46 protein-coding genes, 1 tRNA gene, 1 pseudogene and 1 riboswitch (2 of these 49 only partly in view) are annotated in these 57,671 nt (G+C 55.2%); of the genes and pseudogenes, 19 read left to right on the forward strand and 29 right to left on the reverse strand.

Going from position 1 to position 57,671, the window contains the following annotated elements:
• The 3 genes from N655_RS0115545 to N655_RS0115560 form a co-directional block, all read right to left on the reverse strand.
• Window positions 1-693, reverse strand: the 5' portion of a protein-coding gene (locus N655_RS0115545; RefSeq protein ID WP_026443724.1) for a hypothetical protein. 255 nt of this gene lie to the left of the window's left edge; only the first 693 of its 948 coding nucleotides appear in the window; its start codon is at window positions 691-693; the stop codon falls past the left edge of the window.
• A gap of 147 nt (window positions 694-840) precedes the next feature.
• Entirely contained in the window at window positions 841-1,236 is a 396-nt protein-coding gene (locus tag N655_RS20635; RefSeq protein WP_155987623.1) for a hypothetical protein, read from the reverse strand.
• A gap of 438 nt (window positions 1,237-1,674) precedes the next feature.
• Window positions 1,675-2,001 carry a site-specific integrase gene (locus tag N655_RS0115560; RefSeq protein WP_026443725.1) on the reverse strand — a complete coding sequence of 109 codons (327 nt, stop codon included), beginning with the start codon at window positions 1,999-2,001 and terminating at the stop codon, window positions 1,675-1,677.
• Window positions 2,002-2,136: 135 nt separating this feature from the next.
• Here N655_RS0115560 and N655_RS21225 point away from each other — a divergent pair, with 135 nt between their 5' ends.
• Window positions 2,137-2,388 (forward strand): TraB/TrbI/VirB10 family type IV secretion system protein, encoded by a 252-nt coding sequence (locus N655_RS21225; protein ID WP_432757655.1) that lies wholly within the window; start codon window positions 2,137-2,139, stop codon window positions 2,386-2,388.
• Here N655_RS21225 and N655_RS21235 read toward each other — a convergent pair.
• From N655_RS21235 to N655_RS0115580, 4 genes and pseudogenes are all read right to left on the reverse strand, one after another.
• A pseudogene (locus tag N655_RS21235) lies at window positions 2,367-2,507 on the reverse strand (NAD(P)H-binding protein); the annotation flags it as partial. The gene N655_RS21225 and the pseudogene N655_RS21235 sit on opposite strands and share 22 nt — an antisense overlap.
• A complete protein-coding gene (locus N655_RS0115570; protein ID WP_026443727.1) occupies window positions 2,504-3,091 on the reverse strand; it encodes a flavodoxin family protein in 588 nt (195 codons plus the stop codon). The pseudogene N655_RS21235 and the gene N655_RS0115570, both read right to left, overlap by 4 nt.
• The gene (locus N655_RS19430) at window positions 3,084-3,980 is read right to left on the reverse strand and encodes a sigma-70 family RNA polymerase sigma factor (protein ID WP_081823754.1); all 897 of its coding nucleotides are present in this window, start codon (window positions 3,978-3,980) and stop codon (window positions 3,084-3,086) included. Before N655_RS19430 ends, N655_RS0115570 begins: the two co-directional genes overlap by 8 nt.
• Complete coding sequence (locus N655_RS0115580; protein ID WP_026443728.1) at window positions 3,977-4,435, reverse strand: carboxymuconolactone decarboxylase family protein; 459 nt, start codon at window positions 4,433-4,435, stop codon at window positions 3,977-3,979. The genes N655_RS19430 and N655_RS0115580 overlap by 4 nt, the downstream gene beginning before the upstream one ends.
• Window positions 4,436-5,117: 682 nt before the next feature.
• Here N655_RS0115580 and N655_RS0115590 point away from each other — a divergent pair.
• Window positions 5,118-5,345 (forward strand): hypothetical protein, encoded by a 228-nt coding sequence (locus N655_RS0115590; protein ID WP_155987624.1) that lies wholly within the window; start codon window positions 5,118-5,120, stop codon window positions 5,343-5,345.
• A 45-nt stretch (window positions 5,346-5,390) separates the two neighbouring features.
• On the opposite strand, the gene N655_RS0115595 is transcribed toward N655_RS0115590, so the two are convergent.
• The 7 genes from N655_RS0115595 to rplA all read right to left on the reverse strand — a co-directional run bounded on the left by N655_RS0115595 (window position 5,391) and on the right by rplA (window position 19,761).
• Window positions 5,391-5,465 (reverse strand) — tRNA-Gly (locus tag N655_RS0115595).
• 761 nt (window positions 5,466-6,226) lie between these two features.
• Complete coding sequence (locus N655_RS0115605; RefSeq protein ID WP_155987625.1) at window positions 6,227-7,975, reverse strand: putative Ig domain-containing protein; 1,749 nt, start codon at window positions 7,973-7,975, stop codon at window positions 6,227-6,229.
• A 290-nt stretch (window positions 7,976-8,265) separates the two neighbouring features.
• A complete protein-coding gene (gene rpoC / locus N655_RS0115610; protein ID WP_026443732.1) occupies window positions 8,266-12,456 on the reverse strand; it encodes a DNA-directed RNA polymerase subunit beta' in 4,191 nt (1,396 codons plus the stop codon).
• Window positions 12,457-12,601: 145 nt separating this feature from the next.
• Entirely contained in the window at window positions 12,602-17,083 is a 4,482-nt protein-coding gene (gene rpoB / locus N655_RS0115615; protein WP_026443733.1) for a DNA-directed RNA polymerase subunit beta, read from the reverse strand.
• Between the two features lie 722 nt (window positions 17,084-17,805).
• Entirely contained in the window at window positions 17,806-18,189 is a 384-nt protein-coding gene (rplL, locus tag N655_RS0115620) for a 50S ribosomal protein L7/L12 (protein WP_026443734.1), read from the reverse strand.
• A gap of 197 nt (window positions 18,190-18,386) precedes the next feature.
• Window positions 18,387-18,926 (reverse strand): 50S ribosomal protein L10, encoded by a 540-nt coding sequence (rplJ, locus tag N655_RS0115625; protein ID WP_026443735.1) that lies wholly within the window; start codon window positions 18,924-18,926, stop codon window positions 18,387-18,389.
• 124 nt (window positions 18,927-19,050) lie between these two features.
• Complete coding sequence (gene rplA, locus N655_RS0115630; RefSeq protein WP_026443736.1) at window positions 19,051-19,761, reverse strand: 50S ribosomal protein L1; 711 nt, start codon at window positions 19,759-19,761, stop codon at window positions 19,051-19,053.
• A gap of 317 nt (window positions 19,762-20,078) precedes the next feature.
• Between rplA and tig the strand changes: the two genes are divergently transcribed.
• The 3 genes from tig to clpX all read left to right on the forward strand — a co-directional run bounded on the left by tig (window position 20,079) and on the right by clpX (window position 23,558).
• Window positions 20,079-21,497 (forward strand): trigger factor, encoded by a 1,419-nt coding sequence (tig, locus tag N655_RS0115635; protein WP_081823841.1) that lies wholly within the window; start codon window positions 20,079-20,081, stop codon window positions 21,495-21,497.
• 153 nt (window positions 21,498-21,650) lie between these two features.
• Window positions 21,651-22,241: an ATP-dependent Clp endopeptidase proteolytic subunit ClpP gene (gene clpP, locus N655_RS0115640; protein ID WP_026443738.1), complete on the forward strand. Its 591-nt coding sequence runs from the start codon at window positions 21,651-21,653 to the stop codon at window positions 22,239-22,241.
• Between the two features lie 39 nt (window positions 22,242-22,280).
• Window positions 22,281-23,558 (forward strand): ATP-dependent Clp protease ATP-binding subunit ClpX, encoded by a 1,278-nt coding sequence (gene clpX, locus N655_RS0115645; RefSeq protein ID WP_026443739.1) that lies wholly within the window; start codon window positions 22,281-22,283, stop codon window positions 23,556-23,558.
• Window positions 23,559-23,616: 58 nt separating this feature from the next.
• Here clpX and nadB read toward each other — a convergent pair whose 3' ends face one another.
• Window positions 23,617-25,164: an L-aspartate oxidase gene (gene nadB / locus N655_RS0115650; protein ID WP_049961486.1), complete on the reverse strand. Its 1,548-nt coding sequence runs from the start codon at window positions 25,162-25,164 to the stop codon at window positions 23,617-23,619.
• A 41-nt stretch (window positions 25,165-25,205) separates the two neighbouring features.
• On the opposite strand from nadB, the gene aroB reads away from it, so the two are divergent.
• Genes aroB through N655_RS19435 form a run of 5 tightly spaced genes read left to right on the forward strand, consistent with a single transcriptional unit; the run spans window position 25,206 to window position 29,659 of the window.
• Window positions 25,206-26,291, forward strand: a complete 1,086-nt coding sequence (aroB, locus tag N655_RS0115655) for a 3-dehydroquinate synthase (protein ID WP_026443741.1) — start codon at window positions 25,206-25,208, stop codon at window positions 26,289-26,291.
• Window positions 26,291-27,031: a bifunctional demethylmenaquinone methyltransferase/2-methoxy-6-polyprenyl-1,4-benzoquinol methylase UbiE gene (gene ubiE / locus N655_RS0115660; RefSeq protein WP_044934885.1), complete on the forward strand. Its 741-nt coding sequence runs from the start codon at window positions 26,291-26,293 to the stop codon at window positions 27,029-27,031. Before aroB ends, ubiE begins: the two co-directional genes overlap by 1 nt.
• Before the next feature lie 5 nt (window positions 27,032-27,036).
• The gene (locus N655_RS0115665; RefSeq protein WP_026443743.1) at window positions 27,037-28,467 is read left to right on the forward strand and encodes a cation diffusion facilitator family transporter; all 1,431 of its coding nucleotides are present in this window, start codon (window positions 27,037-27,039) and stop codon (window positions 28,465-28,467) included.
• A gap of 17 nt (window positions 28,468-28,484) precedes the next feature.
• Window positions 28,485-28,901 (forward strand): OsmC family protein, encoded by a 417-nt coding sequence (locus N655_RS0115670; RefSeq protein ID WP_026443744.1) that lies wholly within the window; start codon window positions 28,485-28,487, stop codon window positions 28,899-28,901.
• Window positions 28,898-29,659, forward strand: a complete 762-nt coding sequence (locus N655_RS19435) for a PASTA domain-containing protein (protein WP_049961487.1) — start codon at window positions 28,898-28,900, stop codon at window positions 29,657-29,659. The genes N655_RS0115670 and N655_RS19435 overlap by 4 nt, the downstream gene beginning before the upstream one ends.
• Here N655_RS19435 and rsmB read toward each other — a convergent pair.
• From rsmB to N655_RS0115725, 8 genes are all read right to left on the reverse strand, one after another.
• A complete protein-coding gene (rsmB, locus tag N655_RS0115680; RefSeq protein ID WP_026443745.1) occupies window positions 29,643-31,001 on the reverse strand; it encodes a 16S rRNA (cytosine(967)-C(5))-methyltransferase RsmB in 1,359 nt (452 codons plus the stop codon). The genes N655_RS19435 and rsmB overlap by 17 nt on opposite strands.
• A complete protein-coding gene (gene fmt / locus N655_RS0115685; RefSeq protein ID WP_026443746.1) occupies window positions 30,998-31,933 on the reverse strand; it encodes a methionyl-tRNA formyltransferase in 936 nt (311 codons plus the stop codon). Before fmt ends, rsmB begins: the two co-directional genes overlap by 4 nt.
• Window positions 31,934-31,965: 32 nt before the next feature.
• Window positions 31,966-32,463, reverse strand: a complete 498-nt coding sequence (locus N655_RS0115690; protein WP_162173567.1) for a hypothetical protein — start codon at window positions 32,461-32,463, stop codon at window positions 31,966-31,968.
• A 45-nt stretch (window positions 32,464-32,508) separates the two neighbouring features.
• Window positions 32,509-33,618, reverse strand: a complete 1,110-nt coding sequence (locus tag N655_RS0115695; RefSeq protein ID WP_238324795.1) for an acyltransferase family protein — start codon at window positions 33,616-33,618, stop codon at window positions 32,509-32,511.
• A gap of 300 nt (window positions 33,619-33,918) precedes the next feature.
• Window positions 33,919-34,956, reverse strand: coding sequence for a ribonucleotide-diphosphate reductase subunit beta (locus tag N655_RS0115705; protein ID WP_044934891.1), 1,038 nt, complete (start codon window positions 34,954-34,956; stop codon window positions 33,919-33,921).
• 12 nt (window positions 34,957-34,968) lie between these two features.
• A complete protein-coding gene (locus N655_RS0115710; RefSeq protein WP_238324796.1) occupies window positions 34,969-37,338 on the reverse strand; it encodes a ribonucleoside-diphosphate reductase subunit alpha in 2,370 nt (789 codons plus the stop codon).
• An 87-nt stretch (window positions 37,339-37,425) separates the two neighbouring features.
• Window positions 37,426-37,628: riboswitch (cobalamin riboswitch) on the reverse strand.
• Between the two features lie 79 nt (window positions 37,629-37,707).
• Window positions 37,708-39,318 (reverse strand): Na+/H+ antiporter, encoded by a 1,611-nt coding sequence (locus tag N655_RS0115720; RefSeq protein ID WP_044934893.1) that lies wholly within the window; start codon window positions 39,316-39,318, stop codon window positions 37,708-37,710.
• Between the two features lie 22 nt (window positions 39,319-39,340).
• Window positions 39,341-39,796, reverse strand: a complete 456-nt coding sequence (locus N655_RS0115725) for a MarR family winged helix-turn-helix transcriptional regulator (protein WP_026443752.1) — start codon at window positions 39,794-39,796, stop codon at window positions 39,341-39,343.
• Window positions 39,797-39,890: 94 nt separating this feature from the next.
• On the opposite strand from N655_RS0115725, the gene N655_RS0115730 reads away from it, so the two are divergent.
• Window positions 39,891-41,708 carry a TonB-dependent receptor plug domain-containing protein gene (locus N655_RS0115730; RefSeq protein WP_026443753.1) on the forward strand — a complete coding sequence of 606 codons (1,818 nt, stop codon included), beginning with the start codon at window positions 39,891-39,893 and terminating at the stop codon, window positions 41,706-41,708.
• 1 nt (window position 41,709) lies between these two features.
• On the opposite strand, the gene N655_RS0115735 is transcribed toward N655_RS0115730, so the two are convergent.
• From N655_RS0115735 to N655_RS19440, 6 genes are all read right to left on the reverse strand, one after another.
• Window positions 41,710-44,262 carry an AMP-binding protein gene (locus N655_RS0115735; protein WP_026443754.1) on the reverse strand — a complete coding sequence of 851 codons (2,553 nt, stop codon included), beginning with the start codon at window positions 44,260-44,262 and terminating at the stop codon, window positions 41,710-41,712.
• A 9-nt stretch (window positions 44,263-44,271) separates the two neighbouring features.
• Window positions 44,272-45,738 (reverse strand): RNB domain-containing ribonuclease, encoded by a 1,467-nt coding sequence (locus N655_RS0115740; protein WP_026443755.1) that lies wholly within the window; start codon window positions 45,736-45,738, stop codon window positions 44,272-44,274.
• Window positions 45,739-45,781: 43 nt separating this feature from the next.
• Window positions 45,782-46,450 carry a PspA/IM30 family protein gene (locus N655_RS0115745; RefSeq protein WP_026443756.1) on the reverse strand — a complete coding sequence of 223 codons (669 nt, stop codon included), beginning with the start codon at window positions 46,448-46,450 and terminating at the stop codon, window positions 45,782-45,784.
• Between the two features lie 51 nt (window positions 46,451-46,501).
• A complete protein-coding gene (locus tag N655_RS0115750; protein ID WP_026443757.1) occupies window positions 46,502-47,932 on the reverse strand; it encodes a flotillin family protein in 1,431 nt (476 codons plus the stop codon).
• Window positions 47,933-47,998: 66 nt separating this feature from the next.
• Window positions 47,999-48,574: an NfeD family membrane protein gene (locus N655_RS0115755; protein WP_026443758.1), complete on the reverse strand. Its 576-nt coding sequence runs from the start codon at window positions 48,572-48,574 to the stop codon at window positions 47,999-48,001.
• Window positions 48,571-49,086, reverse strand: coding sequence for a helix-turn-helix domain-containing protein (locus N655_RS19440; RefSeq protein WP_044934896.1), 516 nt, complete (start codon window positions 49,084-49,086; stop codon window positions 48,571-48,573). The genes N655_RS0115755 and N655_RS19440 overlap by 4 nt, the downstream gene beginning before the upstream one ends.
• 129 nt (window positions 49,087-49,215) lie before the next feature.
• Here N655_RS19440 and treZ point away from each other — a divergent pair, with 129 nt between their 5' ends.
• The 8 genes from treZ to scpB form a co-directional block, all read left to right on the forward strand.
• Window positions 49,216-50,955, forward strand: a complete 1,740-nt coding sequence (gene treZ / locus N655_RS0115765) for a malto-oligosyltrehalose trehalohydrolase (RefSeq protein WP_026443759.1) — start codon at window positions 49,216-49,218, stop codon at window positions 50,953-50,955.
• Window positions 50,956-50,965: 10 nt separating this feature from the next.
• Window positions 50,966-51,799 carry a sulfite exporter TauE/SafE family protein gene (locus N655_RS0115770; protein ID WP_026443760.1) on the forward strand — a complete coding sequence of 278 codons (834 nt, stop codon included), beginning with the start codon at window positions 50,966-50,968 and terminating at the stop codon, window positions 51,797-51,799.
• Entirely contained in the window at window positions 51,796-52,161 is a 366-nt protein-coding gene (locus N655_RS0115775) for a DUF1634 domain-containing protein (RefSeq protein WP_026443761.1), read from the forward strand. The genes N655_RS0115770 and N655_RS0115775 overlap by 4 nt, the downstream gene beginning before the upstream one ends.
• 131 nt (window positions 52,162-52,292) lie before the next feature.
• Window positions 52,293-52,994: a site-2 protease family protein gene (locus N655_RS0115780; RefSeq protein ID WP_026443762.1), complete on the forward strand. Its 702-nt coding sequence runs from the start codon at window positions 52,293-52,295 to the stop codon at window positions 52,992-52,994.
• Between the two features lie 44 nt (window positions 52,995-53,038).
• Window positions 53,039-54,088: a tryptophan--tRNA ligase gene (gene trpS, locus N655_RS0115785; protein WP_026443763.1), complete on the forward strand. Its 1,050-nt coding sequence runs from the start codon at window positions 53,039-53,041 to the stop codon at window positions 54,086-54,088.
• Window positions 54,088-54,984 (forward strand): segregation and condensation protein A, encoded by an 897-nt coding sequence (locus N655_RS19445; RefSeq protein WP_081823755.1) that lies wholly within the window; start codon window positions 54,088-54,090, stop codon window positions 54,982-54,984. Before trpS ends, N655_RS19445 begins: the two co-directional genes overlap by 1 nt.
• A 334-nt stretch (window positions 54,985-55,318) precedes the next feature.
• Entirely contained in the window at window positions 55,319-56,947 is a 1,629-nt protein-coding gene (locus N655_RS0115795; protein ID WP_026443764.1) for an inorganic phosphate transporter, read from the forward strand.
• A gap of 125 nt (window positions 56,948-57,072) precedes the next feature.
• Window positions 57,073-57,671: the 5' portion of an SMC-Scp complex subunit ScpB gene (gene scpB / locus N655_RS19450; RefSeq protein ID WP_044934898.1), read on the forward strand. The gene runs 388 nt beyond the window's last position; 599 of the gene's 987 nt are visible here — the first part of the coding sequence; the start codon lies at window positions 57,073-57,075; the stop codon falls past the right edge of the window.

Raw genomic sequence — 57,671 nt, forward strand, 5'->3', positions numbered from 1 at the left:
CCACTTGAGGTACTCGACCGCCTCGGAATACTTAAGGTCCGGCAGGCTCGGAAGCAATTTCAGGATGTACCCGGAGATTTCTGCCTCACTGGGTTTGAAAATGCCGTCTTGCTGTAACTTCTCGACCGCGGCTTCGCCGCCGCTCAGGAACAGCCACTGCACTATAACCTCTGCACACCGCCCGTTGCCGGCGGCGATTCTCGCCAGCGTCTTCTCCTGATCAGGAGTCAGGGCCGGAACATCGGACGGAGCGGAACGCAACTTTGGCAGAACAGCCTGCAATTCCCTGGAGTCCGAGCAAAGCACTAAGTGGAGCGCTTCTCCAGGCCTGAACGATCCTCCGTGCACAACAGCATCGTGCAATTTATCACGGAACTCATGATAGAAGCGCAAGGCAAGCTTTTTTTCTGGCGATGTTAGCCTCCCCTCGCGAAGTCTGGCGTCGATGGCACCCATGACAATATCCTGCTCCGCCTTCTCGCCTCTGCCAAAGGACCAGGCGAGAGCAGCGATCATGGCGTTTGGGAGGGTCAAGGTCCACCACCAGGATTTGGCGGCTTCGGCAGCCGGCCAGTAGTGGTTGCACACGTAGAGCGCAGCGGCAAAGATGAGGCTGAGCCAACTGAGACGAGCGGCTCTGACCAGCCACACATGACGTTTCAGGAAGCTCTGCATGGATTCGGTCATTCCCATGCCCCTTTAGCTCTCCTCGAATCCCCAATTCTCGAACTTCAAGGTCTGGCAGTTTTCCGTCAGCGTCCGAACCACGTTGTTCGGGGCGCCGGAGGGGATCTCAGCCGCGATGTCCAGCGTCATAGTCACTTTCGCGCCGAGCAATCACTAAGATGTTGTACCACCGCACTGGCGATCTGGTCCACATCGCACGAAAAGGCGGGTCGCGTCGATCCTGGCTGTGCCGTGGAAGCGCCGGGGGACGGCCCTCTTGGGCTCAGAGGCGGCAATTGGCTGAGACCTTGTGGGGCTGCTCTCCGTATTGTCGCTAGGCGGGCCCATTGGACGCGTTGTTCCAGCGGAACCTGCTGCAGCCGCAGCCTCTCGTTCCATCTGCGCGACCGCCGCTTCCGGCTTCACCACCCCGCTGTGGCCGTCCAACTGCACCGAGACCCTCCGGCTGGCCTCCAGACCGCGATAACGATCAGGCGTCGCGTCGTAGTAATCCGCATAAGCAAGGTGTCTAGGCTCCAGGTCGTGCGGGTGACGCCGTCTAGATCGCATCCAAAATCACCTGCGCGTTCTTCACTCGCGGGAGATACAAGTACTTCGCGACATCGTCCACCAACTGCTTAACGATGACATAGTTCCCTCGCCACAGCGGCACCTGGTCGATTTCCAACCTAGTCTGGTTCCATCCATGCTGGGCATGAGCAGTTCGGAACCCCGAGCTTCTTCGACGCCCGCTCGGTCAGCCCGCCGTCTCCCTTCATCCGGTCGTCGGTCCTCTCGATGGGGCGGGCGCGAAAAGGCCCCGGCAACGATCTGAAGAAAAGTCATTCAGGCAAAGATGTCAGGGAAACATGAGATAGAAATCTGGGGAGATGGGACTTAGACTCGCAGTTTTATGTACGTGGATGACTGCACCAGAGGGATCCAAACCATCCTTGAAAGTGGATGACAACCTGTTACTACATTTTCGGGCGTTACTACAGTTTCGAGCTACCGTCTCGCCTCCAACCGGGTCGCCAGGCTCGTCATCGTGTACTCGTTCTCGTTCACATCCACGTGATGCTCCATCTGATCGGCGCGCGTTTTGGCGTCCATACCGGCCTTGCGGCACAGCGTCGCGTAGCTGCGCCGGAGCACTTGGAAGTTGACCCATTCAAGCCCAACCTCTCGCAGACGCGGATGGATGCTGCGTCGCCAGAGATTATCGCGACTGAGCGGAGTTCGCCCGGTCTCCGACGGGAACAACCATGCTGTGGGTGTTTGGTCCTTAAGCATCTCGAGCCATTCCTGAAGAAGGGCCCGCGTGCCCTCGGTCATGCGACCTCTCTGATGGAGCGCTTGGTCTTCGGCGAATCGATGTCACCCTTGTAGACGCGGCGCTGGACGAGGACCGACTGAGTCCGCAGGTCATGGATCTGTAGCCCGGACGCCTCTTCGATCGACCTCGATGGGATGGCCGGTCAGGACGAGCAAGGCTACTCCGGGCTGCGGCACAGCGTCGACAACCACTACAAGCGGCTGATTGGCTTCGCCGCGCTCACGAGTCTTTTCGCGTCCGGTTTCGAGCTTTCGCAGTCCCGCACTACGTCTGTGCTCCAATATCCCAGCGCGGGCGAGCTCGCGGGCGCCGCTGCCTTTACTGCCCGCATCACAGCCTCGCGATCGAGTGCGTCGGCTACTGCGGGCGTTCCCCCGGCCCCGTGAACCTGTTCGGCCTTTTTACTCGAACGCGTCATCCCGGTAACCTGATGGCCTGCTTCGACGAGTAAGGGAACCAGGCGGCTTCCGATGGCGCCGGTCGCGCCTGCGACGAATACTCTCATACGCGCCCCCGCACGAACTGAGCGGTCACCTCAGCTACCCGTTTTCCGAGATGCTGCGCTGTCGCGAGGTCTGCTGCGGGAGGTGCCTTTTCCGGTCCCTCATCGACATTCGACTGCGCTCCGGCGCCCAGCCAGAAGCCAAGACGGTTCAGCTCGTCGTCCGACCCCCGGCTCGAGTTGTTCCCCGACGGCAGATCGAGATTGACCCAGTGCATCCCGTGCTGCGCGGCGAAGATCGCGATTTGGACGAGCGTCGCCAGCTTGTCTCCGGAGCGGGCGCCGGAATTCGTGAAACCCGCGGCAATCTTGTTGCGCCAGGCAAATCCTTTCGCCATGACCGCCCTCGACGTCGCCTCCTGAAAGGCCTTGAATCGAGCCGAAGGACCGCCCATATAGGTAGGCGCTCCGAAGATGATGGCCTCGCTCGCAGCAAGATCGTCCCAGCGAGACTCGGCTTCGTCGACATTGAGAAGCAGGACGTCTGCGCAGGATAGCTGTTTTGCGCCCGCGCTCACCGCCTCCGCCTGTCGCCTGGTATGGCCGTAAACGCTGTGATAGACGATCGCGATTTGAATCTTAGACACGGCTCTGTTCCCCCGCTCCAGAAATCAAGACTCGAATGTGCTCTAGTTTCTCCGGATTTCGTACCACATAGATCGCGGAAATTTTATCTGCATCGACTTCGAGCGCGGTGGTCTGAAGCGTATTGTTGCTTTCGACCGTGACGAACCCCGGCAGGCCGTTGATGAAGCCTTGCTGAACCATCCGCGACATCTCCCGCTCAAAGACACGTGCGAGCGACTCAAATAACGGCATCACGTTCTCGATCCCAACAACAGGTTCCAGCAGCGCAGGAACTTTCCCGCCGCCATCGGAATAGACCACTACGTCCTCCGCCAGCAGCGAACGCAGTTTTTCCATGTTGCCGCCGCGGGTCGCCGCGAAGAATGCATCGGCAATCTCCAGGCACCGGCTTTTGGAGATAGGAAACCGAGGCCGGGCCTCTCGGACATGAGCCCGAGCGCGGCTGGCAAGCTGGCGGCAAGCCGCCGGGTCACGACTGATCGTATGCCCAATCTCTTCGAAGCTGAGCCCGAAGAGATCATGCAGAACGAACGCGGCGCGCTCCAGAGGCGAAAGCCTTTCCAGCGCCATAAGCAGCGGCAGCGTGACATTGTCTGCCTGCTCCGCCAGCTCCACCACCGGTTCCGGCAACCAAGGCCCGAGATACGTTTCGCGCCGGACTCGCGCTGATTTCAGGTAATCGAGGCAAAGCCGGGTCACTACGCAGCGCAGAAAGGCTTCCGGTTGCTGTACGGCGCTGCGATCTGCCTCCAGCCAGCGTAGAAACGCCTCCTGGACCACGTCCTCCGCGTCCGCCACGGAGCCCAGCATGCGGTACGCGACGCGCACCAATTGAGGCCGCAGCGGGTCGAATACAGCCGCGGCAGTGTCCTCCATATCCGCCATCATGCCTCCTTGCTTCTGTCGATCGCATGTCCGGTTCGGAAGCCTACGTTGACCCTGTTCCATCCGTTGATCGCAACAATCAATAATGTGAGCTTCACCTGCTCCTCTGCGGTGAATTGCTTCTTGAGTTCGTCGTACACATCGTCGGGCGCGTGTGTCTCATGTAACAACGTCAACGCCTCAGTCCAGGCAAGCGCTGCTCGTTCGCGAGGCGTATAGAGCGGCGATTCACGCCACGCGTCCAGAAGATACAACCGCTCCTCCGTCTCGCCCTTTTGCCGGGCGGCTGCAGTGTGCATCCGCAGACAAGCCGCACAGCCGTTGATTTGTGAAGCGCGGATCTTCACCAGCTCCATCAGGCTTTCCTCTAATCCGGACTTGAGCAGGTTTTTCCCAAAATCAAGCCAACCCTGCATGAGCGCAGGCGCGGCGGCAAATGGATCCAGTCTCGCTGTCATCGTGGGTTCTCTCATGGTTGCCTCTCATAAACCATGACGAGATGACGTCCTCTCGTGTGACACGTCGGTCAGTTCTGCCAGCGGTCACCCCTGAAAGGCTGCGGGAGTTGGTGGTAATTGCAAGCCCGTTAGGAATGGAGTTGATTGCTGGCCAAGTCTTGCTCCGGCAGCTTGATCTTTGCATTCCCGCGCACTGCGCAAATCGAGACAATTTTGTGCGCCGCTATTGCACGGCCACCGGCACGTACGTCCATTCCCATGGCGGCTGGCGGATGCCGAAGAAGTACTGCCCTGGTGCGAGGCGATGGAGATCCAGTCGCGCCCTTACCGCGGTAGTTCCGTTCTCGACGGACGCGGCGCCCTCTGTTTCCAGCAGTCCTGCGAGCAGCGGTTTCAATCACGAAGCCGACAGGCGCCGTTGACCACTTCGCGAAGACTAACATGGAACGGAATCGGAAAGGGAGCTTATGACACCGACGGCCGCACCGCTAAGCATAAATGATCACTATGCCCCAGAGAAGAGCGGCCCTGAGATTCTCACGCTTCGTGAAGCCACTCAACTGCTGCTCGAAAGCCTACGTTGCCAACGTACTGAATGGATGCGTTTCGGGCATTCCGCCAATCCCCCATGTCGTTGTCGGTCGTCCGAAGCTGATTCGGCGTGCCGCACCCGAACAGCGTTGTGAATCATCTGCGATTCCATGTGCGTGATATCTTCAACTTGGCTCTGGGAGAACGCGGTGTGGAATACAACCCGGCCTTGGCGCTCCATACACCGGCGAAGTGTAAACTTGGCAAGGAACTCAGGGTGCTGACTGCTGCCGATATCCGCAGCACCCTTGGTGTGCTTCCGGGTCGCGAGCGGCTGATCGTCAGCTTCGGAATGTTTGAAGGGATGCGGCCTGGATAGAAGTAGAAATCCTGAGGGTGGGCGTGACCGCTAACTTATTGAAAATGGAGCGGGAGACCGGGATCGAACCGGCGACATTCAGCTTGGGAAGCTGACGTTCTACCACTGAACTACTCCCGCCCTGCAGAATGAGCGAAATACGGATCCATAATCACCGTACCGTCATTTTCAACAAAGATGATCTCTATACGAAGTATCGCAAGATTAACAGCAAATGGCAATTCCGTACCAGACAGCCGTCTTACTTGAGCAGCCGCAAAGCGTTCTCACCTTAGACTTTTAACAAAACGTCATCGGGCAGGTAAAGACCATCGCTGTTCCACCTTCCCTGACACAAGCCCTGACACAAGGCATGAGATTCATCGGCAGTTTCAAGAAATCGAAAATAAAGCCGATACATTTTCTTCTGGAAGCAAATTGGTGCCGAACAGAATTTTGCCGGAAAGTCGCAGGAAGAGTTTGCATGCAGAAAAAGGTTGGCGAACCAATTCCGATGCGCGCGCAGGATGTCAATTACAGACGTTAGAACGGTTTTCAGCAGCTTTATGAGGCGGCCGAGACCCTCTCCGCATTCAGCAATATTGCACAAACGAACATCGGCTTGCATCTACCGGCAAAAAGAATACGACAGGATCTGCAATACGAAACGGAACAGGAATTTCCCGCTCTGGTGCTTTCTCAAACTGGGGAGCCTGACGCTCGTCAACTACACATAGCAGTTTGCCATCGGCATCGCGCACACTCAGACCCGATCTTTCCAGAGCTTGATGCCAACTTCTCCTCGTTCCACGGACCCTTCCATGTGTTCGAGTAGGCGGCCGATAAAATCGGCATGACACTGCTTCGCACGTGTTGTTTCTTGCTCTAAATCTAATCTCCCTTTAATGGGCAGCAGAAGAGGATCCTGTTTGCTTTGGTTGGAAGAGCTGCCCAAACAAATCATAGGAAAAGGACAAACCGAGAAATAGCCCCCCACGATAATGCGTGGTCAGAACGTTGCCGGGATAAATTGGCGCGCCTTGAGTTCCATCCGGATTTTGGACCAGAACAGGAAATCCATCTAACTCCTCGGGCCAATCCTTAAAATCAAGGATCTTTGCTGCATCGTATCGCAGATAGATAGGCAGTGGGTTGGCCAGCTTGGAATTCGCCGTGACGACCTGAGCAGCAGCAACCCTGAATCCAGGCGATGGTTCATTGAATGGAGATAGGGCATAACCTAGCAGAAGGTCCAATGGACTATCTTTGTTGCCCAGGCGATACCCAAAACCAAATGTATATCCATTCAACACATTTGTGCTGTTGGGAGCAAACTGCAAATTGGTGAAAATGGACGTAGGCACAAGACCAGAGAACCTATTGCCATGGTTCGATTGCATTTTGTGCAATGCGAAATGCCGATCAAATGGCGGCATCTGGAAAGACGCTCCAAGCAGAAACGCGGGTGTCTGCATCCCTATTCCATTCTTCGACAAGACATTGCTGTTATTTGAATAATCTGCGGAGTTCGGACTGGTAACTCTCGATCCTACTCCCACCTGCTCCTTTACCCACGGATTTTGGGGCTTCTGACTACCTTCAGTAACGGCAGCAGTCAAAGGATCGCCCGTGATCGGCTGGGCCAGTTCTGCGGCAGGAAGATAAGTTTTTTGATTCACCGCATCCTGGCGAGCATTCATATCAGCCACAAGCGCATCCCAGGCGGCAGCACGCGCGAGATACCATAATTTCGCGATTTTGTTCAGGGAACTGTCGAGCGCAGCACAAGCTTTCAAGTTTGAAGAGGCTTCCTCTGCCTCGTCCTGTATTTTTGACAAGCTGGCTTGGTACTGTGCGCATCCTCCCTCTGTGGCTGTTTTTGATGGATGGGCACATGCGAGTATATTGTTTTTCAGGTCGCTTTGCGCAACCCTATCTGCAGCAACAGCATTGTTTTCATCCGGCACAGGATCGCAAGTCAGATTGATACTGTTGAAAAAAGCATGGCCCTTTAATCTGGATACAACTGAATGACTCTTCGCTGACATTTTGACAGGCACGATTGAGAAGGAAGGCTGCGTGAGCTGTCTTGCGGCAGCCTGAAGATTGCTTGCATCTTCCGATGTCTCTGTGGCAGAAATCGGCGTATAGCGAAGCCCTGAAGATGCTGACCAGTTATCAGGTGAAGCACTGGGTGTTAAATCTTTCCTTGATACTTCCACATCCGACCTATGATCTATGTCCGCAATCGTGGCTTGAGGAGCTTCTTTCGCTTTCGTAGCTATTTGCGGTCCCCCAAGGTCTACAAATTCAGGCTTGCTGGAGACCTTCAAAACTAGTCCAAAAGTCTTGTTGTTTCCCTGTGCATCGGAAACGCTCAAGGTGACCCGATAGGTCCTTTCAAGGCCTGAGGGAATACGCCCTTTTAACCGCAAGCGCTCGCAGTCAAAAAAGAGGGTTTTGGGCAAAGCATCACCAGTCAGGTGGCATTCCTGGAATGGATAACCAAGACCTGAAGGGATCGTCAATTGCACAGCGTAAAGCGATCCAGGCTTGGCCTGCGGGAGTTGTATGGCAGGCTCACTGGATGAAGCTGAAACAGTCACAAAACAGGCAATAAACAAGGGCAACAACCGAGTCTTAATGCGCATAAGCACCCTCGGAAAGTTGGATTTCACACCTGGGAGGAAATTTGGAGAGAGGTTGGGGGAGATACTAGCTCGGAGCTTGGAATTTACGCAAGAAAAAAATTGGGGAATGTGCCTTTTATAACCAGACAGATTCGCATCTGTTTAAGGTTACAGGCCCTGTCAACAGAAATTCCAGACATCCTGTCATAGCCAAGAACAGCAAAAAATGCTCGAAGGCTCCCATCACAGCAGTAAAAAAAGGAAAGCCCCGGCAGTGCCGGGGCTGAGAGTATAGGGCAGGAAGGCCGGTGTTACTCAGCGGCCATTTCTTCGGCTTCACCTTCCTGACGCATCATTTCCAGCTCGCGTTCGGCGGCCTCAAAGGCCTCCTGTACTTCCTGCTGGACACGGGCAGCAGCTTCCTCTAGCTCCGGCGAGAGCTGGATATTGCGATAGTACTCCATACCCGTGCCGGCCGGGATGAGGCGGCCGACAATGACGTTTTCCTTAAGCCCGCGCAGGTTGTCCACTGCACCGTTGATGGAAGCTTCGGTAAGAACACGCGTGGTCTCCTGGAAGCTGGCAGCCGAGATAAAGCTCTCCGTAGACAGCGAGGCCTTGGTGATACCGAGCAGCAGCGGGCGGCCGATGGCCGGTCGGCCACCGTTGGCGATGACACGCTCGTTTTCGGCCCGGAAGCGGAACTTGTCCACCTGTTGTTCGAGCAGGAAGTTGGTATCACCGACTTCCTCGATCTTCACCCAGCGCAGCATCTGGCGCACGATGACTTCGATGTGCTTGTCCGAGATGGCCACACCCTGCAGACGGTAGACTTCCTGGATTTCATTCACCAGATATGCCTGGAGCTCCTTTTCCCCGAGCACGGCAAGAATATCGTGCGGGTTGAGAGGACCATCCATAAGAGGTTCACCGGCGCGCAGGCGTTCACCTTCCTGAACATTGATATGCACACCACGCGGGACAGAGTATTCTTTCTGTTCTCCGTTGTCCGCTATGACATAGATTCGGCGCTGGCCTTTGGTGACTTCACCGAACTTCACAACGCCGTCAATCTCAGAGATGATAGCCGTTTCGCGCGGCTTGCGGGCCTCGAAGAGCTCGACAACACGAGGCAGACCACCAGTGATGTCCTTGGTCCGTGTGGTTTCACGCGGGATCTTGGCCAAAACGTCACCGGGGAATACTTCGTCCCCATCCTGGATCATGAGGTGGGCCCGTGAGGGCATAAGGTAGCGCTTGTTGCCTTTCGCTCCTTTGATCACGATCGCCGGCTGGCGCTTTTCATCCGGTGAGTCGCCCACAACCAGGCGGGAGAGACCGGTCACTTCGTCCACTTCTTCGTGCAGGGTAATGCCTTCCTGCAGGTCTTTAAACTGGACTGTGCCGCCAATCTCGGTAAGGATGGCAAAGGTGTAGGGATCCCACTCCACCATGGCCTGGCCAATCTCGACCTTCTGCCCATCTTCGACCTTCAGCTTAGCGCCATAAACCACCTGGTAGCGCTCTTTTTCGCGACCGCGGTCATCAATAATGGCGATGGAGCCAGACCGGTTCATGGCTACCAGATCCCCTTGTTTGGAGCGGACCGTAACCATATTAATGAAGCGGACTGTGCCAGCATTCTTGGCATCCAGTCGCGATTGCTCCGCCACACGGGAGGCCGTTCCACCAATGTGGAAGGTGCGCATGGTAAGCTGCGTCCCCGGCTCGCCAATGGACTGTGCAGCGATGACGCCGACGGCTTCACCCAGCTCCACCAAACGTCCTGTTGCCAGATTGCGCCCGTAGCAGAGCACGCAGACGCCGCGACGCGATTCGCAGGTCAGCACGGAGCGGATCTTGACGCGCTCCACGCCGGCAGCCTGGATCTGCGAGGCAAGGTCTTCGTTGATCTCTTGATTGACGTCGACGATGACGTTGCCTTCGTAGTCCTTGATCTTTTCGAGCGAAACTCGACCGATGATGCGGTCGCGCAGAGGCTCGATGATTTCGCCGGACTCAACAATGGGCGTAACGTAAATGCCCTCGACAGTACCGCAGTCATGCTCGCTGACGATCACGTCCTGGGCCACATCCACAAGACGGCGGGTAAGGTAGCCCGAATCAGCGGTCTTAAGCGCGGTGTCTGCCAACCCTTTGCGCGCGCCGTGCGTCGAGATGAAGTATTCGAGCACGGTAAGGCCTTCGCGGAAGTTGGCGGTGATGGGCGTCTCGATAATTTCACCGGACGGCTTGGCCATCAGCCCGCGCATACCGGAGAGCTGTCGAATCTGCTGTTTTGAACCGCGGGCGCCAGAATCGGCCATGATGTAGATCGGGTTCATGGCCCCTTCCTTGTCCGCGCTCTTCATATTGTCAAACATTTCGTCAGCGACTTTTTCCGTGACCGCTGACCACAACTGAATGACTTTGTTATTGCGTTCGCCGTTCGTGATGGCGCCATCAAGATATTGCTGCTGGATGGCAAAACGCTGCTTTTCAGCGTCACGCACCAGAGAGTACTTGGTCTCTGGAATGACCATATCGTCCAGTCCAACAGAGAGGCCCGAACGCGTTGCATACTGGAAGCCAAGCTCCTTGATGCGATCGAGCATCTTGACCGTGGTCTCAAGACCAAGATTCAGGTAGCAATAGTTGACGAGCTGACCGATTCCCTTTTTCTTGAGAAGGCCATTGACGTAAGGCATCCCTTCAGGCAGCGCATCATTCAGAATGGCGCGACCTACGGTCGTCGAGATGTACTGCTTGTCATAATCGACCGGCTCCGTATGAAGGAGGTCCTGATCATCATACGCAGTGGTCATGTCCAACACACGGCCGGTGTAGCGCAGGCGAATCGGAGTCAGGGTCTCGACCTCTTTCGCATTCAGCGCCATCAGGACTTCTTCTGTATTAGCAAAGACGCGCCCTTCCCCCTTCGCACCCTTCTTGGCCTTGGTAAGGTAATAGAGACCGAGCACCATGTCTTGCGTCGGCACCGTAATCGGCTGACCAGACGCCGGCGAAAGAATATTGTGCGAGGAGAGCATCAACACGCTGGCCTCGACCTGCGCTTCCGGTGACAGCGGAATATGGACGGCCATCTGGTCACCGTCAAAGTCTGCGTTGAACGCGGTGCAGACAAGCGGGTGAATCTTAATGGCCTTGCCTTCCACCAGCACAGGCTCAAATGCCTGAATGCCGAGGCGGTGCAGGGTGGGGGCGCGGTTCAGCAGCACCGGGTGGTCCTTAATGACTTCTTCAAGAATGTCCCACACGATGGGTTCCTGCAGCTCGACCATCTCCTTGGCCTGCTTGATGGTGGTGCAGTGGCCGGTCTGCTCCAGACGGTGATAGATGAAAGGCTTGAAGAGCTCAAGCGCCATTTTCTTCGGCAAACCGCACTGGTGCAGCTTGAGCTCTGGACCAACGACAATCACGGAACGACCGGAGTAGTCCACGCGCTTGCCCAGCAGATTCTGACGGAAACGTCCCTGCTTGCCCTTGAGCGTATCGGAGAGTGACTTGAGCGGACGGTTGTTCGCCCCGCGCAGCACACGTCCACGGCGTCCGTTGTCAAACAGAGCATCGACGGCTTCCTGCAACATGCGCTTTTCATTGCGCACAATGACCTCAGGAGCATGGAGGTCCATGAGCTTCTTAAGGCGGTTGTTGCGGTTAATGACGCGCCGATAAAGGTCATTTAGATCAGAGGTGGCAAAACGGCCGCCATCCAGTGGCACCAGCGGACGCAATTCCGGTGGAATGACCGGAATCACGTCCAGGATCATCCATTGCGGCTTATTGCCCGATTTGCGGAACGCCTCGACGACCTTGAGGCGCTTGGAGTATTTCAGACGCTTTTGGAGTGAAGTCTCCGCCTTCATCTTCTCGCGCAGCTCAATGGCGAGCTCGTCCACATTGACGCGCTTCAGCAGCTCTTTAATGGCTTCAGCGCCCATCATGGCCTTAAAGCCGGTAGGACGATACTGCTGGTCGAGTTCACGGAAGCGGTTTTCGTCCTTGATGATTTCCCGCTCGCGGGTGGGCGAGTCGCCCGGATCCACGACCACGTAGCTCTCAAAATAGAGCACGCTCTCAAGATCGCGCAGAGAAATGTCAAGCAGATGGCCGATGCGCGACGGCAGTCCCTTGAAGAACCAGACGTGCGAGCAAGGGCTGGCCAACTCAATATGTCCTAGGCGCTCGCGGCGGACCTTGGACAGAGTGACTTCCACTCCGCACTTGTCGCAGATGACGCCGCGATGCTTCATGCGCTTGTATTTTCCGCACAGACACTCCCAATCCGTGACAGGACCGAAGATGCGGGCACAGAAAAGCCCGTCGCGCTCCGGCTTAAAGGTGCGGTAGTTAATGGTTTCCGGCTTGGTGACTTCGCCATGGGACCAACTGCGGATCTTTTCGGGCGAAGCAAGCGAGATGCGGATCGCATCGAAATCGGTGATCGGGTTGGTCAATTCAAACGGGCTGGAACGGTACAAGGTGACCCTCCTTACAGCTTCTAGCCTCTGGCTATTGCTGCGTTAACTTCTGTTCTTTTTGCAGCGCCTCAATCACGCTGCTCAATCTTCGGTCCTCGCCTCTTCTGCTGACCCAAAACTGGAGGTCAGCAGATCAAGGCCACAGCTAATCGGCCGCTACAAATGTTGGCAGCGGCTGTTTTTTGGCTTCATCGCCGACCTGCTTAATCAGCTCCACATCGAGGCAGAGCGCCTGCAGCTCGCGGACAAGCACGTTAAAGGATTCCGGAACACCAGGCTCAATTGCAGCTTCGCCCTTGACGATGGCTTCGTATATCTTGGTACGGCCATAGACGTCATCGGACTTGGCGGTGAGCAGCTCCTGAAGGATGTAGGCGGCACCATAAGCTTCCAGCGCCCAGACTTCCATCTCTCCAAACCGCTGTCCGCCAAACTGCGCCTTGCCACCCAGCGGCTGCTGCGTAATCAGCGAGTATGGCCCAATCGAACGGGCATGGATCTTGTCGTCGACCAGGTGCGAGAGTTTGAGCATGTAAATGTAGCCTACAGTCGCCGGCTGCTCGAACTGCTCGCCGGTCATGCCGTCATAGAGGTGGATTTTCCCTGACTCTGGCAGCCCGGCAGCCTTGAGCAGTGCCTTGATTTCCGTCTCTTTGGCTCCATCGAACACGGCGGTCCCGAACCAGGCACCTCGCTCCATACCGGCACAGACACGGACCAGCTCTTCATCATCCAGATCCAGCAGATACTTGAGCACGGCGGTGTTGGCGAACTTCTCCTTTACCGCTTCGCGAAGACGTGCCACGTCATTGTATTCATTGACCAGCGCGGCAACCTGTTTGCCCACCTCATGCGCAGCCCAGCCGAGATGCGTTTCAAGGATCTGACCGACGTTCATACGCGAAGGCACGCCAAGAGGGTTGAGGACAATCTCCACCGGTGTGCCATCGGGAAGATACGGCATGTCCTCCTCAGGCAGCACGCGCGAGATGACACCCTTGTTCCCATGGCGTCCAGCCATCTTGTCACCCACCGAGAGCTTACGCTTCATGGCGATGTATACCTTGACCAGCTTTATCACGCCGGGAGCAAGCTCATCGCCCTTCTGCAGCTTGGCGATCTTCTCATTGGTGATCTTGCGCAGGACATCAATCTGGCGCGAGGTCATCTCTTCGATTTCGTCAATCTGCTCGTTTACGCGCGGGTCCTTGTCTGCATAGCGGATACGCTTCAGGTTCCGGGTCGAGATCAGCTCGATCGTGTCGCGATCAAGGATCGTACCCTTCGTCAGTAGACGTTTATTCGTACGCTCATCATGCAGGTCAGCCAACACCTCTTTGCCACCCAGAATGGCTTCCAGGCGCTTCAGGCGCTCGTCGGTGAGAATACGAATCTCATCGGCAAGGTTCTTTTCCAGCTTGGCCACCTGCTCAGCCTCGATCTGCTTGGCGCGCTCGTCCTTTTCCTGTCCCTTGCGGGAGAAGATACGCACGTCCACGACCGTCCCTTCAATACCCGGAGGGCAGGTCAGTGAAGCATCACGAACATCACCTGCTTTTTCCCCGAAGATGGCGCGTAGCAGTTTCTCCTCTGGAGTCAGCTGCGTTTCCCCCTTGGGCGTGACTTTACCGACAAGAATGTCGTTGTGCTTGACCTTGGCACCGATGCGGATGACGCCGCTTTCGTCCAGGTCGCGCAGGGCATGTTCACTGACGTTTGGAATATCACGCGTAATTTCTTCCGGCCCGAGCTTCGTATCGCGCGCTTCAATCTCAAATTCCTCGATATGGACGGAGGTGTAGTAGTCGTCCTTGACGAGTTTTTCTGAGATCAGAATGGCGTCCTCGAAGTTATATCCTCGCCAGGGCATGAAGGCGACCAGCACATTGCGGCCCAGACCCAGTTCTCCCTGTTCCGTGCAAGGGCCATCCGCAATCACCTGCCCTTTCACCACGCGGTCTCCCTTGCGGACAATTGGCTTTTGATTAATGCATGTGTTTTGATTGGACCGCTTGAACTTGATGAGCTGATAGATGTCCGAACCAACTTCGCGCGACAGCTGCGTGGGATGGTGCTCGCCCTCTACGCGCACAATAATGCGCTCGGAGTCTACCGAGTCCACGATGCCATTCCGGCGGGCCAGAACCACGGCCCCGGAATCGCGCGCCGTAACGCCTTCCATGCCGGTACCTACCAGAGGAGCCTCAGAAACGAGCAGCGGGACCGACTGGCGCTGCATGTTTGCACCCATCAAAGCGCGGTTGGCGTCGTCATGCTCCAGGAAGGGCACCAGCGAAGCGGCCACCGAAACAAGCTGCTTCGGGCTGACGTCCACATAGTCCACCTCATTTCGGTTGACCAGCACAAAATTGCCTTGACGGCGGGCATTTACCAGCTCCTCGACAATATTGCCCTCGTCGTCGAGCTCGATATTGGCCTGAGCAATCGTGTGGCGGTCTTCCTCCCAAGCGGAGAGATAGAAGGAAAAAGGCTCAAATTCAAGGGTGCGCTTCTTGTCTTTCTTGAGCTGGTTGTTCAGCCTAATGGCTTCCTGCTTTTCCAGATGGTCCCCAACGCGCAGACCGCTCTCACCTGCATTGGTGATCTGAACATAGTCCAGAACGCGGCCATCCCGTACACGACGGTACGGCGATTCAATAAAGCCATACTCGTTGATGCGCGCAAAACAGGAAAGCGAGCTAATGAGGCCGATGTTAGGGCCTTCCGGTGTCTCGATTGGACAGATACGCCCGTAATGTGTGGGGTGCACGTCGCGGACTTCAAATCCGGCGCGCTCGCGGGAGAGACCACCCGGCCCCAGGGCGGAGAGACGGCGCTTGTGCGTAATCTCTGACAGCGGGTTGGTCTGGTCCATGAACTGCGAGAGCTGCGATGAGCCGAAGAATTCGCGGATGGCGGCCATGACCGGTTTGGCATTGATAAGGTCATGCGGCATCGCAGTGGACATCTCCTGGTACACGCTCATCTTTTCCTTGATGGCGCGTTCCATGCGCACCAGACCAATGCGGAACTGGTTTTCCATCAATTCACCCACGGCGCGCACGCGGCGGTTGCCCAGGTGGTCGATGTCATCCACAATGCCGATGTTCTTTCGCAGTTTCAGCAGATACCGGATGGTCGCATAGAAGTCCTCAGGCGTAAGGGTGCGGCGGTCTAGAGGCGTAGCGTCCTGGTCCTCATAGAGCTTGATATTGAATTTCAGACGTCCTACGCGGGAGAAATCATATTTGCGCGGATCGAAGAACATACCTTCAAACAGCGCCGTGGCCGTATCGAGGGTCGGCGGGTCGCCAGGGCGCAGCTTGCGGTAGATTTCAATGAGCGCTTCTTCCGGCTTACGGACCGAGTCGCGACGCAGCGTGTTGGTAATGATATTTCCCACATCATCGCGCTCAGGAAAGAAGACTTCCAGCGTGCTGACGCCGCTCTGCATGATCTTGTGCAGCTTGTCGGCGGTCAGCTCTTGATTGGCCTCAAGGAAGACCTCGCCCGTCGTCGTGTCAATCACATCCGCTGCGGTGACCGCGCCATCCAGTTCCGCGGTCTCGACTTCAACTTCGCCAATCTTGTGCTGGCGCAAGGCCTTCAGAATCGAAGGCGTGATTTTGCGTCCGGAATGGGCAATCTCCTCGCCTTTCACAACAATGGCATGGGCCGGCTTGGCCCCAAGCAGATGCGTGCCCTTTTCCGCGTCTGCCTCAACGGTCCAGAAGAGCTTCCCATCACGGACGCTGATTTTGTCCACCGTGTAGAAAGTCTTGAGAATCTCTTCGTCCGACTTCAGCCCCAGCGCGCGCAGGAAGATCGTACCCAGGAACTTACGCTTACGGTCAATGCGGACATAGAGCGTGTTCTTCTGGTCGTATTCAAATTCGACCCAGGAACCGCGATAGGGAATGATCTTGCCAAGGAAGTACGTGCGATTGTTGGCCGTCTCAAAGAAGACGCCAGGAGAGCGGTGCAACTGCGAAACGATGACGCGCTCGGTACCATTCACAATGAAGGTGCCATTCTGCGTCATCAGCGGGATGTCGCCGAAAAAGACCTCCTGCTCCTTGATGTCTCTTATGGTCTTGGCGCCGGTTTCCGCGTCCTTGTCGTAAATCGTGAGGCGAACGGTGACCTTCAGAGGCGCCGAGTAGGTCATCCCGCGCTCCTCGCACTCGGATTGGTCATATTTCAGCTGCAGGCCGACAGGGTCGCCGCATTTATTGCAGAAGTCCGGGGTGTTCTTGTTATAAGTGCCGCACTTGTGGCAGAGCACATCTCCAGGATGAAATGGATCGGTGATCACCATGGCGCCGCAGTGCACGCAGGCAGTGCGCAGGTGATGCAGCCCCTTCAGGTGTCCGCACTTGCACTCCCAGTTTCCGATCGAATAGTCCACAAAATCCAACTGCGAGATATTGCGGAAATCAGTGATGGGAAAAACCGAGGTAAAGACAGACTGAAGACCATTGTCTTCGCGCTCGGAAGGCAGTTTGTCCATCTGCAAAAAGCGCTCATAGGAACGCCGTTGCACTTCGATAAGGTTGGGAATTTTGATCGCTGTTGGGATTTTGGAAAAATCGAGACGTCTGCGAATCGCGCGCTTCTCGTTCGGCATGCTTCACTCCTGAGGCCCGTATACGCAAGGGACTTGACATGCTGTCCAGGCCACGCAGCATGTCCTGATGTCAGAACTGCAGCGGCGTCCCTCGCCCGCCGTTGCAGTAAAGATTCATCCGCACTCCTGCGCTCCCAAAATGAAACGCAGGAAACATCATTCCCGGAGTTTCCACACTTCCGGGGCTTGCATCTTCAAGCAACCTCACGTTAAAAACAAAACGTCAAACTGAGGTGCTGAAGCAGTTCGTCCTCAGGCGGGGTACCAGACAGGGCGCAAGAAGCAGGCGAAATGCACGCACAAACACGAAAGGCCCGTAAAGACAAGACGTCTTACGAGCGCCACAACTCGGATTGTGCACTTTTGAAATACAGAATGTTTCGCTTCCGCCGCGTTGAAACCGTTGATGCCGCCCTACAGCTGATTTGAATTCGCACAAGCAGGCCCGCCGCTTTCTCCCACAGGTGCGCCGGCAACCAACCGGTGCCGGAAAGATTCCTCTATCTAAAAACCTATTGGATAAATTTGCGCAAATTCTTCTTCGCGCAGGACTTATCCGTGAACGACCTCCGCAAATTCGCCCCGAAAAGAAAAACGGGGCGGGATGCGCACTTCTCATCATAGCGCATCCCGCTTTGGTATGCAACTTGCCTCCTTGACTTTTATCAGGGATTTATGCAGCCGCCCAAGCGCAGCGCATATTCCCCAGCCAGGAAACGTAACTACTTGATTTCGATGGTCGCAATGCCCTCAAACTTCTTCTTGATCGCCTCAGCATCTTCCTTGCTGACGTTCTCCTTGAGGGTTTTGGGCGCGCCATCTACCAGGTCTTTAGCTTCCTTCAGACCCAGCGAGGTGACTTCGCGCACGGCCTTGATCGTGTTGATTTTGTTAGCACCCGCATCCTTCAGGATGACGGTAAACTCAGTCTGCTCTGCCGCCGCAGGCGCAGCTGCACCTGCTCCGGCACCCGCTCCGGCAACGACCACTGGGGCCGCAGCCGCGGCCGAGACACCGAGACGCTCTTCGAGCTTCTTCACCAGGGCTGCTGCATCCAGCAGGCTAAGCCCGACAATCTGATCTTCCAACTGCTGCAAATCCGCCATTGATTTTCTCCGTAATACGAAATTTGTTTACCACTCCGGAGCACCCGTGCTCCAGTTGCCGCCGAACCCTCGTGAAGTTTCCGATGTGCCCAGACCTGCACCCTTCACGCGCGCCCCTGCGGCGGATCCCGTTATGACCACCAGCCCACCACACCTCACATCGCAGCGATCAGGCCGGCACCGTCCACAGGCGCCCATCAGCCTGCGACTTCTGCAAACTTTTTCTGCTCGACTGCCTGATTGACAACCACAGCCAAATCGCGTCCCGTAGCGTTGATGACCGTTGCCAGACGCTGGGCCGGGGCATTGATCAGGAAGAGCAGCTTCGAGAAGATCTCTTCCCTGCCGGGCATGGTGGCAAGCTGCTTAATCTCATCAACCGTAATCACCTTGCCATCAATGATGCCCAGCTTAAATGTAAATTCAGCGTTTTCCGCCACCCAGGTGGAAAGCGCCTTGGCCAGAGCGACCGGATCGCCGCTTGTATAAGCCACAGAAGAAACGCCCTTCAAGCCCTGAAGCGCCGCTTCAATCTGCGTCCCCTGCGCCGCACGGGCCGCCAACTTGTTCTTAAGAACACGGTAACGTCCTCCCGCAGCACGGACTGTCTTACGCAGCTCAAAATCCTGAGCCACAGTCAGCCTTGCAAATGTGCCGATAATTGCACTGGTCGAACCCTGCAGCTCCTGAGCAAGCTGCGAAACCTTTTCTACCTTCTTCGCCTTGGTCAATGCCATGATATGCCTCTAGCTGTTTGCCTCTAGCCTGCCACTGAAATGCGTCGCGCTAATGCGCGGAACCCAAAGGCCCTCAATTTGCCTGCCGGCGGCTAGGGAACCGGCAGCTTAAGCCCCGCTCGAATCAGGCCTTCGCGACCTGGTCCGCAATCGTCCCATCGAGCGGAATGCCAGGACCCATCGTCGAGCTGAGCGTAATCCCCTTGATGTATTTGCCCTTTGCAGCGGAGGGCTTTGCGCGCACTACGCTGGTAATAACGGTCAGAGCATTCTCCACCAGCTTTTCGGGCGGAAAGGAAATCTTGCCCACCGGAACATGCACCAAGGCCGTCTTGTCGGTGCGAAACTCGACCTTACCCGCCTTGATCTCTTTTACCGCCGAAGCAACATCGGTGGTCACAGTGCCCGTCTTGGGGTTCGGCATCAGGCCGCGAGGCCCGAGCACCTTACCCAGACGTCCGACAGACTTCATCATGTCCGGAGTAGCAATCAGGGCATCGAAATCAGTCCAGTTCTCTTTCTGGATCTTTTCGACCAGCTCATCGCCGCCTACGATATCCGCGCCGGCCGATTCGGCCTCGCGCAGCTTCTCGCCGGAAGTGATCACAGCCACCTTCTTGGTCTTACCCAAACCATGCGGCAGCACGACGGTACCGCGCACCATCTGATCGGCGTGGCGGGGATCCACACCCAGGCGGAGCGTCAGATCCACAGTTTCATCAAATTTCGCAAATTTCACCTTCTGCAGAAGCGGAACAGCTTCCTGCAGGGCATAGGGGCGCTTTTCGACAGCAGCACGCGCCTTCGCAATATTTTTGCTGACTTTTCTGGCCATGTATCCTCGTCTCCCACCGCACAGCCGATTTTGCTGGCTGGCCGTGGTACAGTTGACTTGCCCTGGGCTGGCACCCAAAGCACTCTTTCAAGTATGCAGGAAACGAGCGTTTTGCGCAAGAAATTGTGCAAACATTCTACGGTCCCGGAACATCCCAAGCCTTACCATTCCCATAGGCCTTCAACAAACCATGGTGAAGGAGTCGGCATGAAATGGACGCCGGCAAGATATGCACAGCCCTTCTTTTCCGCACGTTTGACCCTTTCATTCCAGGCCCGTACCATAAAGGGAGAAATCAGTCTGTTTTCTTTGCAGAAATGGCATCTGAATTTGTCCCAACCGCCATTTCTGAAAAAGCAGAACAATCCTTGGAAGGCATTACGTTGAGTTCAACAGAGACCATTGAGACCACCCCCGAAACAGGTTCCGAACAGGGCCACGACCACAGCCATCACGGCTCCTCTGCCCCGAGCCTGAATCCTGAATGCACCCGCGAAGTAGAAGTGGAAGTTCCTGCAGACGAGGTTTCACGAGCGTTCCTCAGCATCACCAAACGATATCAAAAGCAGGCGCGCATTCCGGGCTTCCGTGCTGGCAAGGTGCCTGAGTCAGTCATCCGAAAGAAGTTTTCCGACCTAATCCGGCAGGACGTGGTCGAGGCCGTGCTCCCTGCGCATTTCCGCGAAGCCATTGACAAGGCGGGGCTGAGGCCAGTCTCGCAACCGCAGGTAACAGACCTTCATCTGGAAGAAGGGGAGCCGCTCCGATTCAAGGCTGTTTTTGAGGTCGTTCCGGAATTTTCGATCGCGGGCTATCAGGATGTCCGTATTCCCCGACCCGATACCGAATTGACCGAATCCGAACTGAATGCCGAACTGGAGCGCATTGTGGATTCGCGTTCGACGATGGAGCCGGTAACTGAAGATCGTCCGCTGGCAGATGGAGACTGGGCGCAGATTACCTTCCGCGGAGAATTCCAGGGCGAAGAAGAACAACAGCCGATTAGCGGCGAGGACGTGCTGCTGGAAGTGGGCGGCCAGAACACGCTGCCCGCCTTCAACGATGCTTTACGCGGAGCAAAACCAGGACAGCAACTCAAATTTGAAGTCGCCTATCCGGAGGATTTCGGAGAACGCCGGTTGGCTGGCAAAACCGTCTCGTACGAGATTGAAGTCAAGGGAATCAAGAAAAAGGTGCGCCCCGAACTGAACGACGAACTTGCCAGAGAGTTTGGGGAGTATGAAGGCCTGGAAGACTTCAAGCAAAAGCTGAAGGAACACCTGGCAAACGACAAGAAACGCAGGCTTGAGGCCGAGACCAAAGACAAGATTATCGAGACGTTACTCGGCAGATTCTCGTTCCCTGTTCCAGAATCACTGGTGCAGCAGCAGGTGGACGCCAGGCTTGACCGGGGTCTTCGTGCTCTTGCGGCCCAGGGAATGCGCACCGACGATATGCGCAAACTCAACTTCGAGCGTTTGCGAGAGGCCCAGCGGGATGCAGCCGTCAATGAAGTGAAGGGTTCCCTGCTGCTGGACCGCATTGCGGAGGAGGAAAAAGTTGAGGTCACAGATGCAGAACTGGACCGCGAACTGGAACTTTACTCCATGCAGACGCGCGAGCCACTGGAGAACCTACGTCGCCAATTGACGGAGAACGGTGGTATCGCTAGAATCCGTGAACAAATTCGTCGAGAAAAGACAGGCAATCTGCTTTATGAAAAGCTGACTGCTTAAACCCTTGCGTCCATGCGCTCCGTTTTGCTGGCCAGCAGCAGAGAATGGCAGCGATGATCCTTTTTCTGCTGCGGGGCCTGGCAAAGGACGGTAGGTCACAACAAAACCGAAAGCGATCCGGGAGGTCTCGTTCCCGGGGTAAGAGTGGAGAAGATGGCATTAGTACCCATGGTGATTGAGCAGACGAACCGGGGCGAGCGCGCCTACGATATTTATTCCCGTCTGCTGCGTGACAACATTATTTTTCTGGGAACGCCGATTGACGATCAGGTGGCAAACCTGATCATCGCGCAGATGCTCTTCCTCTCGGCCGAGGATCCGGAGAAGGACATCCAGTTGTACATCAACTCCCCTGGCGGATCCATTACGGCAGGACTGGCCATCTATGACACAATGCAATTCATCAAGAACAATGTTGTGACCTATTGCATTGGACAGGCAGCGAGCATGGCAGCGACCCTGCTTCTGGCCGGGACCAAAGGGAAGCGTTTCGCGCTTCCAAACTCCCGCATTCTGATCCATCAGCCGTTAATGGGAGGACTTTCTGGCCAGGCAACCGACATTGATATTCATGCGCGAGAAATCATTCGCATCCGCGAAATTATGAATAAGCTGATGGCGAAACATACGGGGCAGCCCCTTGAGCGGATTGAACGCGACGTGGAGCGGGACTTCATCATGAACGCGCAACAAGCCAAGGAATATGGCATAGTGGATGAAATTATTGACAGGCCCCGAACCTGAAAATGAGTAAAAAGTAGTATGCTTAGGAGCAGGTAGCACATGAAAACGCGCACGGGACCCGACGATGCTCTCCGCTGCTCGTTCTGCCATAAGTCGCAGGACGCTGTAGCAAAATTGATTTCCTCGCCAAGTGATTATCCGCGCGCGTACATCTGCGATGAATGCGTTGCGGTCTGCAACTCCATCCTGGAAGACGACCGCGGAGAAACGCAGCAGGGTGCGGCGCCTCCGCACCTGCCGAAGCCGACTGAGGTCCGTGCCTTTCTGGATGAATACGTCATTGGCCAGGACCAGACCAAGAAAAAACTGGCCGTAGCAGTTTACAACCATTACAAGCGCATCCAGATGAACCGGATGCGCGGTAATGACGTGGAACTTACCAAGTCCAACATCCTGCTGGTAGGTCCGACGGGGAGTGGCAAGACGCTGCTGGCGCACACGCTGGCCAAGATGCTGGACGTTCCCTTTGCCATTGTCGATGCGACCACTCTGACGGAAGCCGGGTATGTGGGCGAGGATGTGGAAAACATTATCCTGAAGCTTCTTCAGGCCGCAGATGGCGACGTTGCCCGGGCCCAGACGGGAATCATCTACATTGACGAAATCGACAAAATCGGCCGCAAGGACGAGAACCCATCGATTACGCGAGATGTGTCCGGTGAGGGCGTACAACAGGCGCTTCTGAAAATCCTGGAAGGGACGGTTGCCAATGTTCCGCCGCAGGGCGGGAGGAAGCATCCGCATCAGGAATTCACCCCCGTTGATACGACAAACATCCTCTTCATCTGCGGTGGCGCATTCGTTGGCCTGGAGCGAGTGATTGCCCGTCGCATCGGGAAAAAGGCCCTTGGCTTCAAAGCACTGGCTGAAACGGAGCAGACAGAGTCCGGCAGCATAAGGCCCACACGCGACGCCGAATTGCTGCGGCAGGCCGAGCCACAGGACTTGATTAAATTCGGACTGATTCCGGAGTTTGTAGGACGGCTGCCAGTCATCGGGATTTTGGATGAGCTCGATGAGGCTGCGCTGGTAGAAATTCTGACAAAGCCACGCAATGCCATCCTGAAGCAGTATCAAAAACTCTTTGAGTACGAAGGCGTTCGACTGCACTTTACAGAAGATGCAGTCCGCGCAATTGCGCAGGAGGCCCTGCACCGTAAGGTTGGCGCGCGCGGCCTGCGCATGATTCTTGAAGAGCTGATGCTCGACCTCATGTATCACCTGCCCAGCAGCAAGAAGGTGAAGGACCTTGAAATTACCGCTGAAATGGTGAAGAACCGCGATCTTTCGATTACGCTGCTGGAAAAAGCAGGCTAATACAACAGAACAGTTCGTAGAAAAGGCCCTCGGCAGAGGGCCTTTTTCTTCTCTTAGCTCAGGACCACTCTATCTCGCTGCCCTTTCTGAGCACTGAGTGCTTTTGAAAGCGGGCATCGTCTCGCTTGGGATAGTCATTTCTGAAGTGCGCGCCGCGACTTTCCTCGCGGGCCAGCGCAGATTTTACAATCAGATCCGCCACGATGTGGAGGTTCCGTAGCTCAAGGCAGGGTCGGTCTTGTGCTGAAGGCAGGCGATCCTGCATGTCGAGCAACTCCCCGGCCGCTTCTTTCAATCCGCCGGCATCTCGCAGCAGACCGGCCTTTTGCCACATAGTTTGCTGTAATTGCTGTAACAGAATGCTGCTGTCTTCCGCAGGCAGGGAAGGAAGTTCTGTGCTGTCAGAGTCTGGCGCGGAGACCAGGTCAGGCTCATGGCGCATCGCCTCAGCCGCGCGTGCGCCGAAGACAAGGCCTTCCAGCAACGAATTGCTGGCCAGACGGTTGGCGCCGTGGACCCCGGTGCAGGCGGCCTCGCCCGCAGCGTAGAGGCGCCGGAGTGATGACCGCCCATCAATGTCTGTCCGGACGCCTCCCATCAGGTAATGGGCAGCAGGACGTACTGGGACAAGGTCGCGGCCCAGATGCAGGGCATAACGGGAGAGAAAGGCAGAAATACCGGGAAAACGCTGGTTGAGGTCAATTCCCTTCACATGCCTCATGTCGAGATAGACGGGCAGAGTCTCCCCGTCGGGGCCGATTCCCTCCTGTGTGATGGCGCGGGCCACAACGTCACGTGGTGCCAACTCAAGCAACGGATGATAGCGATCCATGAAGCGTTCGCCCTTGGCGTTCCGCAGATATGCTCCCTCGCCACGCAGCGCCTCGGAGAGTAGAAAGCGGGGCGCTCCAGGCAGACTGAATGCAGTGGGATGGAACTGATAGAACTCCATATCAGAGATTTCAGCTCCGGCACGGTAGGCCATCGCGATACCATCTCCGGTGGCCACGGCGGGATTCGTGGTATCGCTGTAAACCTGGCCTGCTCCGCCACTTGCGAGCAGAACTGCTCGGGCCGGGATCCGGCAAAGCTGGCCCCTGGGATTCAGGACTGTAAGACCAGTGACTTCTTCTCTTTCAACGAGCAGATCCACACACATTGTCCATTCAAGGAGCTTGATGTTCGGCGTAGCGCGTGCACGGGCGAGCAAAGAGCGGCCAATTTCCGCACCCGTAGCATCGCCATGCGCATGAAGAATACGATTGCGGCTGTGCGCACCTTCGCGGGTGAGCATCAGTCTACCGTTTTCGCGGTCAAATCCTGTGCCCCAGGCCAGAAGTTCTTCCACACGACGTGGTCCTTCTTCCACCAGCACCTTTGCGGCCTCGCGATTCACAAGACCATCGCCAGCGCTGAGGGTATCTTCAAGATGCAGCGCGACATCTTCTTCACCTCCCAGTGCAACAGCGATGCCTCCCTGAGCATAGTGCGTATTGGATTCGCCCAGCTGCTCTTTGGTAATCACCAGAACGCGGCCTGCATCTGCAAGCCCAATGGCGGCGCGCAGGCCAGCGATCCCCGCGCCTACAACAACAAAATCTGCCATAACGTTTGAGGCTATCATGACTGCGATACGATGAAAGAAGCGTGCGCACGATCAAAATAAAAACAGCCTCCGCAGAGTATCCCGTGTATGTCGGCAGCGGGCTACTCAAGGACCTTTACAGAAAACTGCCGAAACAAAGGCGCATCTTCGTCCTGACCTCACCGGAGATCTGGGGCCTATGGTCGAAGCGCTTCCTTGCATCCTTCCCGCCGAACGCGCAACCTGTGACACTGTTTCTCCCGCCGGGTGAGCAGCAGAAGAGGATGGCGCAGGTGGAACGGCTGGCCACCGAGCTCTCTGACGCTGGGGCCGATCGCGGCTCAATACTGATTGCTTTCGGCGGCGGAATTGTGGGGGACTTGGGGGGATTTCTTGCGGCCATCTATATGCGCGGAATGGATTATGTGCAGATTCCGTCTACGCTGCTGGCACAAGTTGACTCTTCCGTCGGCGGAAAGACTGGTGTGAATCTCACTACAGGAAAGAACCTCGTAGGCAGCTTCCATCATCCGCTTGCAGTGTACGCGGACGTTGACCTGCTGCAGACACTCCCGGAACGCGAGCTGCGTGCAGGGCTTTTTGAGAGCATCAAGGCAGGCGTCATCCGCGATGCAAAGCTCTTTCGCTTTATGGAGCGCCATCGTCCTGAGGTGCTTGGACGGGACACTCAGGCCCTGGAACATGTGATTGCGGCCTCGATCCGTATGAAGGCTGAAGTGGTTGGACTGGATGAGCGTGAGTCAGGCCTGCGGATGATCCTGAATTTTGGGCATACGCTTGGTCATGCGATTGAGGCAGTCACCCACTACCGGAAACTCCTGCATGGAGAAGCCATTGCCTGGGGCATGATTGCAGCCGTGCATCTGGCCAAGGCGCGCAAAACAGTCACGCCTGAGGAGGCGGCCCGGATCAGCGCGGTCATCCACAGTTATGGACCGCTGCCGCCCTTCCGTGCCAGTGCGCAAAAACTAGTGGAGGCGACCGGGCGCGACAAGAAAAACCGCTTCGGCGTGCGGCGGTTTATTTTGCCAGTTGGCATTGGAGATTCGCAGGTCATAGAAGATGTAACCGACGCTGAACTTTTTTCCGCATCACAGTGGATGCTCAACCAGGCACGGAAAGCATAATGGCCACACACGGAGCACAACCCGCGGGCAGCACAGACGCCTCCAGCGCCGCACATGCGGTACGCCGGATGTTTGATGACATTGCCCCCCGCTATGACCTGCTGAACCATGTTCTTTCCTGCAAGATTGACAGCCTCTGGTGGCGACGTACGGCGCGTACTTTTCAAGGCATCCTCTCCCGCCCGGAAGCAGCAGTCCTGGACATCTGCTGTGGAACAGGGGACATGACGCTGGCACTGCTGCGTCTGCGTCCCCAAAATGGACGCCCCATATTGGCCGCCGACTTTTCCCACCAGATGCTGACACGGGGCAGGGCGAAGCTGAAAGACAAGAATGCCATCGTAGTGGAAGCCGATGCCCTGCATTTGCCCCTGCCCGACCATTCTCTGGACCTGATTACCACTGCGTTCGGCTTCCGCAACCTGGCAAATTACCGTGCCGGACTGGAAGAATTTTATCGCGTGCTCAAACCGGGTGGTCAGATTGGGATCCTGGACTTTAGTGAACCCGGCGGTATTTCAGGCAAATTGTATGCGTTTTATTTCCGCCGGATACTGCCCAGGATTGGTTCCCTGCTCTCGGGCAATTCCGCCGCCTATGCATATCTTCCGGCTTCAGTCCATCGTTTCCCTCCCCCCGAAGAAATGCTGGCGCTGATGGAAAGCAGCGGGTTTTCAGAGGTCAGCTGGAAGCCATACAGCTTTGGCATTGCGGGGCTGTACCGCGGTATGAAACCCTAAAGAGGATGCAGGCCACGACTGTTCATGCTGCTCATCGTGCTAGCGCTGAAAAGCGCTCTGCTGCCATTGTGTCTGTGCTGGCAGCAACCTTGATGACGCTCCTGAAAATCGCAACCGGCCTGCTGACCGGAAGCCTCGGAATGCTCTCGGACGCGGCACATTCCGGAATTGACCTGGCCGGTGCAGGACTCACTTTTCTTTCTGTGCGCGTCTCAGACCGGCCAGCAGACGAAAACCACCCTTACGGCCATGGCAAGATTGAAAACGTCTCTGCCTTTGTTGAGACCTTTCTGATGCTGGCTTCCAGCCTCTGGATCACGTACGAGGCCGTGGAGCGCATTTTCTTTCATCCGATCGATCTTCGCTACTCCTTCTGGCCGCTGGCCGTGCTGGCGCTTTCCATGAGCGTAGATTACTGGCGCTCCAAACAGTTGATGGCTGCTGCAAACCGTTATGGAAGTCAGGCACTGGAGGCCGATGCACTGCATTTCCGGTCCGACATCTGGTCGAGCGCAGCCGTCTTTATCGGGCTTTCAGCATCATGGCTCGGTGCAAAGCTGGGGATTCCGCAATTGCGCCTGGCCGACGCCATTGCTGCGATCTGCGTTTCCCTGATGATCCTCTACTTCGGATGGAAGCTGGCACGGCGCACAGTGTCAGAGCTGGTGGACGCCATTCCACCGGAGACGCGGCGCCGAGTCCTCTATGAGTTGCGGCATACTCCAGGCGTGCTGGCCGTAGACCGCGCGCGGATGAGGCGTTCCGGCAACTCCTACTTTGCCGACTTCACGCTTTCCCTGCCGCGTCAGATGACTTTTCAGCACTCGGAACAACTGGTCAAGGATGCAACTGCGGCCGTCCAGCGGGTCCTGCCCGATGCAGATGTGGTGATTCATACAGTGCCGCGCCCTTCTGTGGCTGAAAGCATCTTTGATAAAGTAAGGGCCGTCGCCGCACGAAATAATGTCCTGCTGCACGATGTCAGCATCCAGTCCGTGGACGGAAAGCTGCGGGTGGAACAGCACATTGAAGTGGCCGAAGACATGCCACTGCTTAAGGCCCATCAGTTTGTCCGGCGCATCGAAGAGGAGATCCGACGCGACCTTCCGCAGGTGGAAGCGGTACTGACACATATTGAAAGTGAGCCGGCAACGATAGAACAGACGGAAGTGGTGGCAAGCCAGCGCGCCATTGAAGAGCAGCTTCGACATGCTGCAGATCGGCTGCCCGAGATCCTGGACATTCACGAAATTGCAGTCAGACGCATAGGAGACAAAATTCAGGTCTCATGCCACTGCACACTTCCTGATGAGATGGACATGCACCGGGTGCATGAGGTCATTACGGCGCTGGAAGACCGCTTCAAGATAGAGTGCCCGGAAGTTTATCGGGTCTTGATTCATCCGGAACCAGCTTCTGACAACCAGCATCACTAATAGGAAAAGGAAAATCGATGATTGCAAGTGCAGAATGGAAGCAAGAAATGCTCTTCGATGGCCGCTCACAGAGCGGACATTCCATCCACTTTGATGCCAGCCCAGACCATGCCGCGGGACCAAGCCCGATGGAAGCGGTGCTGGCTGCCCTTTGTGGATGCACATCCGTCGACGTGGTGAGCATCCTGCAGAAAAAGCGCGAGCCCTTTACCAGCCTTGTGGTGTCGGCTGAAGCAAAACAGGCAGATGAGGCCCCTCGCGTCTTCACGCACATCAAACTTGTCTACAGAGTTGGAGGAAATGTCTCGCGCAAGGCCGTAGAAGATGCTGTGGCGCTCTCCAAGAACAAATATTGTTCCGTTTCAAAGATGCTTGAAAAAAGCGCAACGATTGAGTTCGTCATTGAATATGCGGACGGAGAGCCTCGTCCATGACGCGCCTGTTCCGGATGGCACTGCTGCTTCTGCTGCTGTGCGTTGTAGCGTTGGTATCAGCCATTACTACAATGCACTTTGCCATTCATGGGGCCGAAGTCCAGGTTCCTGACCTTCGCGGCTTGAGTGTGGCCGATGCCATACGCAAGGCCGCTTCTCTCGACCTGAGCCTGAGTATTGACAACCGTTTTTACAGTGCCGAAATGCCGGAGGGCCGTGTGCTGACGCAGTCTCCAGCGCCGGGAACAGTGGTGCGGCGCGAATGGCGAGTACGTGTAACGCAAAGCCTCGGTCCGCAACGCATTCCTGTCCCCAACGTGATTGGGCAGCAGGAGCGCGAAGCAACGATTACCATGCGGCGTGACGGGCTGGACCTTGGAAACGTGGCCAGGATGCCGTTTGCGAACGTTCCGGAAGGAACGGTGATCGCGCAGAACCCTCCAGCCAATGCAGAAGGCGTGGAACGCCCCAGCCTCAGTCTCCTGGTGGCAGACAGTTCTGCTGCGGAAACAAATGCTTACGTAATGCCGGACTTCACAGGACAGCTCTATCCGGCCGCATCAGCGGCCATTCTTCGGGCAGGACTGAAACTTGCTCCTGTAACAGATGTTCCAGCCAGCGTCCCGGCTGTTTCAGCGGCTGGATCTGCACAGGCCCCTGTTGCCCCACTTCCACCGGGCAGTGTGATTGCACAAAACCCGCCAGCAGGGCATTATGTCGATGCAAATATTCCGATACAGCTTACGGTAGTCCATTAACCAACATCGCGGCAAAGAAGCCATCACAATCGTGGGTCCCGGGAAGGGTCTGCAGGCAGCCCCCTGACAGGGCCGTACTCTTCAACGTATCTGCCGCACCGGGCCGCAGGATGCCTGCCTGGTCCAGCCGATCAATTTCCTGCTCAAGAGAGACCAGTTGGAAATCTGGGTTGCGCTTTAAACACTCAGTGATGACATTTTCATTCTCTTCCGGTTCAAGTGAACAGGTAGAGTAGAGCAAACGTCCTCCGCGCTTCACACAGCGCAAAAGAGAAGAGAGAATTTCTATCTGGCGGTCCCGTTGCCTCAGCAATTCTGCTTCCGTAAGTCGATGACGAATCTCAGGGTTGCGGCCTAGCGTTCCGGTGCCGCTGCAGGGAGCATCACAGAGGACCAGATCGTATTCCGCAGACATGTCATGCATCGCGGCATCGATGACCCGATATCTCAGCTGCTTCAGGCGAGGGTCTGAGGCAAAAAGCATCTGCATTTGTGCCAGGCGCTTTCTGCTGACATCACAGGCAAGTATTTGCGCATCCGGATTCCGCTCGGCGAGTATCGCAGTCTTTCCCCCCGGCGCAGCGCAGCCATCGAGAATCCGGCGTCCCTTGCCTGCAAGCTCAGCTACCAGTTGCGACCCTTCGTCCTGAATCCGAACCACACCGTCCCGAAAGGCTTTACTTGAAGTAACGTCACCGGAGAGAATGCGGCATACATTCTGAAGAAATTTGCCGGGAGCAACGCCTAGGCCCTCTTCGAGCAATCTGCACTCTGCATCTTGTGTGCAAAGTCTGACATACACCGGTGCAGGAAGTTGATTATATTGGCAGATGGCCTTTGCACCTTCGAAACCAAAGTGCCGGACCCAGCGCTCAACGATCCATTGCGGGTGGGCGTAGACCCGTGCCAAACGAGACGGATCTGTAACATTTATGGTTTCTTTCTGTTCGACCTCCGCAGCGATTTTCCGCAAAACGGCATTGACCATTCCGGCCGCAAAACGGTTGCCGGACTTCTTCGCCAGCTCGACACTCTCGCCAATTGCAGCGTAAGCGGGTATGCGGTCCAGATAAAGCAGCTGAAAGACCCCCAATCGCATGGCGACTCGTATGCCGGCATCCAGGACCGCTCGTGGCCGGGTCAAGCGGGCGTTGATGGTTTCATCCAGTGCAGATTGCCACCGTAATGTACCCAACACAAGATTTGTGGCCAGATTTCGGTCAGCCGCAGACAACTTGCTGATCGATGCGTGGTACAGCAACCCATCGCTTCGCTTTTGGTCGCGCTCGATTGCAAGGAGGACCTCAAAGGCCGCCTTTCGCGCTGGAGCAACACCTTTCATCCGAGCCGTTCGCCATTGCGGACCTGATGACCACGCATAAAATCTGCGGCAGGCATCCGTCTCTTGCCCTCAAGCTGGACTTCCAAAAGCTCCAGTCGTGTGTTCTTGCCGCAATCAACAAACAGGCGGTCACGATCCGTCAGCATACGGGCGGGAAGGCTTTCCTCTCCGCGCAGTTCCATGGGCATCATACGGTGAAAAACAAGTTTCTTACCACGGAATTGCGTATAAATTCCCGGCCACGGCTGAAAGCCACGCCAGCGGTTATAAATTTCAATGGCCGGGCGCGAGAAGTCAATCCGTCCATCTTCTCGCTTCAGAACAGGAGCAAGCGTGGCCTTGCTTTCATCTTGTTTTTGCGGCGTAATCGTGGACAATGCGAGCGCTTCCAGTGCTTCCGCCATGAGATCTGCGCCCATCGATGCAAGCAGCGGGAAGATGTCTTCCGCCGTCTGGTCCGGAGCAATCGGCAATTCACGCTGGAGAAGAATATCGCCGGTGTCCAACCCCTCGTCCAGACGCATGATCGTGGCCCCTGTTACCGGTTCCCCATTAGCGATCGCCCACTGGATGGGCGCAGCACCACGATATTTGGGCAATAGAGACGCGTGAAGATTCAGATTGCCGTACTTGGGCAAATCAAGCATCCACTTCGGAATGATCCTCCCATAGGCCACAACAATGATGGCTTCAGGTTGGATTTCTTCCAGTTGCGCCCGAAGACCGGCATTTGTTTTGATCTTTTCCGGCTGTACCACCGAAATCCCTGCCTGCATGGCCGCGAGCTTTACGGGAGGTGCTACCAGATTCATGCCTCTTCCTTGGGGGCGATCAGGCTGCGTCAAAACCAGACGAATGTCATGTCCGGCACGGAGAAGTGTGTGCAACGTAGGAACAGCAAATTGGGGAGTACCACAAAAAACAAGTCTCATGCCTGGACTGCACTCGCTCTACAGTTTTCTTTCTATCGTTTTGCTATGAAGAAAATCGCCCCGGCAACCACCAGAACAAATAAAACTGCCAGAGATGCTGTGGTGCGCAATATAAGTGTCCGAAGCGAACGAAGCTCTTCGGCCAGTTCAGTCTGTTGCAAGGCGTTTCGCTCGACTGACTGGCGCAGCAAAAGGATTTGTTCTTCGAACCGCTTCAGTTCAAGGCCGTGGCCTTGAACAGAAAGCAGCAGGTCGCGATGACTTGCCTCGATTTCCTCCAGCTCCTGCCGTATCTCCGAATGTCCGTCTGAGGAAGAAGATCCCGGTCCAGCGGCAAGTGTCAGCAGGTTGGCTAGAATCTGTGCGGCACCGTGGTCCACCATACGCAGCCCGCCCGTAAGATAGGGCACGATCGGCCCCAGTTTGCTCAGGCGGCGCATCCATCTCTTACGCGACGATTCAACAGCAGGTTCTTCCTGCCGGGGCGAGGGCGCTGCTGGCTCTGTTTGTGTACTGATTGCATTCTGCATCTTTTTCATTCTCTCAAAAATAGATGCAAGGCAATGGTCCCTTGCTCAGATCTTGATGAAGATCTTTTTCCGATAGAGGACAAGGACCGGCAGAAAGCATACGGCGACGAAGGCAAGCGAATAAAGCAGCGCGCCAAAGGCTGCGTCCGGAACTTTCCCGAACACGCTGGGATAAACCATCTGGCCAATCGACTTATGTGTCGCACCGAATTTGAAGGTCCATAGCGTAGGCGCCAGCAGCTCAGAGAAAACGTAGGCTGCGATCGCATTAGAACCGAAGACAATCCAGGGGAAGGTCCAGCCCCGGGTCCATTTTTTGATTTCAATCAGCCAGTAGCAGACGGCAAGTCCCAGGAGCGACCATCCTCCAGCAAAAAGTACATAGGAACTGGTCCAGAGTTTTTTATTGATAGGAAACCAGTATCCCCAGATCTTACCCAGCAACAAACAGACGATGGCCGCAGCAAACAGTCCTGCGCATTTGGTCCGAGTGGCCCTTTCCGCTCGCAGCCAGAGTGCGGTAAGCATACCAAGAATGGCCGTCCCCAATGCGGGAAGGTTACTAAGCAGCCCTTCTGGATCGCGTGTACCCTCATAAAGCCTTCCTGGAAAGATGTGGCGGTCCAGATAGGCGACCCAGTTTGCGTCTTTGTCGAGAAATGGAATGTCCCGCCCAGGCAGGCCGTATCCCGGGACCGGGACCCAACGCATGATGATCCAGTAAGCGATGAGACAAAAAACTAGGACACCAATTTTGCTTTTTGCCCCGCGGTCCCATAGCTCCAGAACGGCGGCAATGAGCAGGCAGACTGCAAAGCGCTGCAAAACGCCATAAATACGCAGTGTACCAAGATGAAAAAATGGGTAACCATTGACGACCAGGCCCAATAGGAACAGAACGATAGACCGGCGTACAGCATGAGCAAAGATAGAACTTTTCGATTCACCTTTTTTGAGGCGAGACTCAAAGGAAAATACCAGCGAAACTCCGGCAACGAACAAAAACGTCGGGAAAACAAGGTCCGTGGGAGTCCAGCCATTCCAGTCGATATGGTGAAGCGGCCAGTAAGAATATTCGTTGCCGTTGTTCACCAGAATCATGAAGGCAATGGTAAGCCCGCGTAACACATCAAGAGAGACCAGGCGGGTTTTCATTCCAGCCATGGAGGGATTTGAGACAACAGTAGCGCTCATTTTCGTATGAAGGCTACTGTAACGCGGAACGCGTAAATAGAAAAGCCACCTGATCCATTCGCCCTGCTGCCTGGCTTCTGGGAGAGGTTTATTTTCGGCTTCTGCCTTTCAAATGAAAGCCGTGCTGGGAAAGACGATCTCCGCTCCACAGCACGGCGATGAGAAAGAAAAAGACGAGCGCCGTCATAATTCCAAGAAGGGCTGCCATAGGGCCTCCTTGCCTAGGTATTTTAGACCGGAGACCCTGTGACAAAGGTTGGCTCAGAACTCATCGTGAAACGTAACCTCTCCCTGGACAGCTACCTGGTAGGCGGAAACACGGCGTTCAAAGAAATTCGTCAGTTCCTGGACATCCTGCAAATCCATGAAAGGAAATGGATTTTTTGAGCCAAAGACAGCGGAAATTCCCAGTCGCTGCAGACGCGCATCCGCTACGTATTGAAGATATTCGCGCATGTCCTTCAGGGAAAGACCGGCAACCCCGCCGGAGAGCAGGTCCTCTGCAAACTGAGCTTCACAATCCACGGCCTCCTTTAACATAGCAATGACCTGCTCTTCCATCGTTTTGTCAAAGAGATGCGGATGCTGCGTGCGGACGGTCTTTACCACCTCAAAGGCAAACTCAAGGTGGCAGCTTTCATCACGGAAGACCCAGTTGGTCCCAGTTGCAAGTCCATGCAAAAGACCTTTGCTCCGCAGGAAGTACACATAAGCAAAAGCTGCGAAGAAGAACAGGCCCTCGATGCATCCGGCAAAACAGATAAGGTTAAGTAGAAACTGTCGGCGTTCTTCTTCCGTTTTTAATGTGTCGAGCTGCTGAATGGAATCCATCCACTTCATGCAGAACTGTGCCTTCTTTGCAATAGACGGAATATTTTCAACCGCGGCAAAGGCCTCGGCCCGCGCCGCAGGATCAGGGATGTAATTGTCCAGCAGCGTGAGATAGAACTGCACGTGGACGGCCTCTTCAAAGAGCTGTCGCGAAAGATACAAACGGGCTTCAGGAGAATTGATATGCCGGTAAAGATTGAGCACGAGATTGTTGGAGACGATCGAGTCTCCTGTGGCGAAGAAGGCCACTAGGCGCTGAATCAGATGCCGTTCAGCCGGTGTGAGCTTCGCGCGCAGGTCAGCAAGATCGGTAGAAAAATCTACTTCTTCGACGGTCCAGGTGTTGCGGATTCCGTCTTTGAACATCTCAAAGAAAACGGGATAACGCATAGGCCGCAATGTGAGACAAAGTCCAGGATCGAGGATGGAATCAGGGACCTTTACGGACGATTCTGTAACAATGGACATGAATTTTCTCCTTTACTGGCAGGCTTCGCAGGATTCCGGATTTTCCAAAGAGCAGGCAATGGCTCCTGAGCTTTGCTGAACAGTGGTTTTTGCAATGCGCGTGGCCGGACGCGAACGCAGATAGTAGGTGGTTTTGATGCCGCTCTTCCAGGCATACATGTACATTGAGCTCAGTCGGCCAATGTTGGGAGACTCAGCAAAGAGATTCAGCGACTGGCTCTGGTCGATCCAGGGGGCGCGAGCAGCAGCCATATCAATGATGGCCCGCATGGGCAATTCCCAGACCGTGCGATAAATCTGGCGGAGATCTTTCGGTAATTCTTCGATGTTTTGAACAGAGCCCTCAGCCAGCTTGATCCGCGCGCGCATTTCCTCTGTCCATAGGCCCAGTTTTTTCAGCTCTTCGACGAGATACCGGTTCACTTGAAGGAATTCACCTGAGAGGGTTTCTCGCTTAAAGAGGTTTGAGACCTGGGGCTCAATACATTCGTAGCAGCCGACAATGGAGGCAATGGTCGCTGTAGGCGCAATGGCAATCAGAAGCGAATTACGCAGGCCATATTGGCGGATCCGCTGCTTGAGTGCGTCCCATCGCCCTTGATTGGCTGGAGTGATACCCCAGAGATCAAATTGCAGTTTGCCCAGCGCAGCACGGGTCTCGCTGAAGGCCGGATGCGGGCCTTGCTTTTCCGCCAGATGGCAGGAGGCACTGAGGGCATGAAAGTAAATTTCTTCCTGAATTTGCGAAGAAAGAGCAGATGCTTCTGGCGAATCAAACGGCAGGCCAAGCTGGAAAAAGACGTCCTGCAGCCCCATGATACCAAGCCCGACAGGACGCCAGCGGTGATTGGCAGACGCTGCTTTTTCCACGGGGTAGTAGTTAATGTCAATCACGCGGTCGAGCATCGGAATCGCTGCGCGTACGGTACGCGCAAGTTTTTCAAAATCAAAGCTTCCGTTTACAACGTGTCGGGCAAGATTGATTGATCCCAAATTGCAGACAGCAGTTTCTGCCGAAGAGGTGACTTCGGTGATTTCTGTGCACAAATTTGAGAGATGCACGACGTTTTCCGGCCTTCCCGTCTGATTGCATTTCAGGTTCGTTGTGTCCTTGAAGGTCATCCAGCCATTGCCGGTTTCGGCAAGCGTGCGCATCATGCGTGCATAAAGGTCGCGGGCCTTTATCTGCTTTGTATAAAGCTTCTGCGCCTCAGCTTCCTCATAAGCAGCTTCAAAGGCTTCACCATAAAGGTCGGGAAAATGAGGGACAACTTTAGGATCAAACAGCGACCAGACCCCATCTGTCTCCACGCGACGCATAAAAAGGTCTGGTATCCAATTCGCCAGGTTCAGGTTGTACGTGCGGCGCGCATGGTCGCCCGTGTTGTCGCGAAGTTCCAGAAATTGTTCAATGTCAGCATGCCAGGGCTCCAGATAAACACAGCAAGCACCTTTACGCTTTCCTCCCTGATTGACCGCAGACACAGATGCATCGAGCGTGTGCAACCAGGGAACGATGCCATTGGAGAGACCATTCGTCGCACGGATCAAAGATCCTTCTGAGCGCACGCGATGGAAAGCCAGACCGATGCCCCCGGAAAACTTTGAGAGCATCGCCACCTGCTTGTAGGTGTCATAGATGGCCTCAAGCGAGTCTTGCGGGGAATCTATGAGATAACAGGAGGACATCTGTGCGTGACGGGTGCCGGAATTGAAGAGGGTCGGCGAACTGGGCATGTAATCGTGCGTAGCCATCAGGCGATAAAAATCTATGGCCTCATTTACCGTAACTGCCAGTCCGCAGGAGACACGCATAAAGAAATACTGCGGCGTTTCTATTACCTTGCGCGTAATGGGATGCCGCAGCAAATAGCGGTCATACACAGTGCGCAGACCAAAGTATTCAAATCGATCAGAAAACTCCTCATCCACTGCATGGTTAAGCTTCCGCGCGTTCTGAACAACAAAATCATAGGTGGCGCGGCCAATCAGAGCTTCCTGATGGCCCATCTCAATGGATTGCGAAAACGAGTAAATGTTCTGGCCAGAAACTTCTTTCACAATGGTGGAAAGCAGCAAGCGCGCCGCGAGCCTGGAATACTCCGGCTCTTCAGCAATCAGCGAAGCCGCGGTTTGAATCGAGATTGCATCGAGCTCCCGTGTGGTAGCACCGTTGTAAAGCCCCCCTATTGTGCGGCTGGCGACGCGCATCGGGTCCACGTGCGTCAGACCATGGCAGCATCGCTGCACGGCACGCACGATCTTGTTCACATCGACAGGTTCAAGTGAACCGTTGCGCTTGCGCACCTGCATCTGTGGTGCAGGCTCAGGCTGTGGAAAGTCTGGTGCGATCTCAGCAAGTGTTGTCTGCAATTCAGGCACGGAAATTTCCTTTCCGCCTGAGAGGTGAGACTGGACAGGAAAATGACGGAAAGAGACCATCATCACCCGGCACTCCCCTCGGAGGCGCATGAGTGTCTCTCTGCGGCAGGTCTTCGGGCTTGCAGGCTTGTCCTTCCTACTTGCCTCCGCTTCCCGGCTTGGAGCCAAACCAGTGCGTCTGAATGAGGCTTTCGTTCCTGCTTACCGCTGCGGGGCAGCTCCGGATTTGCACCGGATTCCCTTTTCAGCCGGATGAAGATCCATCCAGCACCGCAAAGGTAGACCAACTATATCCTGTGTAGACTGTGGAAATCAACGCAAGATACTGCGGTATGATTGCATATCTTTCCGATCCAGAGCGCCAACGCTTCAGGAGGCAAACTTCGCAGAATAGCGGGCGTCCTGCAAATCAATGTCGAGGATAAGCTGCTGGTAGACCAGATCGTTGATCTGGTTGGTAGCAAGCAATTCTCCTGCGGCCATACGCTCAATGTTTCTGGCCTCACGGGCAACTTCAAGATAGCGGTTGGCCTGAGCGTAAAACTCTTCTTTTGTTCCTTCTTCAGGATTTTTCAGAAGCGCCATCCGACGCTTGTACGCGCGCTCCACCGCTTCGTACACTTCCTTGTTTGCAATATCCTTTTCTCTTTGTGCCTGAAGATAACTGATGGCCCGCTGAATCATGGTCCGAAGCGCCATCTGTTCTTCCAAATTGGGTTTTTGTCCACTCTGGGCCAAACCAAGGTTGCGAATGATCCAGGGAAAAGTCAGGCCCTGACCAACGAGCGTAACAAGAATGACACAGAAGGTAAAAAAGATGATGATGTTACGCGCTGGAAATGCGGCCCCATCCGGGAGTGATTCCGGAAGTGAGAGTGCAGCAGCCAATGCAATCACGCCGCGCATTCCTCCCCAGGCGATAAGAAACACCTGACGGTTTTCTATCTCCGTTTCCCTTCCGGAAAAATGCTTCCGGATCTTCTGCGCGATCCAGGCACCAGGAAAGACCCAAAGGAAGCGAAGCGCCACCACAATGATGCTGACCATGATGCCACCCGCGATGAGCTTGCCCGTCCCCATATGTTCAATCCCCGCCAACACGGAGGAGATTTGAAGACCTAACAGAAGAAAAACCAGCCCGTTCAGAATAAATTCAACCGTATTCCACACGGCCGGAGATTCGAGGCGGGCGCCGAGGGAAAGCAGCCGCGTGCGGTGATGCCCCAGATACAATCCGCAGGCTACAGTCGCCATGACACCGGAGGTATGCAGACGTTCCGCGGCCAGGTAGGCAACATACGGAACCATAAGAGTCATGGTCAACTCAATCTGCGCAGCCTCAATGCGATAGATCAACCGTGAGTGGACCCATGCAATTGCGAGGCCGATGATGACGCCACCGCTAGAAAGGAGCAAGAGCTGACCAAGAGCGCTGAGAAGAGAAGGCACATGCCCGCTAGTGATAATGCCCACTGTAAAGCTGACGGCGAGAAGGCCGCTGGCATCATTGATGAGACTTTCTCCTTCCAGAATGTCCACGATTCGAGTGGGAATGCCGAGTTTTTGTGCAATGCTGGTTGCAGCCAGCGTGTCTGTAGTGGAAACCACCGCACCCAGCACCAGGCCGGTCTTCCAGGTGAGCTGCGGAAAGAAGTAGTGCCCCGCAAAACCTACACCGACCACGGTGAAAGCAACCAGTCCAAAGGCCAGCATCAGAATGCCCATAAGGTTTTCTCGAAAATCACGCCACGACGTATTGTGGGCCGCAGCAAATACGAGAGGCGGCAGCACGACGAGAAAGACAAAATCAGGATGCAGCGCAATGTCCGGGACTGGTGGAAGAAAGCTGAGCACAAGTCCACCGAGAACGAAAATGATGGGGTAGGGCTGCCCAAGGCGGCGAGCAAGCACAGCAAGCCCCACCACGAAAAGCAGCAGTAACAGCATCAGCAGTTCCAAATGATGGATATTGATGGTCATAGACACTCAGCCTGCAGAAAGCTTACATGTGATTGGAAGCTGCCTCACAAAGAAGCTCTACCTCGCGAACGGCAGCAAGAGCTGATCTCAGTTGCGGGGCTCCTATCTTTTTTTCAAACAGCTTCTGCATCTGGTCCAAAACCCGGACGGCCTGCATCGCGCATTTGCGCCCCGGGGTCTTGAGCTGCAGCTGGATACTGCGGCCATCTTCCGGATCAATACGACGCTTCAGAAGACCACGGGCCTCCAGCGTGGAGATGCAGTTGCTGATGTTTCCGCGCCCGGTTGAAAAGGTGTCTGCAAGCTGAGACGGTTTGACCGCGCGGGGCTCCTCGAACAGAATGGAGACCAGCAAAAGTGCCTCAAAAAAGCTGATATCACATGGACTTAAGAGTTGACGCAACTGCGTTTCCAGCTTTCGCGAGACACGATAGATCTCAAAAAGAGGACTTTCCTCAAGAAATGCCTCGATTCGCATGCCATCATTCTACTGGATGGTTCACGAAATGAACTATTCACTTCATGGCTAAATTACCATTGTGACTTGCCCGAAGAAACCGGATGATAAGCGCATGAAAGTTTGTACCCTTGTTCTTTCTGGTTTCTTATGTCTCTTCCATGCCATTGCGCAGGAAACCTCCCAGGCTCAATTCCCTCCCCCGCCTACAGCAAAAACAACGGTTGTTGTGGTGGGGAACCCCGAGCCTGTCACTCTGGGCGAATCAAACCGCTCGGTAATGATCTTGAATCCCCAGGAACACCCCCTGGCGTTCCCGACTGTGGAAGATTTGCTCAGGACCGACGCCTCTACCTATATTGAACAGCGCGGTGCGGGGGGAGCTCAGGCAGACATCGTAATGCGCGGCTCCTCGTTTGCGCAGACGCTGGTTCTGATCAATGGATTGCGCGTGAATGATGCGCAGTCAGCCCACCATAATTTGGACCTTCCGGTACCTCTGGATGCGATGCAGTCGATTGACATTCTGCATGGCTCCGGCTCGACACTGTATGGCTCGGACGCCATTGGAGGCGTTGTAGATTTTCTTACGGCTACTCCGCAAACCACAGCATTGCGACTGCGTAGTGGAGTGGGAAGCTTTGGCGAAGATGAGCAGGCCTTCACCGGGTCCATCGTGGGGAAACAATGGTCCGAGCTGGCTTCAGGTGCACGCAATTTCTCAACGGGTTTTATGACTGACCGCGATTACCGTAATGAGAACGGAAGCTCAGAAACCAGATGGAAGACCGTTCTGGGAGAGAGTGACATTCTGTTGGCCGGTAGCGATCGTGCGTTTGGGGCCAACCAGTTTTATGGCAACTTCAATTCATGGGAGCGCACAAAAGGATGGTTTGCTTCCCTGCGCCAGGAACTGGGCACGAAGACATCAGCCGCATTTGGATATCGCAGACACTCTGACATCTTTGTGCTTCTGCGTAATGATCCCGCCTTTTACAAAAACCAGCATATCGACGAAAGTTGGCAAGGGGCCCTTCGTCGCAGTGATCATTTGGGTGCACACAGCTCTTTCTTTTACGGGCTGGAAGGCGATGGGGACTCCATTCACAGCAATAATCTTGGCAACCATGCTCGCAACTGGGGCGCGGGATACCTGGATGCAGACCTGCAGTGGAAAGGGCTAACGATTACAGCAGGCCTACGACAGGAGATCATCAGTGGAGGCTACTACGTCACAAGTCCTAGCCTTGCTGGTAGTTATTGGTTGAATGCCAGCGTCAAGCTGCGGGCCGCGCTGGGATACGGTTTTCGTCTCCCGACCTATACTGACCTTTACTATAGCGACCCAGCCACAGTTGGAAATCCAAACCTGAAGCCAGAGTCTGCATGGAATTATGAAGCAGGACTGGACTGGTTTGCTGGATCAAACTCCTATCTTTCCATCACAGGATTCTATTCTCACCAGCACGACGCAATTGATTATGTTCGTGCGAATGCGTCCGACCTTTGGCATGCGAGCAATCTGCCCGGCCTCAGGTTCGCCGGGGTCGAAAGCGCATGGACCTGGCAGGCAACACACAACCAACACATCAGGTTGGGTTGGACACTGCTTTCAGGAGCCCAGGATGCGCTTCATGGTCTTCAATCAGAATATGTATTCAACTACCCGGTCAACAATGCGTTTGCCGAGTGGACCGTTACTCCTTTATTTGGATATATGCTGCAGAATCGCATCGCAATTACACAGCGATATCAGCAGAATGCCTATCCCGTATGGGACATGGCCATTGCACGAGAAAAAGGTCGCGTACATCCCTACCTGCAAATGTCCAACCTGAGCAACACAGGATATGAAGAAATTGAAGGCGTCCGGATGCCGGGCAGAAGTTTTACCGGCGGCATCGATGTGGTCATCGGACGAACGGGGAAATAACTCATTGCAGCATAGAACGGAGAGTGCTTTCGAGTGCGGCAGTAATCGTCTCGGGTGAATCTGTTGACCGGAAGTGCATCGGCTTGCCTACATGCAGCTCCAGCTTTCCGGAGCGAAACCACCCTTTACCGCCCTGCTTTAGATCGCCAAGACCACGCAGGGCAACAGGCAAAACTGCCGCATTCGACTCCTTCACCAGCATGCCGATTCCGGGACGGAACTTCTGCAAGTTCCCTGACGTGCGCGTGCCCTCAGGAAAGATGAGTACGTTGTAGCCACGATCCAAAGCATGGCCCATGTGTGCGAAACTGTCACGGAAACCTGCACTGCGCGGTAAAGGAAAAACGTTGAATAGCGCAGTAATGAGCCAATACGCAATCGGCGCAAGCACGTTCTGTATCCGCGTGTCCTGGCCCCGAGCATGGCGAAAATCTTCGAGAATGTCCGCAGCCATGGCGATGGCTACTCGCCTGCGCAGTCTACCGGGAAGAGCGTAGAGCACAAGCGCGGCATCATAAGCCGTCACGTGATTCGCTATGATCAACAGCGGCCGCTGGGCTGCAATTACCCTGGAGACACAAACAGTAGCTGGCTTCGCAAGAAAGCGTGTCATCGGCCGCGCAACACACTCAAGAAAGATGACACGCAGCGCATGAACCGGCCAAGACCACGGCCATTGCGGATAGATGGATGTTGCTGGTCGTGATTGCGGCTTGACTGCTGCAGGACTTTCTGGGACAGCGGGGTGCAGAGCGTCGCTGTTTCTGCTTAGAAGCCTGCGCAGTTCTCCCAGCGTTTCTATGCTGATGATTGTCGTATCGTCCAATGTGACACCGAGCTTCTGCTCCAGCTCGCTTTGCAACTGCACCCGGCCCAGGCTGTCCAAATGCAGGTCTTCATCGAGCCGTGCCTCATCTGTGGTCTTACCTGCGGGACTGCGGGTAATGGCTGCAATGAGAGCCAGAAGCGGATCACTGTCATTTTCTCCGGCCATGGTTTTTTCCATAGTCAAAGAGCTGGCCCATTGGGCCACTTTGCCGCGCTGGATTTTCCCCGTAGATGTGCGCGGAAAATCCAGTCCAGGCCAGATACGCCAGTAACGAATCCGCTGATAATCAGCCAATTGCAGATTTGCAGAACGGATGGCCTGGGCCGCCTCTGCTTCCGTCCCATGGAAAAGCAGCACTGCCATCGCTTCTGTACCAGCGGGTGTGTTCGTTGGCACGACAACCGCAGCACGGACATTTGACTGTTTCTCAAGTACCACTTCCACATCTTCGGGATGGATGTTCAGTCCTGAAGATGTAACAATCATCAGGCCCTTTCTGCCCAGAAATTGAAAACGGCCCTCTTCATCACTGCACGCCAGATCACCTGTCGCCAGCCATTCATCAGAAGACTTTGTCAGTTGGCCACGCTGCCAGATTGCAGTAGAAACCATTTCGCCACGTACCAGAATTTCGCCGTCTTCTGAGAGGCGGACATCGCGTCCGGGTAACGGCTTCCCAATGGTGCCTTTGCCAACCTTGAATGGATGATTCAGTGTAATCAGCGCAGTGGTTTCCGTCATGCCGTAGCCTTGCACCAGAGCAAACCCCAGGGTATTCCAGAAGGATTCGAGTTCTGATGAAAGCGCTGCGCCGCCGCAGACAAAGGCCCAACACTTCCAGCCGAGTAAATGATGGACCTTGCGAAAGCGCCACCATCGCTTCCACGCAGGTTTTCCCTGCGCACGATTGATTTGCTCCGGTAGCTCTGGAAAAAGCGAAAACAAATAGGTACGCAGAAGCTCAAGCACGCGCGGCACGGCAGCAATCACAGAAATGCGCTCTCGCCGGACGAGTTCTACCAGACGCGGGGCCTGCAGGCGCGCTTCAAAATGTACTTCCGCGCCCAGCAGAACAGGGAGCCACAAACCCATAAATTGTCCAAAGACGTGACTGAGCGGCAAGGTGTGTAGGAAGCGTAAGGGGTGAAAGGGCCGCTCATACTTTAGATACTTTTGTATTTCACGTTCGATAGGAGCTACGCTCGCCAGCACATTCCGGTGCGTATGGACCACACCTTTCGGTTCTGATGTGGTGCCGGAAGTAAAAAGGACCTGGAGCGGAGTATCCAGATTGAGCGCGGGGACGTTCGTCAGCGGCCTGGCAGGCAGTGCTGCTATCCAGTCATCAAAATTGATTTTTACTGTGCCTTCAGGCAGCTGTGTGAGCAAGGCGGCATCACCCACAACCAGCTTAGGACGCGTATCATCCAAAACGCGCCTTGCAAATTCAGCACTGCCTGCAGCATCGAGCGGAACGACGATGACTCCACATAACACACATCCGAAGAAAGTCGCGACCCATTCCGCAGAATTCTGGCCCCACAGAAGGACGCGATCTCCCGCACTGATTTCTCGCTGCAAAAGCATGGCCGCAAAGCGCCGGGCCAGTGCAGCTACTTCACCATACGTAGACACAATGCGGCGATTACCACGATGTGTAACGATGGCGATTTCCCTGCTGTGCCGCTCAAAATCCTCTACCAGCGTTGCCAGATGGGGCCGCATGTCTGCATTCTAGCTGCGAGTAAAATCCACATATCCGCGTTCAGGGTCAGTATGGGTCAAGGTAACTTGGATCCTGTCGCCTACGTCCACGCCTTTTGCGCCGCGCACCAGCATTCCCTCCACATGTGGCGATTTCGTTCGCACAAAAGTCCCATGCTCGTTTACACCAGTCACAATCGCTGTAAATTGTTGTCCGATACGGTCATGCATCACCACGGCTGCAATCCGTTTGCGCATTTCGCGCTCTACTTTTCGGGCCGCGTCTTCCTGACGAGTGCACTGCTGCGCTATGGCAGCGAGCTCCTCATCTGAATATGGCGACTTCTGCTTCGCCAGCATTGCTTTGACCAGCCGTTGTGTGACCAGATCGGCATAGCGTCGATTGGGAGCTGTAGAGTGGGTATAGTCCTGCACTGCCAGACCGAAGTGCCCCTCGGCCGCCTCTCCCGCACGTTCCAGAACATATTCTCCCGAACCGAGCAGCTTGACCACGGCCAAAGAGAGGTCCGGGAAATGGTCCGGATCCGCGTTTTGCCGTTCACAAAGAAAATCATGCAGCGGCTTAGGATCAGGAGTTTCTGGCAGCTTTGTTCCATACCGGGCGGCCAGTTCAACAATACGGTCCCAGCGTTTCGGTGTTTTCACAACACGCCGAATGGAAGAAAACTTTGCCTTGTCCAGGCTGGTGGCGACAACTTCATTGGCAGCAATCATGAAATCTTCAATCAGATCAGTGGCCGGATTCCTCAAATGCATCTGAATTTCAACGGGCTCGCCATCGCGCATGAGCGGGTTCGTCTCAATTGTCTGGAGGTTCAAAGCTCCTCGCCTATATCGCTGACTTCGCAAAAGCTGCGCAACATGATTTTGGATCTGTAACTGTTTTGCAATCTCGTGTGAATCGCCAACTTTCTCTGGAGGGTTTTTTCCGGTTTCGAGCCATGCACCCACAGATGGATATGCCAGTTGTGCCTTGTTTTTGACCGTGGCCCGATAGAGGGCACTAGAGATCACGCATCCCTGTGCGTCCACAACAAACTCATAAACAACGCTGAGCCGATCTTCGTTTTCGAGCAGCGATGTAAGCCCCGTAGACAACTCCTCAGGGAGCATAGAGAAATTGTGAACACCAGCGTAAACCGTTGTGGTTTGGTTCCTGGCAAATCTGTCAATCGCAGAACCTTTCGGCACATAAGCGTCTACATCTGCAATGCCCACACGCACGCGAACAGCGCCGTCATTCATTGCTGCGATGACTTCTATCTGGTCCAGGTCGCGTGAAGTGTCGTTGTCAATAGAAGACCACGGCAGATCACGCATGTCGCGCACACCGTCAAAGCCATCTACAGCAAGTGGATGCTCCAGGATTGCGGCCACTTCATCTTTTACGGCCTGAGGAAAACCAGCGTTGAATCCGTGGTCTGTCATGGAAAGCCGTGCAGACGCCTGAAGGTCAAAGCCATGAGAGTGATTCATAGTCTCGAAATAAAGGTACAGTGCTCCTCGGTGATACGCAAAATCAGGCCGTCTTGCTTTGCCGCTCTTTCAATTCGCGCAGTAATTGTTCGATGCGGTCTTCCCTCTCTAATGCTGCAAAATTGCTTTCCAATGAATCCTCTTTGAGTAAATCCTGCATCGCAGCGTTTTCTGAATCTGTTTCCATCACACGAAGCTTCATGCGATCCATGCTGGCGCTGTTGCCGGCTGCATCCATCTTCTGCCGCACCTGATTTGCCCGGTTGACTACGCGAGCGCGGCGATGTTGCGCAATCAGCATCTCACAACGGCTGCGCGTTTCGGCAAGCTTTTGCTCTAATTTACGCAGAGCAGAACGCAGAGAGTCGGCCTCCGCCGCCTGATCTTCAATCTGTTGTGCAAAGCCTGACGCCATATGTTCATGTGTCAAGGCCCGTTCGAGTGCGGCGCGGGCCAGGTCGTCCTTCTCCTTAGCGACCGCCAGCTCAGCTTTTTTGTGCCACTCGGCCGCTTCATCTTCGTGCTCTTTTTTCTTCTTTTCCAAAAGATGCTGGTCAGCGATGGCGATCGCCACCTGCGTTTTTACCTGGAGAAGCTGGTTCTCCATATCAAGGACAAGTTGCTTCATCATCTTTTCCGGGTCTTCTGCCTTGTCCATTAGGTCGTTAATGTTCGCACGCAACAGGGCGGCAACGCGCTCCAGTAGTGCCATGTCTTCCTCCTTCTTCAAAAGCAGCCAGACGAGGCAGAAGGCCCAATCCAGTTACAGTGGTTTGCCTGACAGAGTAGACTCGCCATTTGGGCGTGCCCGCATCGTCTTCACATTGTTCATCAGTTCGCGCATATCCATTCCGGAAAGCGCCTCAAAGAGGGCCGGAACCTGGGCGGCAATTTTTGCGATGTCGCCAGTGAGCTTGTTGACCCCCGCCGCACCATCACTGCCGGTTGAGACTACAGTGATCTTGTCTACCTTGGACAACGGCTCCGACATGGCCCGCACAACCTCAGCCATATTGCTAATCAGGCGGTCTACTACCGCGGCCTGGTTCCATTCCTGATAGGCCTCTGCCTTTACGTTCATGGCCTTTGCCTCAGCTTCGCCTTTCTGGAAAATGATCGCAGCCTCAGCTTCGCCTTGCGCACGAATGGCTGCAGCGTGTCCTTCAGCTTCAATCATCAACCGAGCTTTTTCTGCCGCTGCCAGATTTTCCACACGCTGGCGTTCAATCTCTGCCTGTTTTAGCACGGTAGCGATCAGCTCTTTCTCATGACGCACAATCTCGGCTTCCTGCACCTTGATCTGCTGTTCTTTCTCTATCTGCTGGACCTTCACCTGCTCGGCAACTACCTGTTGCTGCATGACATTGGTTTGCAATTCATAAGCCTTGTCGGCCTGCGCCTGTTGTTTGCGGCTCTGTTCAGCAAACTGCGCTTTTTGAATGTCGAGGTCGCGCTGCGCCTCAGCCTGCCGGGCAAGCGATGCGGTTTCGGCAATCACCCGCTCCTGGTCGGCTGCGGCCTTTGCTACAGCGGCTTCACGCTGCGCATTCGCTCGGCGGATTGCGGTGTCACGCTCGGCTTCGGCCGCGGCCACATCCGCATCACGCTTAATGCGCACAATATCAGGACGTCCCATATTGGTGATGTATTCATTCTTGTCGCGGACTTCTTTGATCGTGAACGATACAACCTCAAGTCCCATCTTGCTCATATCATCGGCACACGTAGACCGCATACGATCAGAGACCATCTCTGGCTCTTTCACAATCTGCTCCACGGTAAGCTGACCGATAATGCCGCGTAGATGGCCCTCCATCACCAAGCGAATGAGTCCTTCACGCTGCGGAGGCGTCTTGGTGAGGAATTGTTCAGCAGCAGTCAGAATGGATTCCTGATCAGAACGTACTTTGATCTGCGCTACTGCTTCCACCGTTACGGCCACGCCCTGTTTTGTATAAAGGTCCTGCTGCGGCGCGACATCGAAAGACATGAGCTCCAACGAAAGCTCGCGGCAGCTTTCCACCATAGGAAAGATGACCGTGCCATGGCCCTTAATGACCCGTGGTCCACGAAAGCCGTAGACGATGAGGGCCTCATTGGGGCCCGCTTTGCGAAACATCTTTGCCAAGAGACCAACCAAAATCATGAAGGCAAGAAGACATAAGCCAACAACTACGATTATTGTGTTCGTCATCGTAATCCCGGTCCTTTCTCACCGGGAAGACTGTTTTGAAGGACATCGTTACGCGCCTGCCCGGGACTACTTCACCTCACTGGCAATTTCATCCCAGCGACGCACCCAGGCGACGCCTTGCTCATAGCGCATCACCACAACCTCTGTATCGCGCGGTATCGGCAGTCCATTTTCACTGCGTGCTGCTGCGAACTTGCGGCTGCCGTTCTGCGTAAACAAAATCTCCCCCGTCCCGTGGTCGCGGATCGCAGCACTCACGCGGGCCAACATGCCCGTAGTCGCAGTTTCCTCTGCCGTCAGTGCACGGTCGTGGGGTAACAGCACATGCACCAGAAACCAGAAAATGGCCGTTGCTCCCATGACACCAGCCAGCGTGGAAAGCACCAGCACGACGGGTACGACGAAACCGCCATAGTGCTCCAGCAGATATCCGGTCCCTCCAAACCAGCACAGAAAGATCATGAGCGTGAAGCCATTCACAGGGGTGATGGAGTGCCCATTTACTCCCTGCGCACGTCCCGCGCCAGCGTGATGCAGATGCAGGTGGCCCAGGTGGAAGTGCGAGAAGCCCCCCACAAATGCAATCGCGCTCAGGCACAACCCGAATGCAAAGCAAAACAGATAAAATCCCTCCCACGTCATTTTTGAATCTCCTTTGCAGACCGCCGCTTTGCCGTCTGCCCATTCTGTGCGGGACGCAGCACTTCCAGCAGCCGCTCGACCAAGCCAGGCGTTTCTATGATCTCTTCCAGCAGCAGCAGACAGCGTCGCGTCTCCTTATGGCGCGCCAGCGTCAACAATGCCTGACGCAGTGCGGGATCGCGTCGAAATCGCTCGGCGCCGCTCACCAGCCACAAATCCAGCTTGTCTTCCAACGTGCGCGCGTCGCTCAACAGCTCAGGATGATAACCCTCCGGATCATCCACCAGATATCCGGGATGCACCTTGAAGAACTTCGCCAGCAGTTGCCGCGTGGTGTTCGTCAGGTGAGGCCGCGCGCCGCTTTCAATCTGCGAAAGATACGACTGGCTCATCGTCGCTTTCAGTTCCGAGCGGATGGCCTTGACGACTTCCTGCTGCGTCAGGGCACGGTTCAGGCCGCGCAGGTTTCCTTCGACTTCGCGCAGATAACGGATTTTTTCACCGAGCGTCATATCGCAATATGCAATATATATATTGCATATTGCGATAAATGTCAACGAGAATTTGGAAACAGGCTGTGGAAAAGTCTGCAAGTAAAACTGTCGCAGTACTTTGCATCAGATATGGTGTAAGGAAAAGAAATGCATCGATTCAGAGTTTGGGCGCCAAAAGCCAGCACTGTTGACCTGAAGATTGCAGACCGGCTCCATTCCATGCAGAAAAGCACCGGCGGCTGGTGGGAGCTGGAAGTTTCCCAGGCAGCAGCGGGGACCGATTATGCGTTTGTCCTGAATGGATCCGGGCCTGCGTTGCCGGATCCGCGTTCTGCCTGGCAACCACAAGGAGTGCATGGTCCATCGCGGATACTGGACCACGCAGCATTTCACTGGACGGACGGCCACTGGCAATCGCCGCCGCTTTCGAGTGCCATCGTGTATGAGCTGCACATTGGGACCTTCACCCCGGAAGGCACATTCGATGCAGCACGAACCAAACTCTCCTACCTTCGAGAACTGGGCATTACCCATGTAGAGTTGATGCCTGTCGCTTCCTTTCCCGGCAAGCGCGGCTGGGGTTATGACGGCGTAGATCTGTTTGCTCCGCAGCAAGTCTATGGCGGTCCAGAAGCGCTGAAGCGCTTTGTCAATGCATGCCATGAACATGGCCTGGCCGTTTTACTTGATGTGGTCTACAACCATCTTGGCCCTTCAGGCAATTATCTCGGGCTTTTCGGCCCCTATTTTACGACCCTGCATCACACGCCTTGGGGCGATGCTGTCAATCTTGAAGATGCGGGAAGTCACGAGGTACGGCGTTTTTTTTGCGAGAACGCCCTGATGTGGTTGCGCGATTACCATTTCGATGGTCTCCGCTTGGACGCTGTCCACGCTTATATGGACCGCTCGGCGATTCACTTTATGGAGCAGCTGGCCGGAGAAGTCCGGGCGCTGGAAGCGCGAACAGGCAAACAATACGTCGTCATTGCCGAAAGCGACCTGAATGATCCGCGCTTGGTGCGTGCGCCGGAAGCCGGAGGTTACGGTCTGGATGCCCAGTGGAGCGACGATTTTCACCATGCCATTTTCGCTTTGCTCACCGGAGACCGCAGCGGCTACTATGCCGATTTTGGGAAGATGGCAGACCTGGCAAAATCGCTCAAATCCGTGTTTGTCTACGATGGCATTTATTCGGGATTTCGGGATAGAACACACGGACGCCCGGTAGAGGGCTTGCCGGCGTGGCGTTTTCTAGGGTATGCGCAAAACCACGACCAGGTGGGCAATCGCGCGCAAGGAGACCGGCTCTGCCACATTGCCAGCATGGACCGGGCGAAAATCGCCGCTGCGCTTGTCTTCACAGCGCCCTTTGTCCCCATGATTTTTCAGGGTGAGGAATGGGCCTGCTCTTCTCCCTTTCAATATTTCACAGACCATGAACCGGAGCTGGGCCGGCTGGTTTCCGAAGGCCGTCGACGCGAATTTGCCGCCTTTGGCTGGAAGCCGGAGGACGTTCCCGATCCTCAGGACGAGCAGACTTTCCTTCGCTCAAAGCTTTGCTGGGAGGAACAGGCCAACCCGCCGCATTCACAAATGCTGGATTGGTACAAAAACCTGGTCGCCATACGCAAAGCGCATCCTGACCTTACGGAAGGCACTCTGGACCACGTAAAAGTGGAGTTCAGCGAAGAAGGAAAATGGCTGGTCATGGAAAGAGGGAGTATTGAAGTAGTGGTGAATCTGGGACAGCGTTCACTGGTGCGGAAGACACAGGCGACGCAGATGCTCTTGTCCTGTGGAACGACCGCAAAGCTCGATGACGGGGTGCTTTCCCTGTCTCCAGACGCAGCCGCTATCCTAAAGAGGGAGCAACAGATATTCTGAACCGTCCTTTATGAACACAACGGAATTTTCCGCATGGATTTTTCTTAGCTCCGTCCTGGCTGGCCTTTTGGGTGCCCTCACCGGACTCGGCGGCGGCGTAGTTGTCGTCCCCGTCCTTACACTGCTCTTCCACGTGGATATTCGCTATGCGATTGGCGCATCTCTGGTATCTGTGATTGCCACATCTTCTGGAGCGGCCGCTGCTTATGTGCGCGAGGGGTTTTCCAACGTCCGCATCGGGATGTTCCTGGAAATTGCTACGACGCTCGGCGCGCTTCTCGGTGCGTATCTGACAGCGATTGTCTCCACGCATGCAATTGGGGTTGTCTTTGGCCTTGTACTTTTGTATTCGGCGTATGCCTCGTTCCGGCCCCATGGGGATGGGGCAAAGCAAGAACCCAATGCTCTGGCACTCAAGTTGAGGTTGAAAGGGAGTTACCCAGGCCCAGAAGGTGAAGAGTTATATGTGGCGCAGCATGTTCCGGCAGGATTTAGTCTGATGTTTCTGGCGGGAACGCTTTCCGGCTTGCTTGGCATCGGCTCCGGCGCGGTCAAAGTACTGGCCATGGACCAGGCCATGCGATTGCCTTTCAAGGTCTCAACCACAACGAGCAACTTCATGATCGGAGTGACGGCTGCCGCCAGCGCCGGTGTCTACCTTAGCCGTGGGTATATTTCCCCTGGCTTGGCAATGCCGGTCATGCTGGGCGTATTACTCGGATCTCTTACCGGCTCACGCCTTCTGGTAAAAGCAAAAGTACGGACCCTGCGTCTTATTTTTGCAGTCGTCATTGTGTTACTTGGAATCGAGATGATTTACAACAGCATGACGGGGCGCCTGTGAACGACGAAAAAATGGAACTCATGATTGGTCATCTGTTGCGCATCGGCGTCATTCTGGCTGCGCTGGTTGTTGCAATCGGAGGGGTGCTCTATCTGCATCAGTCCCATGGCCCACGCCCGAATTACGCCAGCTTTCATAGCGTGTCACCTGCTCTGCGGAGCCCCTCGGGCATCCTGAGGCAGCTGCCATCAGGCAACAGCAATGCCATCATCCAGCTTGGCCTGCTCCTGCTGATTGCCACCCCAATTGCGCGTGTCATTTTTGCAGCGGCTGGCTTTTCCCTTGAGCGGGACTGGTTTTACACAGCTGTCAGTCTCCTGGTGCTGGCAGTACTCATGTACAGCCTGTTTTATGGGCATTAAGGCCCCCATGCGGGGAGGAAGAGCAGGGGCAGCAGGTCAGACTGGTGCCGTCGGTAGTCTCAAACGATTCGCTGGCATCTGTAAGGGGGCTCGCCCTGCGTACATCACCCTGATACCATCGAAGTGATTCCATGAGCCAGCAAGAGATTGTTCTAAAGATTTTTGAATTTGTGGTGCTGCTGTTTGCTCTAAGCCTCCACGAGGCGGCGCATGCCTGGATGGCAGCCCGATTGGGCGACCCGACGGCACGGATGCTGGGGCGTGTCACCTTAAACCCTGCGAAACATATCGACCTTCTGGGAACCATCCTGATTCCTCTGGCCATGCTCTTCCTTTCGCGTGGATTTCTCTTTGGATGGGCCAAACCCACTCCGGTGACCACACGAAACTTCAAGAACATCGTGCGGGACGATATTCTGAGCACGCTGGCCGGACCGGTCAGCAATGTTCTGGCAGCCGTCGTGTCCCTACTTCTACTCGCGGTGATCGCCCGGACGACCGTCATTGGAAACCTAATGATTAAGCAATTGGTCATGTTCGGCGCTCCATCCCAGGACTTGATGGCCGCCAGCCCCATCATTGCACCTTTGGTGGTGCTGCTTTATCTCGGCATTTTACTGAACCTCTTTCTGGCAGCATTTAACCTGCTTCCACTGCCGCCTCTCGATGGTTCCCATATCCTGCGCCACATGCTGCCTTACAGCGCACTGCGAGTTTATGATTCGCTTGGCATGATTAGTCTGGTCTTGATCCTGTTTTTTGGTGGACCGGTCGTCAATGCCATCGTCAGTCCGGCCCTCTATGCTTTTAACCGGGTCCTGCTGGCGCTATAACTCCCGTACAATAAGACAAGCAATTTCCTTACGCGAAGGACACAGTGTCGAACTCCTCATCTGCTCTAAAAAGGCGCGTGCTGAGCGGCATGCGCCCCACTGGAAAACTGCATCTGGGCAATTACATGGGAGCGCTCAGAAACTGGGTGGATCTCCAGAACAAATACGATTGCTACTTTTTTATTGCTGACTGGCACGCTCTCACGACTGACTATGCTGACCCCTCCCAGGTAAGGCAAAACACTCTGGACGTGGCCCTGGATTTTCTCGCCGCTGGGCTGGATCCAGAAAAATGCGTCTTGTTTGTGCAAAGCCACGTCAAGCAACACGCAGAGTTACATCTTCTCTTTTCGATGATTACACCTCTGGGCTGGCTTGAGCGGGTCCCCACCTACAAAGAGCAGCAGGAAAATATCAGCGGAAAAGACCTTTCCACCTATGGATTTCTCGGCTACCCGCTTCTGCAGGCAGCAGATATTCTGATTTATCAGCCCGACTATGTTCCTGTCGGTCAGGACCAAGTGGCTCACGTTGAACTGACGCGCGAAGTGGCCAGAAGATTTAACCAGTTTTATCAGTCAAAACACACAGGTACAGAGATCCTTCCAGAACCACAGGTCTTGCTGACTCCGTCTCCCAAACTACCGGGGACCGACGGCCGCAAGATGTCGAAGAGCTATGGAAATACGATTCTGCTTACCGACCCCGAACCGGTAGTTCGCCAGAAAATCAAGCCCATGGTCACAGACCCGGCGCGCGTTCGGCGAACAGACCCTGGAAATCCTGATGTATGCCCGGTTGGGGACTTACACAAAGTGTTTTCTGATCCGGAAACCATCACAAAAGTGTATGCTGGCTGCACCTCGGCTGGTATCGGTTGCATTGAATGCAAGGGATGGGTGGCCGATTCCATTGTGCGCGAGCTTGCTCCCATTCAGGAGCGGCGCAGCAAATACGAGCAGGACCTGGTGCGAGTGCAGGAGGTCCTCAACGCAGGGGCAAAGAAAGCCTCTTCCCGAGCCGAACAGACGATGCAGGAAGTGCGTATGGCGATGGGATTGGCGGAGAACCTGGTGGATAAGGCAGTACGGTAATGGATGAAGTTAAACAAAATTCGTTGCCAGAGGATGCTCCTGCGAGCCTTCCATCTTTTCGTCAGAAAAGCCCTGCCATCAAAGAGACGGCTTCGAAGAAAGACCAGAAGGAAGACAGCGCTTTTCCTTTTTCTGTCACTGTGGGTAAGGTTTACGATGGCCCGCTTGACCTGTTGCTGGACCTCATCCGCAAACAGGACATTGATATTTACGACATTCCCATTGCGAAGATCACAGCACAATTTCTTTCCTATGTCGAACACCTGAAAGCGACCGATGTCGATGCGGCAGGCGAGTTCATCTACATGGCGGCGCTTCTTATCCACATTAAGAGCAAGATGCTGCTGCCGCGCTCGCCCGTTGAAACAGCCGAAGGCGAGCCGGAAGACCCGCGGCGTGAGCTGGTCGAGCGGCTGCTCGAACACGAGCGATTTAAAAACGCTGCGCAAATGCTCTTTCAAAAGCAGCTCATCGAAGAGTCCACCTGGACCAACCCGACGCTAAAAGACTTCCGCGACGACGAAGGCACGGAACCTGAAATCGCCGCCGATACGCTCGACCTGGCGCGGGTTTTCCGTGAAATTCTTGAGCGGATGCGCCAGCGGCCTGTTCTCGACGTGGAAGAAGACACGGTCACCGTCGGGCAGATGATTGATTATGTTCGGAGACGACTCATTACTGAGGACAAACCGGTTTCTTTACGCAGGCTGTTGGCCAATGCAAAGTCCGAACGCACGCTGATTGCGCTCTTCCTAGCCCTGCTGGAATTGGTGCGTTTGCAGGCCATCCTATTGCGCCAGGACCGCATCTTCAGCGACATATTCATCAAAAAACACGCTGACTTCGAGCAAGTCATGACCGAACGCATGAACCAGATGCGCGACGACTGGACATAAAGTCCATTTGTTGTGATGTGGGTTTCACAGAAGATGGCATGAATAGAACAACGAGTTTCTGAGGCGGTAGGCTTCTCGGCAGGGGCTGAGGAGCAGGCACAGTGCGGGCTGAATTGGTTTTGTGAGGACTTTGAACCTCGTACAGGAGATGAGTCAGACCTGTAGCCGTAAGCGTCACCGCAAGGCCATTGCGGACCTTGTATGGTAAAAAGCTGTTTGCACATCATCCTTGATTCATCAAAAATTCACAAAGTTTTCTGTTGAATTTTTACACTTCGCGTCGATCGGCCCTGTTAGTGTGCTTTCACACACGCCCTCTTGGAGCCGATGACCTATGGATGAAGCCACTTCTGCTGTTCTTTCCCCCGGACTGCCCACAACGCAAGGCACTCTTCTCGATCGCAAGCTGAAGAAGTCGCCAGGCCTGATTGGCTCGCTGATTTTTGGTGGAGTTCTGGTTGCTGGAATCGGCTACACCGGATTCCATCTAGCCAATGACATCTCCGGCGTCCATATCGTAACCATCTGGCCCTATGTCCTGTTGGGCGTGGCGCTGCTCATCGCCTTGGGCTTTGAATTCGTAAACGGATTTCATGACACAGCCAATGCCGTCGCCACTGTCATCTATACACATTCGCTGGAGCCACATGTGGCTGTTGTCTGGTCTGGGATGTGGAATCTGATTGGCGTGCTGACTTCTTCTGGTGGCGTGGCCTTCTCGATTCTTTCGCTCCTGCCCGTCGAGCTCATTCTTCAGGTAGGACGCGGTGCAGGCTTCGCCATGGTCTTCGCCCTGCTGATTGCCGCGATTCTCTGGAACCTGGGAACATGGGCGCTGGGTCTTCCGGCCTCCAGTTCGCATACTCTCATTGGCTCCATTATTGGCGTAGGTATTGCAAATCAGTTAATGAACGGCCGCAACGGCACGAGTGGAGTGGATTGGGCGCAGGTCTCGAATGTCTTTCGCGTATTGCTGATTTCGCCGCTGGTTGGATTTGTCGGTGCGGCGCTGTTGCTGTTGGTGCTCAAGTTTGTCATTAAGGACAAGGCCCTGTATGAATCACCGAAAGGTGATGCACCGCCGCCGTTCTGGATCCGGGCACTGCTCATCCTGACCTGCACGGGCGTGAGCTTCGGCCACGGGTCCAATGACGGGCAGAAGGGCATGGGGCTGATTATGCTCATCCTCATCGGCGTGGTGCCCACGGCCTACGCGCTGAACCATGCGGTAGGCTTCAATCAGGTACAGGATTTCGCTGCTGTCTCAGACCAGGCAGCCAGTGTACTGGGCCATTATGTTTCGCCGGATGCCGTTATGGGTGATGCCCGCACCGACCTGACCGAATACATCCGGACCAAAGAATACACCGCTAATACGCCTCTGGCTGCCCGGCAGCTTGCGATTGATATCTCGCACGAAGTCGAGCTTTACAAAACACTGGCCAGGGTCCCTGCGAACCAGCAGCAAAACGTGCGGAACGACATGTATGTGGAAAGTGAGGCACTGCGTCTGATGGCAAAGAGCGGCCAACCAAACTTTACCGCGCAGGAATCCGCCATCATCAACAACTACAAAAAACACCTGGATACTTCGACGAAGTTTATTCCGAGCTGGGTAAAAGTGGCCGTAGCGCTTGCTCTGGGACTTGGCACTATGGTCGGCTGGAAGCGCATTGTCGTGACCGTCGGCGAAAAAATCGGCAAAGAGCACCTGACCTATGCCCAGGGAGCTTCGGCTGAGATCATCGCGGCGGCCACCATCATCGCTGCCGACCAGTTCAAGATGCCTGTTTCCACCACTCATGTGCTTTCCTCTGGAGTAGCAGGAACCATGATGGCCAATGGCAGCGGCCTGCAGCTTTCCACCATTCGAAACATCGCTCTGGCATGGGTCTTTACTCTGCCGGCGGCAGCCCTGCTGGCCGGATGCCTCTTCTGGGCGCTACGGCAGTTCATCCAATAAAAAGCCGTAGAAGAGGAATACGGCCTTTTGTACTGACACATTTTTTCAGGATCCGCACAGGTTTCGCTCTTCCATCTGACGAAACAGGCCCTGCTTCGGTACTATCTAAGAAAGCTGACCCTAGCATGAGTCTGAAAGCAAAGATCGAAGCAGTCATCTATGCGGCTGAAGAGCCGGTGACCCTGGCCCAGCTCGCAGGCCTGTTCGCAGAGGAGGCGCTTGAAGAGAAGCGCCAGCGGGAAGCCTTGTCGGCAACCGGTGAAACCGAGGCGGATGCATCCGTGGTCCCGGTAGAAGAAGCTGCTCCACTGACCGTGGAGGAGGCGTCCATTGCCGCAGAGCAGCAGAGCGAACTGCCTGCCTCCTTCATTGAGGACGAAAAAAAGGCCGCCCGCCAGCGTGACCGCGAGGTCCGTGAGGAAATCCGGCGTATGATCGCTGAGCTTATCTCGGATTACGCGAACAACGACCGCGGCATGGAAATTCGCGAGATCGCCGGCGGCTACCGCGTCGCCACCAAACCGGAATATCACGATGCGGTGCGTGCATTTGTAAAAAGCCTGAAGCCGCCAATGAAGCTGTCGCTTCAGGCCTTGGAAACACTTGCTGTGATTGCCTATAAGCAGCCCATCACGGCGCCTGAGGTAAGCGAAATCCGCGGCGTGGACTCGGCAGGTGTCATCGGCTCACTCATGAGTCGCAAGCTGGTGACCACGGCGGGACG

The sequence above is a fragment of the Pseudacidobacterium ailaaui genome (assembly GCF_000688455.1).
GTDB lineage: Bacteria > Acidobacteriota > Terriglobia > Terriglobales > Acidobacteriaceae > Pseudacidobacterium > Pseudacidobacterium ailaaui.

Excerpts from the sequence above, each read along its gene's own strand:
- N655_RS19445 (WP_081823755.1), top strand. The coding sequence starts at position 54,088 with ATGGATGAAGTTAAACAAAATTCGTTGCCAGAGGATGCTCCTGCGAGC.
- N655_RS20635 (WP_155987623.1), bottom strand. The coding sequence starts at position 1,236 with ATGCGATCTAGACGGCGTCACCCGCACGACCTGGAGCCTAGACACCTT.
- N655_RS0115745 (WP_026443756.1), bottom strand. The coding sequence starts at position 46,450 with ATGGCACTACTGGAGCGCGTTGCCGCCCTGTTGCGTGCGAACATTAAC.
- N655_RS21225 (WP_432757655.1), top strand. The coding sequence starts at position 2,137 with ATGGCCGGTCAGGACGAGCAAGGCTACTCCGGGCTGCGGCACAGCGTC.
- N655_RS19430 (WP_081823754.1), bottom strand. The coding sequence starts at position 3,980 with ATGATGGCGGATATGGAGGACACTGCCGCGGCTGTATTCGACCCGCTG.
- N655_RS0115730 (WP_026443753.1), top strand. The coding sequence starts at position 39,891 with ATGAAAGTTTGTACCCTTGTTCTTTCTGGTTTCTTATGTCTCTTCCAT.
- rsmB (WP_026443745.1), bottom strand. The coding sequence starts at position 31,001 with ATGAAAGGTGTTGCTCCAGCGCGAAAGGCGGCCTTTGAGGTCCTCCTT.
- treZ (WP_026443759.1), top strand. The coding sequence starts at position 49,216 with ATGCATCGATTCAGAGTTTGGGCGCCAAAAGCCAGCACTGTTGACCTG.
- N655_RS0115780 (WP_026443762.1), top strand. The coding sequence starts at position 52,293 with ATGAGCCAGCAAGAGATTGTTCTAAAGATTTTTGAATTTGTGGTGCTG.
- N655_RS0115770 (WP_026443760.1), top strand. The coding sequence starts at position 50,966 with ATGAACACAACGGAATTTTCCGCATGGATTTTTCTTAGCTCCGTCCTG.
- N655_RS0115690 (WP_162173567.1), bottom strand. The coding sequence starts at position 32,463 with ATGCAGAATGCAATCAGTACACAAACAGAGCCAGCAGCGCCCTCGCCC.
- rplL (WP_026443734.1), bottom strand. The coding sequence starts at position 18,189 with ATGGCGGATTTGCAGCAGTTGGAAGATCAGATTGTCGGGCTTAGCCTG.
- rpoB (WP_026443733.1), bottom strand. The coding sequence starts at position 17,083 with ATGCCGAACGAGAAGCGCGCGATTCGCAGACGTCTCGATTTTTCCAAA.
- N655_RS0115670 (WP_026443744.1), top strand. The coding sequence starts at position 28,485 with ATGATTGCAAGTGCAGAATGGAAGCAAGAAATGCTCTTCGATGGCCGC.
- fmt (WP_026443746.1), bottom strand. The coding sequence starts at position 31,933 with ATGAGACTTGTTTTTTGTGGTACTCCCCAATTTGCTGTTCCTACGTTG.
- N655_RS0115705 (WP_044934891.1), bottom strand. The coding sequence starts at position 34,956 with ATGTCCATTGTTACAGAATCGTCCGTAAAGGTCCCTGATTCCATCCTC.
- N655_RS0115735 (WP_026443754.1), bottom strand. The coding sequence starts at position 44,262 with ATGCGGCCCCATCTGGCAACGCTGGTAGAGGATTTTGAGCGGCACAGC.
- nadB (WP_049961486.1), bottom strand. The coding sequence starts at position 25,164 with ATGGCAGATTTTGTTGTTGTAGGCGCGGGGATCGCTGGCCTGCGCGCC.
- N655_RS0115695 (WP_238324795.1), bottom strand. The coding sequence starts at position 33,618 with ATGAAAACCCGCCTGGTCTCTCTTGATGTGTTACGCGGGCTTACCATT.
- N655_RS0115605 (WP_155987625.1), bottom strand. The coding sequence starts at position 7,975 with ATGCGCATTAAGACTCGGTTGTTGCCCTTGTTTATTGCCTGTTTTGTG.
- N655_RS0115755 (WP_026443758.1), bottom strand. The coding sequence starts at position 48,574 with ATGACGTGGGAGGGATTTTATCTGTTTTGCTTTGCATTCGGGTTGTGC.
- N655_RS0115725 (WP_026443752.1), bottom strand. The coding sequence starts at position 39,796 with ATGCGAATCGAGGCATTTCTTGAGGAAAGTCCTCTTTTTGAGATCTAT.
- rplJ (WP_026443735.1), bottom strand. The coding sequence starts at position 18,926 with ATGGCATTGACCAAGGCGAAGAAGGTAGAAAAGGTTTCGCAGCTTGCT.
- N655_RS0115750 (WP_026443757.1), bottom strand. The coding sequence starts at position 47,932 with ATGACGAACACAATAATCGTAGTTGTTGGCTTATGTCTTCTTGCCTTC.
- N655_RS0115795 (WP_026443764.1), top strand. The coding sequence starts at position 55,319 with ATGGATGAAGCCACTTCTGCTGTTCTTTCCCCCGGACTGCCCACAACG.
- N655_RS0115665 (WP_026443743.1), top strand. The coding sequence starts at position 27,037 with ATGCAGGCCACGACTGTTCATGCTGCTCATCGTGCTAGCGCTGAAAAG.
- rplA (WP_026443736.1), bottom strand. The coding sequence starts at position 19,761 with ATGGCCAGAAAAGTCAGCAAAAATATTGCGAAGGCGCGTGCTGCTGTC.
- ubiE (WP_044934885.1), top strand. The coding sequence starts at position 26,291 with ATGGCCACACACGGAGCACAACCCGCGGGCAGCACAGACGCCTCCAGC.
- N655_RS19440 (WP_044934896.1), bottom strand. The coding sequence starts at position 49,086 with ATGACGCTCGGTGAAAAAATCCGTTATCTGCGCGAAGTCGAAGGAAAC.
- N655_RS0115720 (WP_044934893.1), bottom strand. The coding sequence starts at position 39,318 with ATGACCATCAATATCCATCATTTGGAACTGCTGATGCTGTTACTGCTG.
- N655_RS0115580 (WP_026443728.1), bottom strand. The coding sequence starts at position 4,435 with ATGACAGCGAGACTGGATCCATTTGCCGCCGCGCCTGCGCTCATGCAG.
- tig (WP_081823841.1), top strand. The coding sequence starts at position 20,079 with ATGGCATCTGAATTTGTCCCAACCGCCATTTCTGAAAAAGCAGAACAA.
- N655_RS0115560 (WP_026443725.1), bottom strand. The coding sequence starts at position 2,001 with ATGACCGAGGGCACGCGGGCCCTTCTTCAGGAATGGCTCGAGATGCTT.
- N655_RS0115740 (WP_026443755.1), bottom strand. The coding sequence starts at position 45,738 with ATGAATCACTCTCATGGCTTTGACCTTCAGGCGTCTGCACGGCTTTCC.
- clpP (WP_026443738.1), top strand. The coding sequence starts at position 21,651 with ATGGCATTAGTACCCATGGTGATTGAGCAGACGAACCGGGGCGAGCGC.
- N655_RS19435 (WP_049961487.1), top strand. The coding sequence starts at position 28,898 with ATGACGCGCCTGTTCCGGATGGCACTGCTGCTTCTGCTGCTGTGCGTT.
- clpX (WP_026443739.1), top strand. The coding sequence starts at position 22,281 with ATGAAAACGCGCACGGGACCCGACGATGCTCTCCGCTGCTCGTTCTGC.